The sequence below is a fragment of the Rhodoferax sp. genome (genome assembly GCF_028688795.1).
Taxonomy (GTDB): Bacteria; Pseudomonadota; Gammaproteobacteria; order Burkholderiales; family Burkholderiaceae_C; genus Rhodoferax.
Genome location: NZ_JAQTXM010000027.1, coordinates 1 through 55,389 on the forward strand (window position 1 = coordinate 1; position 55,389 = coordinate 55,389).

Below are 55,389 nucleotides of genomic sequence, written 5' to 3' on the forward strand. Positions count from 1 at the left end.
GCTGGCCCTGAGGCACGTTATTGCCCGGCTGGTGTTTATGAGTTTGTGAAGAACGATGACAACACCGACCGCTTGCAGATCAATGCCGCGAATTGTGTGCATTGCAAGACCTGCGACATCAAGGACCTGACGCAGAACATTGTGTGGGTCACGCCCGAAGGTGGGGGCGGGCCGAATTATTCGGGGATGTAAGCGCTGTTGAGTGCAACCGTGGCCGCCCTCGGGCGGCCATCTGTTTTTGGTGCCGGAGCGAACCACACTTTGCCTGGTTGCTGCGCCAAAACGGTGATGAAGCATGCGCTGGGAAGTACGCTGACGGTGCATGGCGAGGGTATTTGGGAGTCTGTGCACTAGTTTCATGCAGTGAAAGCAAGATTACTGACAAGAAACTTTGGCACACTCCTTGCACTGATTCTGTGGTCTGCAACTGCCACATGGAGCCCCCCTTGAAACCGTTCCAATCCCTGCGCTGGATCATCCCGGCCACCCTCACCCTTGGTGCATCGTCCCTGTGGGCCCAAGCCGCCCCCGAGGCACCCACACTCAACTCGGGCGACACCGCCTTCGTATTTGCCTGCTGCATCGCAGTGTGGCTGATGACGATCCCCGGCCTGGCCCTGTTCTACGGCGGCTTGGCGCGCACCAAGAACGTCCTGTCCATCCTCATGCAGGTGTTCACCGTCTCCTCATTGATCACCGTGTTGTGGGCGCTGTACGGCTACAGCCTGACCTTCACTGACGGCGGTTCACTGCAGTCGGTGATCGGTGGCCTGGACAAACTCTTCTTGAGGGGGGTGACCAAAGACTCGCTGCAAGGCAGCATCCCCGAGCTGCTGTACTTCTACTTCATGCGGCTGTTTGCCGCCATCACCCCCACCATCATCGTGGGTGCGTTCGCAGAACGCATCAAGTTTGCTGCCGTACTGGTCTTCATGGCGATCTGGTTCACCATCAACTACGTCCCCATGGCCCACATGGGTTGGGGTGGTGGCTGGGTGTTCCAGCTCGGCGCGCAAGACTTTGCCGGGGGCAACGTGGTGCACGTCAACGTGGGCATTGCTGCCTTGGTGGGTGCCTGGCTGGTGGGGGCGCGCAAGGGTGTGGGCACCTCGGCCATGTCACCGCATAACATGACCATGACCATGACCGGCGGCTCGCTGTTGTGGGTGGGCTGGCTGGCGTTTTGCGGCGGCTGCGTGCTTGCGGCCAACGGCTTCTCGATGCTGGTGGTGCTCAACACCATGCTCGCTGGCGCCGCAGGCACCCTGTCGTGGATGCTGGTGGAATGGATTCACCGCGGTCGCCCAAGCATGCTGGGCGCAGTCTCTGGTGCCATCGCCGGTCTGGTTGCCATCACGCCGGCCTGCGGTTTTGTGGGCCCCATGGGTGCGATTGCCATCGGCTTCATCGTCTCTCCCATCTGTGTCTGGGCGGTGGAGAAGCTCAAGCCCATGATTGGTCTGGACGACTCCTTTGACGTCTTTGGCGTGCACGGCGTGGGCGGCATCGTCGGCGGCATTCTGACCACCGTCTTTGCCATGCCTGCGCTGGGTGGTCTGGGCTTTGCTGAGGGCCGTGACTTTGGCTCGCAGATGCAAATCCAACTGCTGGTCATTGGTTTTAGCATCGTGTATTCGGCCATCAGCAGCTTCATCGCCTTCAAGCTGGCGTCGCTGTTGTGCGGTGGCCTGCGCGTACAAGAGGACGACGAGATTGAGGGCCTGGACATGAGTTCACACGGCGAGCCGGGCTACAAGCTCTGAGTTGCCGTCACATTGCATTCTGCCCATCCTTACCTTCAAGCTTTGAGGTTCAATATGAAACTTGTCACTGCCATCATCAAACCCTTCAAGCTCGACGAGGTGCGCCAGGCGCTCTCGGACATCGGTACGCAGGGCATCACGGTCACCGAGGTCAAGGGCTTTGGGCGCCAGAAGGGCCACACCGAGCTGTACCGGGGCGCGGAGTACGTGGTGGACTTTTTACCCAAGGTAAAGCTTGAGGCTGCGGTGGACGATGCCATGGTCTCGCGCGTGGTCGAGACCATTGAGGCGGCTGCGCGCACGGGCAAGATTGGCGACGGCAAGATCTTCGTCAGCGCACTTGAGCAGGTCATTCGCATCCGCACCGGTGAGTCCGGTAGCGAGGCGCTTTGATGAGCTTGCCTGGAGATGCCCTGCACGTCCGCCCTCCGGTGGCGACGCACGTGCGCGAACCCGCGCTGTCCCTGCGCACGCCGACCCTGGAACGCTACCGCGTGGCAGGCGGTGGCCTGACCGTGGTGGCTCTGGCCGCAGGCGACGCGCTGGAGGTGATCGATCCCGAGGGCCTGCAGGCCTGCGAGTTGCTGGCCTGGGATGCCCAAGGCCGCGACGCCCTGGCAGCGTTGGGTCTTCAGGCCTCACCCGGCGCGGGTGGCACGGCCCGGCTGTTGCAGCGTCAGCACCCCGCCTTGCGCCTGGTGCACGCTGGCCTGTGCCGCCGCGGTATTGACCTGGACCACCTGCCTGCGCCCTGCCTGCTCTGGCCAGCGGGTGGCTTGGCGGGCCAGCGACAACGCTGCACGGCCTCCGGCGAGGTGCTGGTGCTGGTTGCAGCCCCAGGCGCGGACGGCAGCGTCCACGATCAAAACTCGCCAACCCCATTGGCCCTGCATGTGCACCGCAGCAGCCACCGCATCCTCACCGCTGTGCCACTGCCCGACCCGTTGGGGGAGGTGGTGGACGAATTCACCATCGCGCCGGGTACGGCGCGCAGTTACACCGTGGCGAAGGGTCAGTACATTCAAGTCATCGACGTTGCCGGGCGCCAGTGTTCCGACTTCGTGGCCTTCAACCGCGCAGCGCTTGACCGTGGCATCGAGCAGGAGCTTGACCCCACGGTCACGCGCACGCTCGGTGCCCGGGCTTACCCCGGCCCTGGGCTGCATTCGCGCTTCTTTGACCGTGAGATGCAACCCGTGCTCGAACTGGTGCAAGACACCGTGGGCCGCCATGACACGTTCGGCCTGGCCTGTGCGGCGCGTTATTACGAAGGCATGGGTTACTTCGGCCACGCCAATTGCAGCGACAACCTGTCCCGCGAACTTGCCTCTTACGGGGTGCGTGGGCGACCGGGCTGGCCAGCCATCAACTTTTTCTACAACACGGGTGTGGACGCCCACAATCAGATGACCATGGATGAACCCTGGTCACGCCCAGGCGACCACGTGCTGCTGCGTGCGCTTGACGACATGGTCTGCGCCAACACCTCATGCCCGGACGACATCGACCCCGCCAATGGCTGGATGCCGACCGACATCCACGTTCGAATTTACGCTGCCCAGGAGCGCTTTAGCATGGCCCTTGCCCACCGACCTACCCCCGACGCCGAACCCGTGATGACACGCGAGAGCGGGTTTCACGCCGATACGTCGGCCCTCACCCGTCAATTCACCGACTACCGCGGCTGGTGGACACCCACCCGCTACGACGGCCATGGCGCTATCGCCGAGTACCACGCCTGCCGCGAGCGGGTCGCGGTGATGGACCTGTCGGCCTTGCGCAAGTTCGAGGTCATCGGCCCAGACGCCGAAGCGCTGATGCAGTATTGCCTGACGCGCGACATCAAGAAGCTGGCGGTGGGCCAGGTGGTGTATTCAGCCATGTGTTATCCGCACGGCGGCATGCTTGACGACGGCACCTTGCTGCGGCTGGGCCCAGACAACTTTCGCTGGATTTGTGGTGAGGACTACGGCGGCATCTGGCTGCGTGAACAGGCCAACAAGCTGGGCATGAAGGTCTGGGTCAAATCGGCCAGCGACCATATCCATAACGTTGCCGTGCAGGGGCCGCGCTCGCGCGAGCTGTTGCGCCAGATGGTGTGGTCGCCTGGCACGCAGCCAGTGCTCGACAACCTGGGCTGGTTCCGCTTTTTGGTTGGGCGCCTTGATGACCACAACGGCTGTCCGCTCATGGTCTCACGCACCGGCTATACCGGCGAGCTGGGCTACGAGGTCTGGTGCCACCCCAGCGACGCACCCCGCGTCTGGGCTCGCTTGTGGGAACTCGGTGCGCCGCTCGGCCTCTCGCCACTCGGTCTGGACGCACTCGACACCCTGCGCATTGAAGCTGGCCTGGTGTTTGCCGGCCACGAGTTTTGCGACCAGACTGACCCTTTCGAAGCTGGCATTGGTTTTTGTGTGCCACTAAAGAGCAAGGCAGATGACTTCATCGGGCGCGATGCACTGCTGGAGCGCAGCGCACACCCGCAGCGCAAACTTGTCGGTCTGCAGCTTGATGGCAACGAAATGGCAGCGCACGGCGATGGTGTCTATGTTGGTCACGCCCAGGTCGGTGTGGTCACCAGCGCCACGCGCTCGCCGCACGCGGGTCAGAACGTCGCGCTGTGCCGCATGACGGTGAGTAACGCCGTGGTCGGTACAAAGGTTGAAATTGGCAAGCTCGACGGGCACCAGAAGCGTTTGCCCGCCAGCGTGTCGGCACCGATCTTCTACGACCCCGACAAGAGCCGCGTACGCGCCTGAGCACCTGGCCCCTGCGGGGGCTGTGCCGGTGCCGCCTTGCTCAGTTCACAGGCTCACTGCCAAAGACCTTGAGACCCACCACCCCGGCCACGATCAACAACAGGCAAAGAAGCCGGGGCGTGTTGGCCGCCTCGTTCAGAAACAAGATGCCATAAAGCACCGTGCTAACGGCGCCAATACCCACCCACACCGCGTAGGCCGTGCCCATCGGCACGGTGCGCATGGCCAGCGAGAGCAGGTACAGGCTCAGCACGATGAAGCCGGCGCAGTACAGCGAAGGCCACAGGCGGGTAAAGCCATCGGTCCGCGCAATGGCTGCGGCCCAGACCACTTCACAAACACCGGCCCCCAGCAGCAGCCACCAACCGGTTTGAGGGCCAACGACCATCGGATTCTTCTATGGGTGCGCGAGGTAACTCTCCAGCGAGTCGTCTAGAGCGTCCTGCCACGGAGTGTGGTGCGGTGCCGCCATGGTGCCGGTCATGAGCGAGGGGTAGCACTTGTTGCGGTAGCCCATGATGTCCTCATACTTGTCATGCTTCCAGTCGAGGAAGGTCTTGTTGACCGCAGCGATATTGAAGCTCGGGTAGTCGGTGGCATCGATCAGGGTCTGGATGTACTTGCCCTGGAACTCGAACATCTGCTGAGCATCTTCCAACGCCAGTTCTTCCTCACGCCACCGCAGGTTTTCCTCTCGCATCACTTCTTGCGAGGGCAGCGGAATGCGACCGAGCATGATGTCACGCGCGTACCAGGCCTGGGCGTCGAACATGTTGAAGCTGTACCACTGGTCCTGCATGCCCAGGTAGATCAGTTGCGGGTTCTCTTCCCAGCACACGCCCTTGTACAGGTCCAGCGGCCACAGGCGGTTGGCGGTCTTCAGGCGCAATGCTTCTGGCAAGAAGGGAAAGTGGTGCTTGTAGCCGGTGCACAGGATGACGGCATCGACGTGTTTGCTGCTGCCGTCCGCGAAGTGCGCGGTATTGCCCTCAACCTTGAGCAGTTGCGGTTTTTCCTCCCAGTTGTCCGGCCACTTATAGCCCATGGGGCTGGTGCGGTAGCAACTGGTGATCGAGCGTGCGCCGTACTTCCAGCACTGTGAGCCGATGTCTTCCGCCGAGTAGCTGGCGCCGACGATGAGCACATCCTTGCCCTTGAACTCCAACGCATCACGGAAGTCGTGCGCATGCAGCACGCGGCCACCGAAGGTTTCGAAGCCTTCGAAATAGGGTACGTTGGGCGTCGAGAAATGGCCACTGGCCACCACCACCCAGTCGAACTCTTCGCTGCAGGTCAAGTCCTGTTGGTGGTCGTGCGCGGTGACCGTGAACTTGCGGGTGCCCTCGTCGTAGCTCACGAGACGCGCGGCGGTGTTGAAGCGGATGTACTTGCGCACACCGGCCTTTTCGACACGACCCTTGATGTAGTCCCACAGCACCTCACGCGGCGGGTAGGAACCCATGGGCCGGCCAAAGTGTTCGTCGAAGGTGTAGTCGGCGAACTCCAGACATTCCTTCGGTCCGTTCGACCAGAGGTACCGGTACATGCTGCCATGCACCGGCTCGCCGTGTTCGTCCAGGCCGGTACGCCAGGTGTAGTTCCACATGCCACCCCAGTCCGACTGTTTTTCAAAGCACACCAGCTCCGGAATCTCGGCACCTGCGGCCTGGGCGGATTGGAAAGCCCGCAGTTGTGCCAGGCCAGAAGGACCAGCGCCGATGACGGCGACACGCTTGTTCATGCAAATACTCCTAAACGTAAAATGGTTAAACAGTGGGAAACTTTTGTTCCCTATGTGAAGCACAAGACATGCCAGCGGTTATGTCGTGCATTTGCACTGCCGACAGGGGGCTCGATGGGTTTACTGCGCCAAAAAGGTGATTAGGGGTGAGGGAAAAGAGCGACAGCGGTGCATGGAGTGGGGAAAGGGGAGCGGATGCACTAGTTTCATGCAGTGAAAGCAAGATTACTGACAAGAAACTTTGGCACACTCCTTGCACTGATTCTGTGGTCTGCAACTGCCACATGGAGCCCCCCTTGAAACCGTTCCAATCCCTGCGCTGGATCATCCCGGCCACCCTCACCCTTGGTGCATCGTCCCTGTGGGCCCAAGCCGCCCCCGAGGCACCCACACTCAACTCGGGCGACACCGCCTTCGTATTTGCCTGCTGCATCGCAGTGTGGCTGATGACGATCCCCGGCCTGGCCCTGTTCTACGGCGGCTTGGCGCGCACCAAGAACGTCCTGTCCATCCTCATGCAGGTGTTCACCGTCTCCTCATTGATCACCGTGTTGTGGGCGCTGTACGGCTACAGCCTGACCTTCACTGACGGCGGTTCACTGCAGTCGGTGATCGGTGGCCTGGACAAACTCTTCTTGAGGGGGGTGACCAAAGACTCGCTGCAAGGCAGCATCCCCGAGCTGCTGTACTTCTACTTCATGCGGCTGTTTGCCGCCATCACCCCCACCATCATCGTGGGTGCGTTCGCAGAACGCATCAAGTTTGCTGCCGTACTGGTCTTCATGGCGATCTGGTTCACCATCAACTACGTCCCCATGGCCCACATGGGTTGGGGTGGTGGCTGGGTGTTCCAGCTCGGCGCGCAAGACTTTGCCGGGGGCAACGTGGTGCACGTCAACGTGGGCATTGCTGCCTTGGTGGGTGCCTGGCTGGTGGGGGCGCGCAAGGGTGTGGGCACCTCGGCCATGTCACCGCATAACATGACCATGACCATGACCGGCGGCTCGCTGTTGTGGGTGGGCTGGCTGGCGTTTTGCGGCGGCTGCGTGCTTGCGGCCAACGGCTTCTCGATGCTGGTGGTGCTCAACACCATGCTCGCTGGCGCCGCAGGCACCCTGTCGTGGATGCTGGTGGAATGGATTCACCGCGGTCGCCCAAGCATGCTGGGCGCAGTCTCTGGTGCCATCGCCGGTCTGGTTGCCATCACGCCGGCCTGCGGTTTTGTGGGCCCCATGGGTGCGATTGCCATCGGCTTCATCGTCTCTCCCATCTGTGTCTGGGCGGTGGAGAAGCTCAAGCCCATGATTGGTCTGGACGACTCCTTTGACGTCTTTGGCGTGCACGGCGTGGGCGGCATCGTCGGCGGCATTCTGACCACCGTCTTTGCCATGCCTGCGCTGGGTGGTCTGGGCTTTGCTGAGGGCCGTGACTTTGGCTCGCAGATGCAAATCCAACTGCTGGTCATTGGTTTTAGCATCGTGTATTCGGCCATCAGCAGCTTCATCGCCTTCAAGCTGGCGTCGCTGTTGTGCGGTGGCCTGCGCGTACAAGAGGACGACGAGATTGAGGGCCTGGACATGAGTTCACACGGCGAGCCGGGCTACAAGCTCTGAGTTGCCGTCACATTGCATTCTGCCCATCCTTACCTTCAAGCTTTGAGGTTCAATATGAAACTTGTCACTGCCATCATCAAACCCTTCAAGCTCGACGAGGTGCGCCAGGCGCTCTCGGACATCGGTACGCAGGGCATCACGGTCACCGAGGTCAAGGGCTTTGGGCGCCAGAAGGGCCACACCGAGCTGTACCGGGGCGCGGAGTACGTGGTGGACTTTTTACCCAAGGTAAAGCTTGAGGCTGCGGTGGACGATGCCATGGTCTCGCGCGTGGTCGAGACCATTGAGGCGGCTGCGCGCACGGGCAAGATTGGCGACGGCAAGATCTTCGTCAGCGCACTTGAGCAGGTCATTCGCATCCGCACCGGTGAGTCCGGTAGCGAGGCGCTTTGATGAGCTTGCCTGGAGATGCCCTGCACGTCCGCCCTCCGGTGGCGACGCACGTGCGCGAACCCGCGCTGTCCCTGCGCACGCCGACCCTGGAACGCTACCGCGTGGCAGGCGGTGGCCTGACCGTGGTGGCTCTGGCTTGCGAGCTGATGGCCTTGCACGCGAGGCCTTGGCGGCCTTCGGTGCCCGTTTCCAAAGCAGCAAAGACTTCGCGCGCACGACAAGTTGCGGCAATGCCATGGACCAGTGAAAAATAGTGTCCCAATTTTTTCCTTCGTTGCGGGCCAATTTGCTCAACCGAGCATGTGCTTAACTACCCAGTCAGCATCATCCAGCGGCAAGTCATGGCCCGCAGTCGGGTGCTCTGCCAGCGGCCAGTGCCAAGCGCGTGCCACCGACCTTGAACACTGCACACTCACCAGACTGTCAAGCGTGCTGGCCAACAGCAGCGTGGGCGTGGCAGGGGATTGCGCTGGCGCGGTAAAGCGTGCGGCGGCCCACAGCTGTCGCAGGGAATTCAGGGGCGACACAGGGTGCAATTGGCGCAGGTTGACCCAGTCATTGATCACATCCGGGTCGCTCAGGCGGCTGGTCATGCGCCAGATGGTGTGCTCCCAGTCGCTGGCGTTGGCAGCGCTCAACACCAGGCGTGCGATCGTAGCGATGTTGCGGGGCTGAAAGCGCTGGTAAAACGGGTTGAACGGGCGCAGGCTGGTGTTGATCAACACCTGTCTTGAAATTTCCTCAGGGTAAGTCTGTGCCCAGGCCACGGCCACCATGGCGCCCAGCGACATGGCCAGCACGTGGTAGGGCGGTTGAATGCCTTTTTCTTCAAGCTGGCCGCGGCAATGCGCAACCATGCCTTGTACTGTCCACGGACTGGCTTGGTCATGCCACACGCCGTTGCCAGCAAAGTCCAGCGGCAGCAGCACATCGTCAGGGCAGGCTTGTTGCATCAAGGGCAAAAAGCTGCCCCAGTGGCCGCTTTCACGCGTCAAACCTCGCAGCAAGAGCCAGGTGGTCATGGCGTGTCAGTACCAGTCCAGCAGCGCTTGTGCGTGCAATAGTGCCCGTTGCTCGGCGTTGGGCAACCACAACCGGTGGCCACTGGCTGCCCTGGAAAGAAAGTCCAGCAGCGACTGGTGCTGGCGCAGCACCCGCTGTTGCCGGTGCTCAATCAGCGGGTTGAAAATGCCGTGGCGGGAAAACAATTGACGGGGGTTCTTTTTTACCCACAACCATGACCCCATTTCCAGCGTCAGGGGCAAAAAAATGCGCTCAGGCTTGGCCAGAGATTGCAGGTACAGGTGGTCCCACAAATCGCCATGCGCCAGGTATTGCAGGCTTTGTGGCTCCACCACATAGCGGTGGTAGCTGTTGGACTGCACAAAAATGTTTTTCAGCGCTTGTAGCTCGGCCAGATGGGCCATGGGTTCGCGCTTGTGGGCAAAAGGAAACCAGAGCCGGTCGCGTGTGCCAAAACCAGAGTGGCAGTCCACGCACAGGCTGAAGGCGCGCGGAAAAAATTCACGCTCGATGACTTCGCAGATGGCTTGGTTTTCAACCTCCATGGGCGCATTCAGCGGGCCCCGGTACCACGGCAAGCTGGCGCTGTAGCGTTGGCCGCCCACCAGAAAGGGCACCGGCTCTTGCGCCTGCACTGGTGCGTTGCGCATCAAATCCACGCCGTGCGGGTTGGCCCGTGTGCCCAGTGCCATGCCGCCGGGGTTGACGATGGGCATGAACACCAGGCGCACCGATTCAAGTTGCTGGTGCAGCGTGCTATCCCACTGCAGACGCATCACCAGGCTTTGCAGGTAAGCAATCACCACCTCGGCACCGATGCGCTCCAGGCCGTGCACGCCGCCAAAGTACCCGACGATGGGCGCGGTGGGGTCTGGGCTGCCCAGCGCGATGGCATACACCGGCAGTTGGCTGCCGTCTGGGAGGCTGACATGGCGCACCACCCGCACGTCGAGTTTTTTGGCGCCCAGCTCAATGATGCGCTCCAGCGCAGAGAGTTCCGGCAGTTTGGTGCGTGTCACAAATTACCGATCAAAAAGCATATTGAGTTTCCATCCGGTGGGAGCTTACGGCCCAGCGCGCTAGTCTGAAAGCGGTTTCGAGTACCGTACCTGGGTGGCGGGACATGACATCAAACTGTCATGCTTGGCCCCTACCCTTGGTTGCAGTTAACAAGGGAGTTTTGCAAATGATTTTCAGAACACATTTCTTCCGCTGGCTGGCTATTCCGGCGTGTGTGGCGGCTGGTTTGCTGGAGCTGATGGCGCTTCAGCGCAGCAAATTGCTGGGCCGCAAACCCGGCTTGGGTGCATGACACCATGCTTGAAATGAACACGCTGCACAGCCCATCTTCTGGTGACAACACCACTACTGGGGAGTTGACCGCACACAACTCATTGTGGAACGAAGCCCTGTGCGTGTCCATCATGGCGCAGCTTTGGGGCTTGCGCAAAGCCATGCTGCAACGCGAATCCAGCATGCAGCCGACACTCGACCAGGTGCTAACGGTGCACCGCGACAGCGCGCGTAACCTGATCCATTATTTGAGCCTGCGCGCGGTGGATTTGCGGCCCCTGCAAGAGCAATTGGCTACGCTGGGCTTGTCTTCTCTTGGGCGTGCTGAATCGCATGTGCTGGCCAGCCTGGACAAGGTGCTTGGGCTGCTGCACAAGCTCACTGGGCAGCCGTGGCAAAACCTCTCGCACGAGGAGCCACCCGGCCGGGTTAGCAGCCGTGCCTTGTTGGCAGACAACACGATTGGCTTGCTGGGCGATGTGCCCAACGAGCGCACTGTGCGCATCATGGTCACCCTGCCAAGCGAGGCCGCCACCGATGTTGGCGTGGCGCGTGAGTTGGTGGCCGCCGGCATGGATGTCGCCCGCATCAATTGTGCGCACGATGGCCCGAGGCAATGGGTTGACATGGCCAAACACGTGCGTAAAGCGGCCAAGGCGGCGCGTAGAAACGTCAAAATTCTGATGGATTTGGGTGGCCCAAAAATTCGCACAGGTGTGATTGCGCCCGGCCCGGCGGTGCTCAAGCTCAGGCCCGGCAAAGATGATTTTGGCCACGTGTACCGCCCGGCGCGTCTGGGCCTGCAGCCTATGGGCGAGCATGAGCCCTTGCCAAACGTAGATGCCTGCATTGGTGTTTGGGACGATTGGCTCAAGCGGCTCAAAGTGGGCTCAACCATTGAATTTACCGATGCCCGCGGTGCCAAACGCCATCTGCTGGTGACCCACTGCACCAGTCAGGGTGCCGTGGCGGAATGTTTGCGCACCTGCTACTTCACGCCTGAGACCGTGCTGCACCTGGTGCACCCGAACCACAAAAAAAAGCACTCCAGTCTGGTGTGCCACATCGCGCACCAGCCCGGTACCCTGCATCTGAAGCTGGGTGACCGCTTGCACCTGACACGTGATGGGCTTGACCATCTGGTTGCCGCAGACGAGGCCGTGGGTGACAACTCGTTTACTGTTGCGCGAGTGCCCTGCACTCTGCCGCAGGTGATCGAGCAGGTCAAGGTGGGCGAACGAATCTGGTTCGATGACGGTCGCATTGGCGGCGTGATTCGCCAGATTGCAGGGCAAGGGGTAGAGGTGGAAATCACCCACGCCCGTGACAGCGGCGAAAAGCTGGTGGCCGACAAAGGCATCAACTTGCCCGACAGCAAACTTGACCTGCCGGCACTCACAGACAAAGACATTACCGACCTCGACACAGTTGCCAAAGTGGCTGACATGGTGGGTTTATCGTTTGTGCAAAAACCCGACGATGTGGCTTTGTTGCGCTCGCACTTGCATCGGCTCAAACGCGATGACATGGGGCTGGTGCTCAAGATAGAAATGCTGCAGGGTTTTGAGAACTTGCCCGATTTGATGCTGGCCGCCATGGCCGCCAACTCTGCTGGCGTGATGATCGCGCGCGGCGACCTGGCGGTGGAGTGTGGCTTTGAGCGCATGGCCGAGGTCCAGGAAGAAATCTTGTGCTGCGCGGAAGCCGCGCACATGCCGGTTATCTGGGCCACTCAGGTGCTGGAATCTTTGGCCAAAACCGGCTTGCCTTCGCGCGCCGAAATATCGGACGCCGGTCTGGGTGTGCGTGCCGAATGCGTCATGCTCAACAAAGGGCCATTCATTGCCGATGCCATCCACACCCTGGACGACATCCTGAAACGCATGGCAGGCCATCAAGCCAAAAAGCGCCCCTTGTTACGGGCGCTGCGGGCCTGGAATGGTGGCGACTTGGCGGCCTAAGCGACAGACGGCGTGGCTGTGGCGGTGCTGAGCCCGTGCACTTGCGAGCTCAAGTCGAGCAAACGCAGCTTGCTGGCGTAATGCCGGTCAAGGCGCCACTCTGAGAGGATTTCCAGCACGAGTTCAAACTTGTCGTTGCTCAGTTCGTAGAGCTGCGCAACCGAAATCTGGCCCTCACTTTCCAGCGCGAGCACCAGCGCCGAAATGATTCGGGCTGCTGGATCGGTTGGATTGGCTTGGATGAATTTACGCGCTTTCTTGATGGCGAGCATGATGGTGTTCCCGACGATGTTGTTAGAGGTTTGTCACATCAGCGCCTGCGGCATGCGAGTGAAAAGGTCACATATTCACGCAACGCGGACATGTGACCAAGGGTAACCGCCCAATGTGTCAAATTTGATGAAACAGATGTGACAGTTGCGTGACCCTGGCGCGCTACGCCTTCACCACCAGCACACTCTCGTCCCACTTGGCGTGTTTCTCCAGCCCTGCCAAGTTGGCCACGGTGGCGGCAATGTTCGACAGGCCCGCGGTGGTGGTCTGCTTGAGTCCCAGCTTGCCGCCGGTGACCTTGTCAAACAAGATCAGTGGCACCGGGTTCAGCGTGTGCGCGGTTTTTGCCTTGTAAGACCCGTCCGCGTTGAGTGACGGTTTTTTGGTCTTCTTGTCCAGCTCATACATCTCGTCGGCATTGCCGTGGTCAGCGGTGATCAGGGCCACGCCACCAGCCGCTGCAATGGCAGGCAGCAGGCGGGCCAGAGCCAGGTCAACCGCTTCCACGGCCATGGTGGCTGCGCGGAAGTTGCCGGTGTGGCCCACCATGTCGCCGTTGGCGAAGTTGCAGCGCAACAGCTTGTACTGGCCGCTTTGCACGGCGGCAATCATGGCGTCGGTGATCTCGGCCGACTTCATCCAGGGGCGTTGCTCAAACGGCACCACGTCGCTGGGCACTTCCTGCCAACTCTCCCCCTCAAACTTGTTGGAGCGGTTGCCGTTCCAGAAGTAGGTAACGTGGCCAAACTTTTGAGTCTCGGAGCAGGCGAACTGGGTCAGACCTGCTTTGCTGAACCATTCGCCTGATGTGTCTTTGATGGCCGGGGGCGTCACCAGGAAACGCTTGGGCAGTTGCAGGTCGCCGTCGTACTGCAGCATGCCGGCAAAGGTCACTGACGGTGTGCGGACACGGTCAAAGCGGGTGAACGCTGTGTCGACAAAAGCGCGGGTGATCTCAATCGCCCGGTCGCCGCGGAAATTGAAAAGCACCACCGAATCGCCGTCCTCAATGGTGCCAATGGGCTGGCCGTTCTCAGCAATCACAAACTCCGGCAAGTCCTGGTCGATGGTGCCAGGGTGCTTGGCGCGCAGGCCGTTCACGGCGGCGGTGGCGTTGGCAAACTGCGGGCCCTGGCCCAGAACATGCGTCTTCCAGCCCTTTTCAACCATCGGCCAATTGGCGTCGTAGCGGTCCATGGTGATGTTCTGGCGGCCGCCCCCCGAGGCAATGCGGGCATCAAAACCGTTGGTGCTGAGCTCGGCCAGAAAGGCCTCAAACGGCACCACGTAGTCCAGCGCACTGGTCTCGGGCACGTCACGTCCGTCGAGCAGGGCATGGATGCGCACAGTTTTAACACCGTCAGCCTTGGTTTGGAGCACCATGGCCTTCAGGTGGTCAATGTGGCTGTGCACATTGCCATCAGAAAACAGGCCGATGAAGTGGATCACACCGCGGCCCGCCTTGGCGCCGGCCACGATTTGCTGCCACGTCTGGCCCTGCCAGATCGAGCCGTCGGCAATCGCGTTGGCCACCAACGCCGCGCCCTGGCTGTACACCTGCCCGGCGCCGATGGCGTTGTGGCCCACCTCGGAGTTGCCCATGTCGTCGTCAGACGGCATGCCGACGGCCGTGCCATGGGCGCGCAGGCTGATGTTGGGGCATTCGACCAACAAGCGGTCCAGTGTGGGTTTGCGGGCGGCAGCAATGGCGCTGCCCTCGTCGAGCTTGGATATGCCGTAACCGTCCATGACGATGACAACCACCGGGCCGGTGACACCGGGGAAGGCCGTGAATTTTTGTAGCATGGGTAACTCCTGAAATGATCGTGCAGGGCCGATGCGTCTGGGACCCAACCCGGCGGCATTCGGCAACCCCGCTATCTTCCCTCAAATCGACGGGTCGTCCCGATGTCCGACTGACGAAAAGTGCACAGGCTGCACCAGATGTCCAGCCTGTGCATGGGCAGCTTGCGTCCTGAAGGCAGAAATAGAAAAGCCTGCTGGGGTCAGCAGGCTTGGATATTGAGCGGGTCTTAGCGACGATTGCTACCGGGTCCTAATTTTGAGCCACCAGCAAAGTCACTACAGCTACTAACGCTCCTGCTTTCTCAACTTGCCGAGCCCATGGTATTGAACTCCAGATCCAGGTGGGGTGAATCTGCATCTTGCAAGTTCTGGTCGATCATCAACCAGGTGTCGGCATCAATGATGGCTTCGGCAGGGTGATGCGCAAAGGCCGACAACGAGGTCAGCAGGGCGGCGACGACTGCAGCTTGAATTACTTTCTTCATATCTCTGTTCCTTTAAAAAATAGTAAAAAGCCATCAGTTCCCCCAGTTCACAACATCCCGGGTTTCGTCGGGTGCGTTACTAGGTTGACCTTTGGTGATGTGTATCGTAGGAAGAAGAGGTAACCGGGCCATGTCAAGCGCGTATCAGAATGTACCGATGAGTTTCATTGTGTGATCAACCCCTGGCTCCGGTACCATTTGCCCATGAAAAAATCCAAAGACGACAAGCCCGATACCTTGGGCAAGAAAGACTATTTTGAAAAGCTGGAGCCGCTTCAGCTTGAACTCAATGACCTGGCGCGCTGGCTGGTGCACACCGGCAAGCGCTTGATGGTGGTGATTGAGGGTCGCGACACCGCGGGCAAGGGCGGCGTGATCTCGGCCATTGCCGACACCTTGAACCCGCGCCAGTGCCGCACGGTGGCGCTGGGCAAGCCCAGTGAGCGCGAGCAGAGTCAGTGGTACTTTCAACGCTACGTGCCTTACCTCCCTGCGGCGGGCGAGATCGCGCTGTTTGACCGCAGCTGGTACAACCGGGCGGGCGTGGAACGTGTCATGGACTTTTGCACCGAACAGCAAACCAAAGACTTCTTGAAACAAGCGCCGGTGTTCGAGCAAATGCTGGTCGACGACGGCATTTTGCTGTTCAAGTACTGGTTGACGGTGGATCAGGCGCAGCAGGAAGAACGTTTTGCCGAGCGCCTGGCGGACCCGCTCAAGCGCTGGAAACTCAGCCCGATTGATGTCAAAGCGCGGGAAAAATACGCCGAATACGGTCAAGTGCGTGACGTGATGCTGGCGGCCACGCACTCAAAAGTAGCGCCCTGGACGCTGGTGGACTTCAATGACCAGCGCGCCGGCCGCCTCACGCTCATTCGTCATCTGCTTGACCACATTTCAGACCGCAAGGTGACCGAGACTCTGGTGAGCTTCCCGCCGCTGGATCATGAACCTCTGCGCGAAAAGTATGGCACCGCGCTGGAGCCGATCAAGGCCAAGATTTGAGCCAGGATTGAACGCCCTACTTGATCAGCAGCACCGGCACCGGCGACAGGTGAAGCACCTTGGTGGCGACCGATCCCATGAACAGCCCGATCACGCTGCCCAAACCACGCGCCCCCATGATGACCATGCTGCAGCCCTTGTCCTTGGCGAAGTCCACGATGCTGGGCGCGGCCTCGCCCACCAGAATGTGCGCTGAAAACGCCAGTCCGGCGGCGGCGAGTTTGGCTTTGGCTGCGGCCAGGGCGGCCTCGCCCGCCTCAAGGTGAAAGTCCTTCACCACGGCGCCTTCAATGAAGCGGGTGATGTCGCTTGAGAGCGGCGCCTGCACGTTCACCAGAAAAATCTGCGGCGGGGTCTGGCGACCGGTGGCCTCTTGGATGACGTGGTCCACCGCCTTCAGCGACGGTTCAGAGTTATCGATGGCGATCAGCCAGGATGTGGTCATGGTGGTGCCCCTTTAATTTTTTGGCTCGACGGATTCTGACGATAGCTCAAACGCCTTCACCGGCGCCCTGTGGCTGGCCAGCCATTTGCCCACCGCCACCACCAGCAGGGCACCCGTGGCAGCAAACAGGTAGTTGGCGTAAGGAATGCTTGCGGCAACCGACGGCGGCATGGCCGGGTCGGTCAGCAACATGCCCCCGGCAATCCAGCCCAGCAGGGCCGCACCGAGCGTGATCACCATGGGGAAGCGGTCCATCAGGGTCAACACGATTTTGCTGCCCCACACCACGATCGGAATCGACACCAGAATGCCAAAGGTCACCAGCACCATGGAGCCGTGCGAGGCGCCCGCCACCGCAATCACGTTGTCCAGGCTCATCACCGCGTCGGCCACGATGATGGTCTTGATGGCCGCCATCAGGGTGGTGCCGCCATCAATGTTGCCGTGCGACTCATCGTGCTCAGGCAGCAACAGTTTGATGCCAATCCACAGCAGCAACAGCGCGCCCACAATCTTCAGGTAAGGCAAGGCCAGCAATTGCAGCGCAAAGAAAATCATGATCACGCGCAGACCAATGGCACCCACCACACCCCAAAAAATGCCTTTGTTGCGCAACGCAGGTGGCAGCTTTCGGCAGGCCAGGGCAATCACCACCGCGTTGTCGCCTCCGAGCATGATGTCGATGGCGATGATTTGCAGGACGGCAATCCAGAAGAGTGAAGAGGTTAAATCAGGCATGGTGAATAGAGCGTTTCAATGGGTGTAGGCGCCGTGCACAGCAGACATTGGCCCCTCGTCAAGGTGGCCACATGGGCCACGACACAGAGCGCCGATTGTGCCACCGGCATGCCAGAAGCTGTGCCCCGGTCAGCGTACCAAGCTGGGCATTTTGGGGTCGAACTTCCAGCCAGGCAACAAATACTGCATGGCGATGGCATCGTCCCGCGCACCCAAGCCGTGCTGCAAATACAGCTGGTGGGCTTTTTCCACCTCAACCATGTCCAGTTCAACCCCCAGGCCGGACGCAGTGGGCACGGTGATGCTGCCGTCCACAATTTGCAGCGGGTTTTTTGTCAAGCGCTGGCCGTCTTGCCAGATCCAGTGCGTGTCAATGGCCGTGACCTTGCCCGGCGCGGCGGCCGCCACGTGGGTGAACATGGCCAGGGAAATGTCAAAGTGGTTGTTGGAATGTGAGCCCCAGGTCAGCCCATTCATCTGGCACAACTGCGCCACGCGCACTGAGCCTTGCATGGTCCAGAAATGCGGGTCAGCCAGCGGAATGTCCACACTGTGCAGGGCAATCGAATGGGCCATTTCGCGCCAGTCGGTGGCAATCATGTTGGTGGCAGTCAGCAAACCCGTTTCACGGCGGAATTCGGCCATTACCTCGCGGCCTGAGAACACGCCTTCGGCACCGCATGGGTCTTCGGCGTAGGCCAGTGCGTCACGGTGGTCACGGCACAGGCGCACGGCGTCTTTCAAGAGCCAGCCGCCGTTGGGGTCGAGCGTGATGCGGGCATCGGGAAAGCGTGCGTGCAAGGCCTCCACGGCTTCCATTTCTTCCTCGCCACGCAGCACACCGCCCTTGAGCTTGAAGTCCTTGAAGCCATAACGTGCGTAGGCAGCTTCTGCCAAGCGCACGATCCCTTGGGCATCCATGGCTTTTTCGTGGCGCAGTCGCAGCCAGTCATCCGCCTGCTCGGGCTCAGTGCGGTAAGGTAAATCGGTCTGGCTGCGGTCTGCCACGTAAAACAAATAGCCCAGCACGGCGACACTGGCGCGTTGTTGGCCTTCGCCCAGCAAAGCTGCCACCGGCACGCCCAGATGTTGACCGAGCAAATCCAGCAACGCACTTTCCACCGCAGTGACCGCGTGGATAGCGATGCGTAAGTCGAAAGTCTGCAGCCCGCGACCACCGCTGTCGCGGTCGGCAAAGGCCACCCGAAGGGTGTTCAAAATGGCGTTCCAGTTGCCCACCGATTGGCCCACGATCATGTCTTGGGCGGCTTCCAGCGTCTGTCGAATCTTTTCGCCACCTGGCACTTCGCCCACACCGGTGTGGCCCGCACTGTCGGTCAGGATGACGATGTTGCGGGTGAAATAGGGGCCGTGCGCGCCGCTCAGGTTGAGCAACATACCGTCATGCCCGGCCACGGGAATGACTTGCATGCGTTGGATGGTGGGAGTGTGCGTGGTGTTTGGCATGGAAGGGATCGCGACGTTGGGTTTGGAAGGTTGCTTGCCAGACATCGTACAACTTGATTGAGAGCCCGGCAATAGGGTTTTCCCGCTGGTTTTGGGGTGATTCGCACTTGTGCTTGCATGACGCTGAACTGGGGGGTTGCAGGGCCGTCTTCCGTCGGCCCTAAGAAATCAGTCATCCATAAGTTTGGCGAGAAAATATAAGCTTATTTGGTCTCTAGGCCATGTGTATTAAGCGCGGACAGCTATGTTAACCATAGCGTTATGGCGATTCGTGACTCACCTGCGAGCGGCGCAGGCGCTCGCGGCTGTTGCTCAGGTGGGTGCGCATGGCGGCACGGGCGGCGTCCGGGTCCTGGTTTTTGATGGCGTTGAAAATGCTTTCATGCTCGCCATGCAGTCGTTGCAGGTAACTCAGCCGGCCTTCAGGTGCGCTGTTGGGCGTGTTGACCCGGGCGCGGGGAATGATCATGGTGCCCAGGTAGGTCATCAGGTCGGCAAAGTGCCGGTTACCGGTGGCGCGGGCCACTTCCATGTGAAATTCAAAGTCGGACGGCAGGGCGTCTGACTCATGCTCAATGGCATCCAGAAAGGCCGTTAAAGCCGATTCCATCTTGCCGATGTTGCCGTCATCTCTGCGCTGCGCGGCCAGCCCGGCCGCCTCACTTTCCAGGCTGATGCGCAGTTCCAGCAGCGAAACCACGTCGGCCACGGTGGAGAAATCTTCCGGCGCAATGCGGAAGTTGCTGGTGTCGGGGGCGGCCAGTGCAAAGGTGCCAATGCCGTGGCGGGTTTCCACCAAGCCGCTGGCTTGCAGCTTGGACAACGCCTCACGCACCACGGTGCGACTCACCTCAAAACGGGCCATGATTTCCGACTCGGTGGGCAGCTTGTCGCCGGGCTTGATTTGCCCGTTCCGGATGTTGCCGGCAAGCTCATCCACGATGACCTGCACCAGGCCGCGAGGTCGACGTGGGCGGGTCACCGGGGCACTAGGGGTTTTCCATGATTCCATATAAAAACGCTTGACTCACTGAATTTGGATGATCACAATTTGCGACGTTGTCAGACAACCTACGACTGACAAGGGAATGACTGAATTGAATGTAAAGCCAGAAACTGGAAAAGTCCAGTGCCTGCATAAATTTCTTGAAACGAGTGAAAAAATGACCATCAAGGCACATCAAAAACTGTTGCTCACTGGCGCTGCCGGTGGTTTGGGCCAGGCCTTGCGCGAGCGCCTCAAGGCCAATTGCGAGGTACTTCGTTTGTCAGACCGCTTGGCCTTTGGCGTTGCCGCCGCGCAAGAAGAAATCATGCTGGCCGACCTGGCCGATGCACAAGCTGTGAGTGTCATGGTGCAAGGCGTGCAAGCCATCGTGCATTTGGGCGGTGTGTCGGTCGAAGGCCCGTTTGGCCCGATCCTGCAAGCCAACATTTTGGGTCTTTACAACCTGTATGAAGCGGCTCGTCTGCACGGTGTCAAGCGCATCGTGTTTGCCAGCTCCAACCACGTCACCGGTTTTTACCACCAGTGCGACACCATTGATGCAACTGCCCCAGCGCGCCCGGACAGCCTGTATGGCGTGAGCAAGGCCTTTGGCGAAGACCTGTCGCGCTTTTACTTTGATCGCTACGGCATCGAAACCGCCTGTGTGCGCATTGGCTCTTCATTCCCTGAGCCGCGCGACCGCCGCATGCTGGCCACCTACCTGAGCTTTGACGACCTTCACCGTTTGATCACCGCCTGTCTGACGACACCGGTGCTGGGCCACAGCATCATTTTTGGCATGTCGGACAACGCCGTCACGTGGTGGGACAACCGTTGCGCCAAACACATCGGCTACGTGCCGCAAGACAGCTCGGACGTTTTCCGTGATGCCGTTTACGCCAGGACCTCTGCGCCCGACCTGAGCGACCCGGTGGCCCAGTTCCAGGGCGGCGGCTTTGTGGTGGCTGGCCCGTTTGGCGCGTGAGCCTTGCCATGACACAGCCGCAAGCTGAACTGGTGCTGGACGCGCGCAACGCCGTAGGCGAAAGCCCGGTGTGGAACGCCGCAGAACAAGCGCTGTATTGGGTTGACATCCCCGCACGCACACTGAACCGCTGGACGCTGGCCACCCAGGCCGTGACCACCTGGAAGGCCCCTGAAATGCTGGGCTGCGTGGCGCCCATGGCCGGCGGTGGCTGGATCGCCGGGGCTGAAACCGGCATCCTGAGCTCACAACTCGAAGCCGATGGCCAACTCGGTTTCAAACGCCTGGTGACGGTGGACCATGCCAAACCAGGCATGCGCTTCAATGATGGCCGCTGCGACCGCCAGGGCCGCTTCCTGGCTGGCACCATGTTGATGGATATGGCATCTAGCCAAGGTGAAGGCGGCGTGTACAGCTATCAAATCAGCAGCAATGGCGCTGGGCAACTCGTCAAACTACTGGACGGCTTCAAAACGCCCAACGGCCTGGCCTTCAGCCCCGACGGCCGCACCATGTATTTGTCAGACTCGCACCCCTCTGTGCAACTGATCTGGGCCTTTGACTACGACACGGCCACCGGTACGCCAAGCAACCGCCGGGTCTTTGTGGACATGAATGCCCTGTATGGCCGCCCCGACGGTGCCGCCGTGGACGCTGACGGTTGTTACTGGATTTGTGGCAACGACGCCGGCCTGGTGCATCGTTTCACGCCTCAGGGCAAGCTCGATCAATCACTGGCCGTGCCGGTCAAAAAGCCTGCTATGTGCGCCTTTGGTGGCCCCAATCTGGACACCCTGTTTGTCACCTCCATCCGCCCCAGCGGCGTTGACCTGTCAGACCAACCGCTCGCCGGTGGCGTATTTGCCTTGCGCCCGGGCGTGTGCGGCTTGCCCGAGCCCCAGTTTTCCCCCGTTCCTGTCAGTCGTTAATAAGTTTTTCAACCTGGTCCATCAAGGAGACAACCATGACCTTTCGCCGCAACTTTCTCGCCGCTGCCGTCGCCGCCCTGACGCTCTCGGCCACCTTCACTGCCAGCGCACAAAACATCGTGCTCAAGGCCACCGACACTCACCCGGCGGGCTACCCAACGGTGGTGGCCGTTGAAAACATGGGCAAACGGCTTGAAGCTGCCACCAATGGCCGCATCAAGATGCAAATGTTCCCCGGTGCTGTGCTGGGCCAGGAAAAAGAAGCTGTGGAACAAGCCCAGATTGGTGCGATCCAGATCGTGCGCATCTCGCTGGGCGTGATTGGCCCGGTGGTGCCTGAGGTGAACGTGTTCAACATGCCGTTTGTGTTCCGCGACATCGCCCACATGCGCGCCGTGATCGACGGCCCGATTGGTAGCGAATTGCTAGACAAAGTTACTGCCAGTCCAGCCCGTCTGATTGGCCTAGGCTGGATGGACGGCGGCGCGCGCAGCCTCTACACCAAGAAAAAAGTGCAAACCCCGGCTGACTTGAAAGGCGTGAAAGTGCGCATGATGGGCAACCCGCTGTTTGTTGACACCATGAACGCCATGGGCGGCAACGGTATATCAATGGCCTACGGTGAGGTTTACAGTGCGCTACAAACCGGCGTGATTGACGGTGCTGAAAACAACCCACCAAGCTTCTTCACGTCGAACCACTTCAACGCCGGCACCAAGTACTACGCGCAAACCAACCACCTGATCATTCCAGAGATTCTGGTGATGTCCAAAGTGGCCTGGGACAAGCTGTCTGACGCAGACAAAGCACTGGTGAAAAAAGAAGCACGTGCCGCCCAAATGGACCAGCGCGCCTTGTGGGACAAGAGCGTGGCCGACTACACCGCCAAGCTAAAAGCGGCTGGCATCGAGTTTGTGTCAGTCGACCAAAAACTGTTCTATGACGCCACCGCACCAGTGCGGGCCAAACACGGCGCCAACTATGCCGACCTGATGAAGCGCATTGACGCTACCAAGTAAATGCATCACTGATAGCGTCACTGCGAGCGGAGCTAGGTAGTCCATGCCTTTTGGCGCCATGGATTAGCTGTCTTTCGCTCGTTATGACGCCGCCAACCACGCTTGTCACGGGCAACCCCATGAAAAACAAAATCCTTCGCCTCAACGACACCCTTTACCTGACATGCATCTGGATCTCAGGCTTGTCGGTCATCGCGATGTCGCTGATCATTCCCTGGGGCATTTTTGCCCGCTATGTGCTGGGCACCGGCTCGCAGTGGCCGGAGCCCATTGCCATTGTGTTGATGGTGGTTTTCACCTTCTTCGGGGCTTCGGCGGCCTACCGGGCGCGCGCCCACATTGCCGTGGCCATGGTGACCGAGCGCTTGCCCAAACCAACGCAGCGCTTACTGGCCAGTGCGATTGACGTGTTGATGCTGATGGTGGCTGGTTTTGTCACGCTGTACGGTGCCAAGCTGTGCATGGAAACCTGGGGCCAGACTGTTGGTCAGTTGCCCTGGATGCCGGTGGGTGCCACCTATTTACCAGTGCCGCTGGGAGGTTTGACCACGTTGATATTTGTGATGGAACACATTGCTTTTGGTCAGCAGGGCGATCGTGCCGTGGTGACGTTTGACCATCCCAAAGTGAAAGTCGAGGCCGCCTGATGGATGCATTTGTATTGCTAGGCTCGTTCCTGCTGTTGATCATTGTGGGCATGCCGGTGGCTTATGCCATGGGCTTGTCGGCCATCATTGGTGCATGGTGGATCGACATTCCGCTGGATGCCATCATGATTGCTATAGCCGGGGGCGTGAACAAGTTCTCGTTGCTGGCCATTCCGTTTTTTGTGCTGGCCGGGGCCATCATGGCCGAGGGCGGCATGTCGCACCGGCTGGTGGCATTTGCCGAAGTTCTGGTGGGCTTTGTGCGTGGTGGCCTGTCTTTGGTCAACATTCTGGCCTCTACGTTTTTCGGTGCCATCTCCGGTTCGTCAATGGCAGACACAGCCTCGATTGGCTCAGTGCTGATTCCCGAGATGGAGCGCAAAGGTTACCCGCGCGCCTTTGCCACTGCGGTGACCGTGAGTGGCTCGGTGCAAGCGATTTTGATTCCGCCCAGCCATAACGCGGTGATTTATTCGCTGGCCGCCGGCGGCTCGGTGTCGATTGCGGCGCTGTTTCTGGCTGGTGTCTTGCCTGGTTTGATACTGGGGCTGACGCTGGCCATCATGTGCCTGTTCATTGCCAAAAAGCAGAACTTTCCCAAGGGCCGCAGCATTCCCATGAAAGAGGCGTTGAAGATTTGTGTCGATGCGCTGTGGGGCCTGATGACCATGGTGATCATTTTGGGCGGCATCCTGAGTGGCGTGTTCACCGCCACCGAGTCGGCTTCCATTGCGGTGATCTGGGCCTTTTTTGTCACCATGTTCATCTACCGTGATTACAAGTGGAACGAGCTGCCCAAGCTGTTGCACCGCGTGGTGAAAACACTGGCTATTGTGATGATTTTGATCGGTTTTGCCGCCAGTTTTGGCTACATCATGACCCTGATGCAGATCCCGACGCAGATCACCGGCCTGTTCACCAGCGTGTCAGACAACAAATACGTGGTGCTGTTGATGATCAACATTTTGCTGCTGGTGCTGGGCACCCTGATGGACATGGCCCCGCTGATTCTGATCATGACGCCGATCCTGCTGCCCATCGTCACCAGCCTGGGTGTCGACCCGGTGCACTTCGGCATGATCATGATGGTGAACCTCGGCATGGGTCTGATCACTCCACCTGTGGGTGGCGTGCTGTTTGTTGGGGCGGCAGTGGCTAAATTGCCGATTGAGAGCGTGGTCAAGGCGCTGATGCCGTTCTTTGGTGCGCTGTTGATGGTGTTGTTTGCGGTGACCTACATCCCTGCGCTGTCGCTGTGGCTGCCGAACCTGTTGCTGAAATAAGCGAGCAGCTGGAAATGAGACAAATTTTCTCGCCAAACCGGGTCATGTATGGATCGCGTCAAGCACGTTGAGGTGTCGCTATACCAGGTGCCGCTCAAAACCCCGGTCAGTGATGCCAAGGTATTGACCGGCCGTCAAAAGCCGCTTTCACACATTGGCATGCTGACTGTGACGATAGAGACCGTCAACGGCGCTCAAGGCTTTGGCTTCAGTTATGCCTTGCGCGCCGGCAGTGCTGCCCTGTACGCACACGCCAAGGATTTGGCCGGTGAGTTGATTGGTGAAGACCCAAGAGACATTGGTCGGCTTTGGGAGAAACTGGCCTGGCTGGGTGCCTCGGTTTCCCGCACTGGGGTCTCGGTGCAAGCCATTGCCGCCTTTGACATTGCGCTTTGGGACCTGAAGGCCAAATCGGCCAACGTGTCGATCGGAAAACTGCTTGGCACCTACCGCGATGCTGTGCCTTGTTACAACACATCTGGCGGCTATCTGAATGCGTCAACGGCCGAGGTGCTGGACAACGTGGACGCCTCGATCAACCGGGGCTTGGGAGGCATCAAACTCAAGGTTGGCCAGCCTGACCTTAAAAAAGACTTGGACCGCGTCGCTGCCGTGCGTCAGCATGTGGGCGATGGCGTCCCACTGATGGTCGATGCGAACCAGCAATGGGACTACACCACGGCGCTCAGAGCTGGTCGCGTTCTGGACCAATACAAGCTGGTTTGGCTCGAAGAACCGCTGAACGCCTACGATTACCACGGCCATGCGCGCTTGTCAGAAAGGCTTGACACCCCGATTGCCACAGGTGAAATGTTGAGCAGTGTGGCAGAGTGTGGTGAGCTCATCCGGCACAACTCGGTCACTTTTATTCAGCCTGATGCGCCGCGGGTGGGTGGCATCACACCGTTCCTCAAGATTGCCGCACTGGCCGATCTGAATCGCCTGAAGATGGCGCCTCACTTTGTGATGGAAATCCACATTCACCTGGCCTGTGCCTACCCGCATGAATCTTGGGTTGAGCACATCGAGTGGTTGGAACCCGCCTTCAATGAACGCCTTGAAATCAAAGATGGTTACATGGGCTTGCCACAGCAAACCGGGCTGGGCTTCAGTTTGTCCGGGCAGGCGTTGGCGTGGCAACAAGCTACCGCTCGCCTTTTCTGAACGGACATCGTATAACTAAAGCACGATTTGATGATGTCGTGCATGTGCCATGAGGATTCAACTCCTCCTCTAATCGTATGGAGTCGAAGCATATTGCCAAATTTTTAGGGCATTTAATAGGGGTTTTCCATAACCTTGGGTAAAAACAATTGACGCGCAAGAGTGAAGCAAAGACAATTTAACTCATCAGACAACATACAACTTACCAAGTCGTTTTTAACCCGGCATTAGAGGAGACAACCCATGCAAGAACACACGATAAATCTGCGCCGCAGTTTTTCGAAAGCCGCCGCCAGCACAGGCTTGGCTGCCGCAGGTGGCACAGCGCTCGCGCAAGCCTTCAGCTTCAGCCCCAACCAGCGCTACCCCGACCCATCGGTGCTGATTCTTGACCCCAGTTTTGCCAAGTACCGCATTTTTTAACCAATTTAAGGAGCTCACCATGACTTTTCGTAGAACTTTCCTCGCAGCTGCCGTGGCCGCAGTCACCCTGTCCACCACCTTCACGGCCGCAGTTGCTGCGGAGTGGCCCAGCAAACCCGTCCAGGTGATCGTGCCCGCCGGGGCCGGTGGCGACACCGACTTCAACGCCCGTCAAATGGCCCGCTTCTTCCAGAAAATCACCGGCAAGACGATGATCGTCACCAACGTCAATGGCGGTGGCGGCACGATTGCCATGTCTCAGGTCCAAGATGCGGCGCCGGACGGCAACACGATGTTTTTCGGGCATACCGGCCAGTTGATCGTCAACGAGATTTCTGGCTTGATCGACTACAAGTTTGACGCCAAGCTCGACATCGCCTGCATCCCGGCGATCGACAAGGGTGTGGTGTTCATTGGCAGCAAGAAATCAGGGCTCAAGACGGTTCAAGACGTGGTGACCAAAGCCAAGGCTGCACCTGGCACCGTGATCTACGGCACCGAGATGGGTGGCTTCTCGCATCTGCAGGGCCTGATGTTCGCCAAGCAGGCGGGCGTGCAGTTGAAATTTGTCGATGTGGGCTCGGCCTCGGACAAGATCACTTCGTTGCTGGGCGGGCGCATCGATTTGGCATCGATATCGTTTGGCCCGGTTAAGGACTACGCAACAACTGGCGACATGGCCATGGTGGCGCAGTTCAGCAAGGTGCGTAACCCCTTGCTCGGCGACATCAAGACCTTCACCGAGCAGGGACTGAGCTTCGACATGGAGAAGCCTTACATCATCGCGTTCCCCAAAGGGACCGACCCGGCCATCCAGAAAAAAATGGCTGACGTCATGGCGCAAATCACCAAGGACCCCGCCTATGCCAAGGCACTGGAGGATGGCTTCAAACAGCCAGTCTCGTTCATGCCCGCCAAGGAAGCCGTCGCCCACCTGAACAAGGTGCGTGACGACCTCATGCAATACAAAGACCTGCTGCGTCAAAAGAAGTAAGCCGCGTTCGAAACGGCTGGTCACAAGCTTGGCTGGCTTGTGACCACCTCACAACCTGGAAGGACCGGAGACCGACATGGTCAACAAAAAAAGACTTGAATTTTTCTTGGGGCTGACCATGCTGTTGGTTGGCCTGGGGTACTTGTGGGCCACCACCAACATCCCGCGCAAACATGACGGCATTGACGCATCCTTTGTGCCGTATATCCTGGGCTCGCTTTGCAGTTTCCTGGGGGTGCTGCAGCTGCTGGCTGCAGTCAGACTAAAAGCCGCCGCTGCCACAGATGCCAGCACCTCGAAGGCCGACTACGCCACATTGTGGAAAACGCTGGCACTGATCGTGGGATATGTCGCGCTGCTGAGTTGGGTGGGCTTCCCGATCATGACCGTGGTGTACTTGATGGCACAGTTCTATGTGTTGACACCCGCCGACCAGAAGCCGCGTTGGGTGTTGTACGCCACGGTGGCGGTGGTCACCTCTGCGGTCGTTTACCTGCTGTTCCGCCACGCTTTTGATTTGATCCTGCCGCTGGGTTGGCTGGACTTTGACACGGAATAACCGGGGCACACCATGCTGGACCTTTTTCAACAAGGCTTTGAGGCCGTCCTGACTTTTCAAATTTTTGGTCTGGTGCTGTTTGGCACCGTGGTGGGCATCATCTTTGGTGCCATACCGGGCCTCACGTCCACCATGGCGGTGGCGCTGTTTCTGCCCATCACGTACACCCTGGGGCCTGCGGCCGGTATCTCGTTGCTGGTGGCGTTGTTCATTGGCGGCACCTCGGGCGGCCTGATTTCGGCCATTTTGCTCAAGATTCCGGGCACACCGGCCTCGGTGGCTACCACCTGGGACGGCGGCCCGATGATGGAGCGCGGCGACGGCGCCAAGGCGCTGGGGTTGGGTGTGGTGTTTTCCTTTATGGGCACCATCATCAGCATTGTCGCGCTGGTGTTCATCGCCCCCACGCTGGCCAAAATGGCGCTGAGTTTTGGCCCCCACGAGTACTTTGGCATTGCCATCTTTTCGCTCACGCTGATTGCCTCGTTGTCTAGCGGCTCCATGGTCAAGGGGATTTTTGCCGGCGTGATCGGTTTCATGTTTGCCACGGTGGGCATTGCGCCGGTGGATGCGATCCCGCGCTTTACCTTTGGGCAGGTCAACCTCAACAGCGGATTCGAGATTTTGACGGTGCTGATCGGCGTGTTTGCCATTGCCGAGATCATCAAGGTGGCCGAAGAAGTCAAGTATGAGAAACAAGCCGCTATCAAACAAGTCAACATGAAGGGCATCAAGGGCTTCGGCTTCTCCATGGCCGAGTTCTTTGAACAAAAGTGGAATTTTCTTCGCTCGTCTTTGATCGGCATTGGCATCTTGCCTGGCATAGGCGCGGGCACCTCCAACATCCTGTCTTACATCGCCGCCAAGAAGCAGTCCAAAACCCCCGAGAAATTCGGCAAGGGCATCAATGACGGCGTGGTGGCTTCCGAGACCGCCAACAATGCTGGCATTGGTGGCGCCATGATTCCGCTGCTGACCTTGGGCATTCCAGGTGACGCGGTCACCGCCATGATGCTGGGTGGCTTCATGATCCACGGTATCCAGCCGGGGCCGTTGCTGTTTGTGTCGCAGGGTGTGCTGGTTTACACCATCTTTGCTGCGCTGATCATGTCCTCGGTGATGATGCTGATCTGCGAGTTCTACGGCATGCGCGTCTTTGTCAAGCTGCTGGCTGTGCCCAAACATGTGCTGCTGCCAATTATTCTGGTGCTGTGTGTGGTGGGTGCGTTCGGGTTGGGCAGCCGCATTTTTGACATCTGGACCATTCTGGTTTTTGGCATGGTGGGCTACGGCTTCGTCAAGTTTGGCATTCCTCAGGCGCCGTTCATCATCGGTTTCATCCTCGGGCCCATGGCCGAGACCAACCTGCGCCGTGGCCTGATGCTGTCTGACAACAACTTCATGGACTTTCTGACGCAGCCCATCTCGGGCACGTTCATCGGCCTGGCCGTCTTGTCCATCGTCTGGCACGTGGTTCAGACGATTCGTGGCAAATCGGGTGGCACTGGGGCCTGAGCCGCCGCCTGTCTGCACGAGTATTCACCTCTCATTCATCACCAAGCATCATGAAAATCACCGCTGTACGCGTTACACCAATCGCCATCAAAGACCCCGCCCTGCTCAATGCGGCAGGTGTGCACGAGCCCTTCGGCCTGCGCTCCATCATCGAGGTGGTGGGAGCCAATGGCCTGGTGGGTCTGGGCGAAACCTATGGCGACGCGCCGGTGCTGGACCTGCTGACACGCACCGCGCCTAGCTTGGTGGGTTTGTCGGCCTTTGATGTCAACGGCATGCTGGCCCGTGTGGCGGCGCATGCGCCCAAAATTGCCACGGGCCATGTTGAGATGGAACTGGCCCCAGGCTCGCTCGCCAGCAACCTGGTCACCAGTGCGTTTTCGGCATTTGAAGTGGCTTTCATGGACTTGCAGGCGCGCAGCATCGGCATCCCGCTGGTGGAGTTGTTGGGCGGTGCGGTGCGCAACAAGGTGTCATATTCGGCCTACCTGTTCTACAAGTGGGACGCGTCCGTCGACCCCGAATACGCGCCTGATGTGTACGGTGAGGCGGTGAACGCACAGCAGATCGTCAAGCAGGCGCGCCAGATGATTGACCAGTACGGGTTTGAGAGCATCAAGCTCAAGGCCGGCGTGTTCGACCCCGATGAAGAAGCCGATGCCGTGCTGGCCCTGCGCGCCGCCTTCCCCAAGCACCAGTTGCGCATTGACCCCAACAGCAACTGGTCCATGGCCACCAGCCTGCACATCGCCAAGAAGCTTGACGGTGTGCTGGAATATTACGAGGACCCAACCCCCACGTTAGAGGGCATGGCCGAGCTGCACAAAGCCACTGGCCTGCCGCTGGCCAGCAACATGGTGGTGACGAACTGGGCTGAGCTCAAGCGCAGCATTGAGCTCAACTCGGTGCAAATTCTGTTGTCAGACCACCATTTCTGGGGTGGCCTGCGCGCCACCCAAGCCTTGGCACGCACCTGCCAGACCTTTGGCTTGGGGCTCTCCATGCATTCCAACTCGCACTTAGGCATCAGCTTGATGGCCATGACGCATCTGGCCGCCTCGGTGCACCACTTGAGCTACGCCTGCGACACGCATTACCCCTGGCAGCAGGACGAGGTGCTAGTGGGCGGGCGGGTGCCGATTGTGGGCGGCTGTGTGCACCTGAACGACAAGCCCGGCCTGGGCGTGGAGCTGGATCAGGACAAACTGGCCGAGTTGCACGAAGCCTTTAAGGTGTGCCGCATCCGCACCCGCAACGACGTGGTGCAAATGCAGCGCTACCGGCCTGACTGGACGCAGATCAAACCCCGGTTTTGAACATGAGTACCACCCCACTTTTTATCAAAATGCACCCGTTGGACAACGTGGCCATCGTCGTCAACGACGGCGGCTTGCCCGCTGGTGCCACGTTTGCCAGTGGCCTGACCTTGACACAAGCTGTGCCACAGGGCCACAAAGTCGCGCTGGTCGACTTGCCCCGGGGCAGCGTGGTGCGCCGCTACAACGTCAGCATTGGCGAGACGCTCAAAGACTTGCCCGCTGGCAGCTGGGTGAATGAAGCGGTGCTGCACATGCCGCCCGCTCGCTCGCTCGAAGCTTTGCCGCTGGCCACCCAAGCCGCGCCGGTGCTGCCCGCGCTGGAGGGCTACACCTTTGAGGGTTACCGCAATGCCGACGGTTCGGTGGGCACGCGCAATATTTTGGCCATCACCACCACCGTGCAATGTGTCTCGGGCGTGGTCGAATTTGCCGTGACACGCATCAAGACCGAGCTGTTGCCTCGCTACCCCAATGTCGATGACGTGGTGGGGCTGGAGCACACCTACGGCTGCGGCGTGGCAATAGACGCGCCCGACGCCATCATCCCGATCCGCACCCTGCGCAACATTTCGCTTAACCCCAATTTTGGTGGCGAGGTGATGGTGGTCAGCCTAGGCTGCGAAAAACTGCAGCCTGAGCGGCTGTTGCCACGCGGCACAATTGCTATACAAGCCGTAGCTGCTCGCGCAATTGAGTCAAGGGCTACAGCCAGATTTGATGTAAATTCTGCCCAATCAGATTCGGCTCTGGAGAGTGCGGCAGAGGCACCGCTGGACGTGGTCTGCCTGCAATCTGACAACCATGTCGGCTTCATGTCGATGATCGACTCGATCATGCAGTCGGCTGACAAACACCTGGCGCGGCTCAATGCCCGCAGGCGTGAAACCGTGCCCGCCAGCGCGCTGGTGGTGGGTGTGCAGTGCGGCGGCAGCGACGCGTTCTCAGGGGTTACAGCGAACCCGGCGGTGGGCTTTTGTACCGACCTGCTGGTGCGCGCAGGTGCCACTGTGATGTTTTCCGAAGTGACCGAAGTGCGCGACGGCATTGACCAGCTCACCTCCCGCGCCAGCACGCCTGAAGTGGCGCAAGCCATGATCCGCGAGATGGCCTGGTATGACGCCTATCTGGCGAAAGGCAACGCAGACCGCAGTGCCAACACCACGCCCGGCAACAAAAAAGGTGGCCTGAGCAACATCGTTGAAAAAGCCATGGGCTCCATCGTCAAAAGCGGCAGCGCGGCCATTAGCGGGGTCTTGTCACCCGGCGAAAGCCTGCGCCAAAACGGCATCAGCAGCGGCCTGGTTTACGCCGCCACCCCGGCCAGTGATTTCATTTGCGGCACGTTGCAACTCGCCGCCGGCATGAACCTTCATGTGTTCACCACCGGCCGTGGCACCCCTTACGGCCTGGCCGAATGCCCGGTCATCAAGGTCGCCACCCGCACTGACCTGGCACTGCGCTGGCATGACCTGATGGACGTGAACGCCGGTCGCATTGCCGAGGGCAGCGCCAGCATCGAAGACGTCGGCTGGGAGCTGTTCCAGCTGATGCTTGATGTGGCCAGTGGCCGCAAAAAAACCTGGGCCGAACACTGGAAGCTGCACAACGCGCTGGTGCTGTTCAACCCGGCGCCGGTGACTTGATGACCATGCCCTATGAATGCTCATGCATCCCCTATGGCGACCCCCCAAATAACTGACTGACCTTGCCACCATCAACCTGCTGACCCAACACCATGACACACACCACCCCTTACCAATCGTTCCCCAACAGTTTCAAGCGCGACCTGCTGGCTGGCAAAAAACTCATTGGCTGCTGGTCGTCGCTGGCCAGCCCGATCACCACCGAGGTGCTGGGCGTAGCTGGTTTTGACTGGATCTTGCTCGACGGCGAACACTCGCCCAACGACATGGGCACGTACATTCCACAGCTGATGGCGCTCAAAGACAGTGCCAGCGCCCCGGTGGTGCGGCCTTCCAGCAACAACCCGGTGGAGATGAAGCGCCTGCTGGACGCCGGGTTTTATAACTTTCTGGTGCCATTTGTCGAGAGCGTTGAAGAAGCCAGCAAGGCCGTGGCTGCCACCCGTTACCCGCCGCAAGGCATGCGCGGCGTGTCGGTGTCGCAGCGCAGCAACCGCTACGGCACGGTCGCAGATTACTTCAAGGGTGCCAATGACCAGATGTGTGTGATGGTGCAGATCGAGAGCAATGCCGGTGTGGCTGCCGCGCGCGACATTGCCGCGCTGGACGGTGTCGACTGCCTGTTTGTCGGCCCCTCCGACCTGGCTGCCGGCATGGGCCACCTGGGCAACGCCAACCATCCCGATGTGCAAGCGGCCATTGCCGCCGTGTTTGCCGATGCAAAAGCCGCTGGCAAACCCAGCGGCATCCTGGCCCCGGTAGAAGCTGACGCACGCAAGTACATGGCCATGGGCGCCACGTTTGTGGCGGTGGGCAGCGACCTGGGCGCATTCCGCACCGCCACACAAGCCCTGTGCGACAAATACCGCGACTGATTTTTTTGACTGAACCAGAGGATTAAACAATGAGAAAATTAGGATTTATCGGCCTCGGCATCATGGGCAACCCCATGGCCGCCCACTTGATCAAAGCGGGCCACGAGGTATTTTTGACCACCCTTAACTCAGTGTCGAAGGACCTGACCGATGCTGGCGGCGTGGCCTGCGCCAATGCGCAAGAAGTCACGCAACGCGCCGACATCATCTTTCTGATGCTGCCCGACACACCTGACGTGGCCAAGGTGCTGTTTGGCGACAACGGCGTGGCCTCGGGCTTGACGGCGGGCAAAACTGTGGTCGACATGAGCTCGATTTCGCCCATGGACACCAAAGTGTTCGCGCAAAAAATCAACGCCTTGGGCGCTGATTACCTGGATGCCCCCGTGTCCGGTGGCGAAGTGGGTGCCAAAGCCGCCAGCCTGACCATCATGGTTGGTGGCCCGCAAGCCGCGTTTGACCTGGTGAAACCGCTGTTTGAGCTGATGGGCAAAAACATCACGTTGGTGGGGGGCAACGGCGACGGCCAGACCTGCAAGGTGGCCAACCAGATCATCGTGGCGCTGAACATTGCGGCCGTGAGCGAAGCCCTGCTGTTCGCCAGCAAAGCCGGTGCCGACCCCGCCAAGGTGCGCGCCGCGCTGATGGGCGGTTTTGCCGCCAGCCGCATTCTGGAAGTGCACGGTGAACGCATGATCAAACGCACGTTTGACCCTGGTTTCAGAATCAAGCTGCACCAGAAAGATTTGGGCCTGGCGCTGCAAGGTGCACGTGAATTGGGCCTGGCCTTGCCGCAAACCGCAGGTGCCGCGCAGCTGATGCAGGTGTGCGCCGCCAACGGCATGGCCGACCTGGACCACTCTGCGCTGGTGAAAGCTCTGGAGCTGATGGGTAACCATGAGGTGGCGAGTGGTGCCTAGTTAGCCAAAATCACTATGATATAAATAGCTACTTGTGCTTTTATATAAAGGGCTAGAGGCCAATTTTCTTCATAAGATTGTCCCTTTTGACCTCATTCTTCAAAATGCGTTCCATGACCCACACCACCACGCCACCTGACCCCCGCGCCCTGCTGCGCCAGATGTTCGATGCTGCCGTGGCCGCCGCCCAACCCGCGCTGTGCCTGGCTGCGCACCTTACACCCGCCCCCAAAGGCCGCACCATCGTGATCGGTGCCGGCAAGGCCTCCGCCGCCATGGCGCGGGCGCTTGAGGACAATTGGCAAGGCCCACTGGAAGGCTTGGTGGTGACGCGTTATGGCTATGACGTGCCATGCCAACGCATCGAAATCGTGCAAGCCGCACACCCGGTGCCTGATGCCGCCGGGTTGGCCGCGTCGCAGCGCATCGCCCAACTGGTCACCGGCTTGACGGCTGACGACCTGGTGATAGCGTTGATCTCTGGCGGTGGCTCGTCTCTGCTGGTGGCGCCGGGCGAAGGCCTGACGCTGGCCGACAAGCAGGCGGTGAACGCCGCGTTGTTAGCCAGTGGCGCCACGATTTCCGAGATGAACTGCGTGCGCCGGCACCTCTCCAGCCTCAAAGGGGGTCGCCTGGGCGCACTGTGCCACCCGGCGCAGTTGGTCACGCTGCTGATCTCTGACGTGCCGGGCGACTCGCCCATGGACATTGCTTCTGGCCCCACCGTGGCTGATTCAACCAGCTGCGCCGATGCCCTGGCCATCGTTCAACGCTACCAGATTGCCATGCCCGACGTCATGCGCCAACTGCTGGAAAGTGGTGCCGGTGAAACCGTTAAACCCGGCGACGCCCGTCTGCAGCACAGCAGCGTGCGCATGATTACCGCGCCACAAATGGCCTTGGAAGCAGCGGCAGGCGTGGCGCAGACCGCCGGGTTTGCAACCTACATCCTGGGTGACAGCCTGGAAGGTGAAGCCCGCGATGTGGCCAAAACCCTGGCCGGTATCACGCGCCAAGTGGCGCTGCGCGGCCAGCCTTTTCAAGCGCCATGTGTCTTGCTCAGCGGTGGCGAAACCACGGTGACCATCCGCGGCAAGGGCCGTGGTGGCCGCAATGTAGAGTTTTTGCTGGCGCTGGGCGTGGCGCTTGGCGACCTGGACGGCGTGTATGCGCTGGCCGGTGACACCGATGGTGTGGATGGCGTTGAAGAAATTGCCGGGGCCGTTCTGACCCCCGACACCTTAGCGCGCGCCTGGGCGCAAGGCATGAACCCGCGCAGTTTCCTTGATAACAACGACGCGCACAGCTTTTTCCAAGCGCTGGGCGACTCGGTGATCACTGGCCCCACGCTGACCAATGTGAATGACTTCCGAGCGATCCTGATTGCGGCCTGACCTGAGAGAATGGCCCCTTTTTTAGATCTGCCCCTTCTCCCATGAAATTCATCATCCGAACCTTCTTCAAAACCCTGCGCGTGGTGCTGGGCCCCTTCATGCTGTTGTGGGAGTTTGTCAGCCGCCCGAAGGGTGTGGTGCGTGCGCCTGCGGCGCAGCTGGCGGTTGACCTGCAATGCCAGAGCCTGGCGCTTTACCAGTTCAGCACCTGCCCGTTTTGCATCAAGGTGCGCCAGGAAATGCGGCGCCTGTCGCTGCCCATTGAGCGGTGTGACGCGCAGCATGACCAGAAGAACAAGGACGACTTGCTCAAAGGCGGCGGCACGGTCAAGGTGCCGTGCCTGAAAGTGACCGATGCCAACGGCCAATTCCAGTGGATTTACGAGTCGGGCGCCATCATGAAATACCTACAGGGTCGTTTCACGCCGGCGTCATGATGGCAGGCAACCGCAGCACAAATTCCGCCCCGCCCTCGGCGTGGTTGCTGGCACTGAGTGTGCCGCCGTGGCGCTCCACGATGCCGTAGCTGATGGACAGCCCCAGCCCCGTGCCTTTCCCCACCGGTTTGGTGGTGAAGAAGGGCTCGAAAATTCTGGACATCACCTGCGGCGCAATGCCGGGGCCGTTGTCGTGCAACGAAATCACCACCCAATTGGCTTCACGCCGGGCGCAGATGCGCAGCTTGGGCGTGATGCCTGCCGGGCTGTAGGCCGCGTCATAGGCGTTCTGGATCAGGTTCATCAGCACCTGCAGCAGCTGCCCGGCGTTGCCCATCACGGCGCAGCCCGCGCAGGCCTGAAACGCCACGTCAAATTCGAGCTTCATGCCGGTGCGTACCCAGTGGATGGCGCGCTCAACCACCGCATCGACCACAACCACCTCGCGTTCTTCGCCGTCCAGCACCGAGAAGCGCTTGAGGCCGTCCACAATGCTGGCGGTGCGCTGGGCCCCCTCGATGGTGCCGTCCATCAGCGACGGTAGGTCTTTCAGGATGTGCTCAATGCGCAGCTTTTCGGCCAGCGCATGCAGTGTGGCGTTGTTGCTCAGGCAGGCTTCGGCGTGTAACGCGTCCAGATACTGGCGCAAGCGGGTGGTGTAGCGGTTCAGCACATGCACGTTGCCCAGCACAAAACTGATGGGGTTGTTGAGCTCATGCGCCACACCCGCCACCAAACGCCCGAGCGAGGACATTTTTTCGGCATGTAACAGTTGCTGCTGGGTGAGCTTGAGGGCCTCATGGGCCTCGTGCAACTGCCGGTAGGCGCGCTTGATTTCCGCCATGGGGCGGCCCACAAACACATAGCCTACACAGCGCCGCCGGCCGTCATAACGTGGGGTCACGGTGAAATCGACCGGCACGGCCTGCCCAGCACCGTCGCGCAGCATCAGTTCCACCGTGTCGCCGTGGCGCAAGTTAGAGGTGCGCTGCATCATGCCCTGCAGCAAGTCAGCGCCCTGGCCGTTGTGCAGCAGGCTGTGCATGGGCACACCCATGAGCGCCTCGTCCGTGCTGCCCACCATGTCACACAGGGCTTGGTTGGTTTGTTCGATCAGGCCTTGGGCGTCAGCGGCCACCAGCACGTCTGACATGGACGACAGCAGGCTGAAGACCAGTTGTTGCGAGGCTTCCAGCTGTGCGTTTTTTTGCTCCAGTGCCACTTCGTCGGTCAGCAGGCGCGAATACACCTCGTCCATTTTCTGGATCACATCCAGCCAGGCCCCGTCGTCCAGCCCTTCAGGCGGCTGTAGGGTGGCCGTCAAATCGGGTGGTGGCAGGTCCATGGGCGTGGCCATGTCAATGCACGGTGCACACCATGCAGGGGTCAAAAGAGCGCACGATGTGTTGCACCGCCACCGGGGTTTTGTCGCCCTCGGCCACCGGCGCACCCACCAACGCGGCTTCCAGCGCACCGGGTGTGCCGTGGCGGTCGCGCGGCGAGAAGTTCCAGCTGGTCGGTGCAATGATTTGGTAATTGGCAATCCGGCCGTCACGGATGGATAACCAATGGCCCAGGCTGCCGCGCGCCGCTTCACACAGCCCATAGGCATCGGCGTGGTCAGGTAACTGGGTTTCCACACAACACTCGGCCTCGGGCACGAAGGCGCGCAGGTAGCCCTCGGCCAATATCACCAAGCGGGCCAGTTCCAGGGACCGGGCCAGCACACGGGTCATCACATTGCCCCGGCCGCGTTGCCACAGGGCGCGAATCAGCGGCTGGCCATCTGCCAGCTGGCGCGCCAGGGCGCCGGTTTCCAGCACCTGGCCGTCCAGGCGGGGGGCTTTGTTCCAGGTGTAGGCCTCAGGTTTGTTGATTTGCGGCAGGGTCAGGCCCACGGCGGGTGGCAGGGCTGCGCCACCGTCCGCCAGCCAGGCGTGGCGGGCATCTTCGGCAATTTGCGCAATGTTGACTTGTTCCAGGGTGTTGCCGTTCCACACGCCGGGCGCCATGGCATAGCTACCGCCAGATTCGGCAAATCCACCGTAGCTCAGGGTCAGGTCTGGACCACGGCCCAAAGCCTCCAGCCCCAGGTCTTGTGCGATGGACAGAAAAAAGCGCAGGTCACCCCGCCACGGGTCGCGGGCCTGCCACTGTGTCAGGGCAGCCTCACTGTCGAGTGCCAGCACTTCTTCCAGCGGCGCGCAATAGAGCACACGCTCCAGAAAACCGCGCATCTCGGCCACGCGTGCGCCTAGCCGGTAACGCTCGGAGCCGCTGATGCCACGGCTTGACCCGCCCGGAACAATCGATTGGGTGTGGGGCCACTTACCGCCCAGTGTGCCCATGATGTGCAGCCAGCGTTGCCGCACCGCCACTGCCTCGCGGCTGTGTTCGCCCGACGTGGTGGAAAAATGCTGCAGTGCCTGTGCATGCCAAGGTCGGTTTGCGTACACCGCGCGGGTGAAGTCGGGCATGAAAAACAGGTAAAAGTGCGTCAGGTGGTCAGCCGCGTTTTCGCAGGCCAGCATCAGGTTGGTCAGCAGCACGCCGTTGGGCGGCGGCACCACGCCACAAGCCGCTGCCAGCGCCCGCGCCGCCGCCACCGATTGGGTGACCGAGCAAATGCCACAGATGCGAGGCACATAAACCATGGCATCCATCGGGTGTTTGCCCTGCAAGATCTGCTCAAAACCCCGGTACATGGGGGCGTTCACCCAGGCCTGGCTGACCTGGCCGTCCGCCACGTCAAGACGTACCTCAAGGTCTCCTTCGACCCGGTTGAAGGGCCCTACCAGCAAGCGTGTCATTTCAGGCGTGTTTTCTTGATCATGGGGGCCACCACCATGTGGCTGGAGGTGGCGTTGAGTTTGACGCGTTTCGGCGTGGCGGATTTGGACAGCGAAGCCAGCGCCACAAACCAGGCTTTGTGCATGTCGGTAGGCAGGCCGATGGGAATGCCCGCCACCTTGGGGGTCTGGTCAAAGCGGTGGCCGGGTTCTTCAAAACCGGGCTCAGTGCAGCTGATGCAGGCATAACCCCCGCGCACGCAGGAGCCCTCACCGTTCCAAAGCCGGATATTGCAATCAGCATGCGCTTGCGTGCCTTTGCACCCCATGTTTTCCATCATGCAGCCCAGGTCGCCGGGTGCTTCGGCGCTGGCCTTGTATTCGTAATATTCGTTGCGGGTGCAGCCGTGGTGCACCAGCTGGTCGCTGTAGAAACGCGGGCGGCCCAAGGCGTCAAGCTGGTCTGCCTGCATGGGGCGGGCGTCGGCCAGCGCAGCCAGGGTTTCCAGCACCCAACCCGGGTGGGTTGGGCAGCCTGCCACATTGATGACTGGCAAGCCAGAACGACTGCGCCAGTCGCTGCCCAGCAAGCCGCCCAATTGGTCGCCTTCGTATTGCAATCCGCAAGCGTCGGTGGGGTTGCTGCCGGCTGCTGTGATGCCACCAAACGCGGCACAGGTGCCAATGGCCACCACGTGCTGGGCGACCGCGCTCAAGCGCTGCACCCAGGTCATCATGGGCTCTTGTGTGCCAGCCAGCAGGTGAAACCGGCCCGTGCCCTCGGGGCCGCGCAAGATGGAGCCTTCGATGCATAACGCGTGCAGTGGCGTTTGGCCACTCAGACAGGCCTGGATCACGGCCATGGCTTCTTGTGCTGTCTCCAGCGAAAGGGACGGGTGCCACAACAGGTTGATGCCTGCCTGGCGCAACTGGCCCTGGAAATCTGCAGTGTCGGCACACAACAAGGACATGCTGCAGCCGCCACATCCACCGGACTGAAGCCACAACACATTGAAGGCAGCTTTAGCCATTGGATTGCCCTTCCAGGCCAAAGCGGGCCAGTTTTTGCCGCAAGCCCACGCGTGACAGGCCCAGCTCTTTGGCCGCATGGGTTTTGTTCCAGCGGTGACGCAACATGGCTTCGCGCAGCATCACGGCTTCCATGGCATTCAGGCGTTCCTGCAGGCTGCCGGCTTGCGCCAGATTGCTGCCCTGCAAGGCCGCTGCCGTGCCCGGCTGACCATACAGCACCCGCTGCGAGAACGAGGTGGCCGACACAGTTTCGCCGTCTGACAAGGCGACCGCGCGGTAGATTTCATTCTTGAGTTCGCGGATATTTCCGGGCCATGAATGGGCCAGCAGGTTGGCTGGCACATCTTTTGCAAAACGGACATTGGTGCTGCCAAGCTCCTGCCCCGCCTTGACCAGCAACATGTGCGCAATGGGCAAGATGTCGGCGCTGCGCTCGCGCAGGGGTGGCACTGAGAGCGTGATGCTGGCAATGCGGTAATACAAATCCTCGCGGAAACGCCCGGAGCGCACGTCTTGCTCCAGGTCGCGGTGCGTGGCGGCGATTACCCGCACGTTGACGAGCACGGCGCGGCTGGCACCCACCGGGCGCACCTCGCCTTCTTGCAGCACGCGCAGCAATTTAACTTGGAAAGCCGGTGAAGTGTCGCCAATTTCATCCAGAAAAATGGTGCCGCCATCGGCCCGCTGGAACAGGCCCACATGGTCTTCAAAGGCGCCAGTGAAGGCGCCTCGTTTGTGGCCAAACAGCTCGGACTCCAGCAGCGTGTCAGACATGGCGGCGCAGTTTTCCATCACAAACGCGCGCTCACTGCGGGGGCTGGCGTAGTGAATGGCGCGGGCCAGCAGTTCTTTGCCGGTGCCTGATTCGCCCGTGACCAGCACGGACAGGTCATAGCGCGCCACGCGTGCAGCCATTTCGCACACTGCGTCCAGCGGGCTGCCGGGCGCGCGCACCATGCTGTCAAAGTCAAAGGCTGCGTGGGCGTTGGCCAGCGAGGTTCGTTTGCGCTGGCGCAGCACCGGCGCGCTGGTTCGCAATTCCAGATTCAGACGCTGTGTCTGCATCTGCAGGGTACGGGCCTCGACGGCTTGGGTCACGGTGGCCAGCAGGTGGTCCGGCGACCAGGGTTTGGGCAGGTATTGGTAAATGCCGGCTTCGTTGATGCCGGCAATGATGTCCTGCGAATCGGTGTAACCCGAGATGATGATGCGCACCGTGTCTGGCCACAGCTCGCGCACATCTTTGAGGAACTTGACGCCGGTGGTGCCCGGCATGCGCTGGTCACACAGGATCACGCTCACCTCATGCTGCTCCAGCAGGGCGTGCGCTGCGTCAGCCGAGTTGGCTGTCAACACCGAAAAATCTTCTTCCAGGTTGCGCCGGATGGCGTCCAGCGAATGCATTTCGTCGTCCACCACCAGCACCAGCGGCAACACGGCTTTTGAGAAGGGCAATCCAGGGGTGTTCATGCTGGCTTGGATGGGGTGGATGCCGGCTTCAGCTCGCGATGCAGCGCCAGGTGGCGGGGCGTCCAGGCGTGTGGCTTACGAAAGACAAAATGGTGCCGTGCCACATGGTAGCTGGGGTCAAAGCCATAAAAATTGCGGTTCATCCGGTTGAGTTCTTCGTCGCGGTAGGTGGCCAGAGGTTTGCGCATTTCATCATGTTCGCGCTGCACCTGTTTGGCATTGAGTCGCTCGGCCAGACCGGGTTCGCCAGCCATCGCCAGGCAGCGCGCCAGCACCTGGGCGCTGAACGCGGCACCGTCTGAGCCAAAGCAGTCGTCCAGCACGCCGATGGTCACTGCCTCAGGCGCGCTCAGCGGCAGGCGCTGTTGCATCAACGCCAAGCTGGCCGCCTCACCCAGGCGGCGCGGAAGCGAATACGTCCAGTACTCGCTGCCATACAGATTGCCCATGTTTTTGTAATGCGGGTTGAGCACCACGCCAGCGTGGGCCCAAACCAGGTCAGTGGCCAGCGCCAGAAAACAGCCCCCGGCCCCGGCATTGCCGTGCAGGGCGGCCACGGTGATGCGGTCGGTGAGGGTCAACACCTCCAGCGTGGCATCGTTCATGGCGTTGATGTTGCGCCAGGAGGCGTCGGCGGCGCTGTCGCCTGCTACGCGCTGTGCGGCTTCAATGTCATGCAAGTGGATGCCGTTGGAGAAAAAGTCTTGCCCACCCGCCAGCACCAGCAACTGCGTGGGGCGTGTGCGTACCCAGCGCAGGGCATCGCGCAGCCTCAGGCATTGGCGCTCGGACATGGCACCGTTGTGAAACTCAAAATCCAGCCAGCCAACCCGCGCGCCTTCCGGGCCAAACTCGCGGTAACGCAGCTCGTCCCATTCGTCGTCGTTGCGCATCAGTTCCACGGGAGATTCAAATAAATGAGCGGCTTGCGCAGCAAATACAAGCGCTGCAGGCAGTTTTAGCATGAAATCATGGGCTGGCAGCTGATGGGGGGGCGCTTCAAGACGCACATGGCCGATCCACACCGCGTCATCCACCGTGCGCCGCAACAGAGCCGGGCCACGACGTGCCAGTAGCGTGCCCGGCGGGCTGTGCATGAAACGGCTCACGATGGCCGGGCTGGCGGGGTGGGCGTCAAACAAGCGGCAGGGCTGACCAAACAGCGCATCCAGCACGCCGGGCGAGCCATCGGCGGCAGCGATTTTTTGCAGCACGGTGGCGGTGGTGTCGGTGGCCCAGTCGATGCGGCGGATGGCTTGGGGCATCAGCGGGTTCCAGGTGCCTGCCGCTGTGTTTGTGATCCCCGGTGCATTGGGATGCAAACGCCCTGGGACATACCGCTGCAGGGCGCGAAGCACCGCGTGCACGGCGGCATCGGTGACTTCGCGGCGGTACAGGCTGGATTTGGTGGCGTATGGTCGCATTGTCAATGGCTGCCACGCCCAGACTTCGCCTGCGTCCATGTCTTCTACGGCTTGCAACACGGTCACACCCCAGTGCTTGTCGCCACGCATCAAGGCCCAGTCCAGCGCGCTCGGCCCACGGTCGCCGGGCACGCCGGGGTGCACCACCAGGCACACCACCTTTTGCCAGATGCTCTGGGGAATGCGGCGTTTCAGAAAAGGTGCCAGCACCACATCGGGTTGGAACAGTCCCACCGCTTCCTGCGCCACGCTGTCGGCAATGTCCAGCTCCACCGACACCGTGTGCCTCTGCGCGCGCAGCACGCCAAACAGGCGCTGCGTCAGGCTGTTAAAGCTGTGGGTGAGAAGGAGGATGCGCATGGTCTTGTCATCAGCAAATGCGTGGCAACTGCTCGCCGCTGAGCCAGTCCACCACACGTCGCCCGCCAAAGTTGGTGTTCATCTGCACAAAGCAGTTGCTGTCTTCAATCACCGTGCCAATGCGCTGCGCGCGCTCCCCTAGTGGGTGGGCGCGCATGGCGGCCAGCAGTTGGTCTGCCACCTCGGGCGCGCAGATGGCGATGAGCTTGCCCTCGTTGGCCACATAGAGCGGGTCCAGCCCCAGCAGTTCACACGCGGCATTCACCTGCGGCAGCACCGGAATGGCGGCCTCGTTGATCAGCATGCCCACTTGCGACTGGCGCGTGATCTCATTGAGTGTGGTGGCCAGGCCGCCGCGCGTGGGGTCGCGTAGCACATGCAAGTCATTGGGGTTGGCCAAGGCTTGCAACATGCTTTGCACCAGCGTGTGCAGCGCCGCGGTGTCGGACTCTATGGCGGTTTCAAACTCCAGCGATTCGCGTAGCGACATCACCGCCACGCCGTGTTCACCCAGGGTGCCTGACACCAGAATGGCATCCCCCACCTTGGCGCTGCGGCCATCAATACACAGCCCCGGCGGCGCAATGCCCACCCCGGTGGTGCTGATGAAAACGCCATCGCCCTTGCCTTTTTCCACCACCTTGGTGTCACCGGTGACTACTGGAACACCGGCCTCACGCGCGGCAGCCGCCATGGATTCGACAATGCGCTTCAAATCTGCAAGGGGGAAGCCTTCTTCGATGATGAAACTGGCCGCCAAGTAGAGCGGTTTGGCTCCCGACATGGCCACGTCGTTCACCGTGCCATGCACCGACAGGCAACCAATGTCACCCCCCGGAAAAAACAGCGGCGAGATCACATGCCCATCGGTGGCCATGACCAGCTTGCCCTCAGATGGCAGCGGCAGCAAGGCGCCGTCGTGGCCTTGGCGCAGGTACTCGTTGTCAAAGGCTTTGGCAAATAACTCGTCAATCAACTGCGCGGCGGCGCGGCCCCCGGCACCGTGGGTCATGTCGATGTGGCCGTGTTTGAAGTCGATGGGGCGCAGGTAGTTCTTCTTGGTGGACATGGCGTGGGTTTGAATTAGATTGCTACTATGTTGATAGCTGCTTGCGCACGATCTGCCTGGGCTGCATCCCTAAATCGTCCATAAGAATAATGCGCGGCGCAGGCGCCTTCGTTCGACACCATGCACGAGCCCATGGGGCTCTCGGGCGTGCACACGGTGCCAAACAGTTTGCAGTCTTGCGGGCGTTTGACACCACGCAGAATCGCTCCACATTCACACTGCTTGTGGTCGGGAACGCTTTGGTACTTCAGGTCATATTTCACCTCGGCATCCCACTGAGCATAGGCCGGGCGAATCTTGAGCGCGCTGTAGGGTACCTCGCCCAGGCCGCGCCACTCGAAGCTTTCGCGCAGCTCAAATATCTGTGACACCAGGTTTTGCGCGGCCAGATTGCCCTCACGCGTGACGGCGCGGCTGAATTCGTTTTCTACCTCGGCGCGACCCTGGTTGATCTGGCGCACCAGCATCAAAATACCTTGCATCACGTCCATCGGCTCAAACCCGGTGATGACCACCGGTTTGCGGTACTCCTGCGCAAAGTGTTCATACGGCTCGGAGCCGATCACGATGCTCACATGCGCGGGGCCTACAAAACCGTCAATCGGCACCGTGCCCAGCGTGCGTACTTCGGCTGATTCCAGAATGTGCGTGATGGCCGAAGGCGTGAGCACATGGCAGCACAACACGCTGAAGTTGTTCACCCCACGTGCCTTGGCATCACGCAATATCAGCGCCGTAGGCGGTGTCGTGGTCTCAAAGCCAATGGCAAAAAACACCACCTCACGCTCGGGGTGTTGCTCGGCCAGCTTGAGGGCGTCGGAGGCGGAATACACCATGCGCACATCGGCACCCCGCGCTTTGGCCTTGATCAGGGACAGGCCGTCAGACGCCGGCACGCGCATGGTGTCGCCATAGGTGCACAGCATCACGCCGCGCTCCAGCGCCAGGCGAATAGCCAGGTCAACCCGCCCGATGGGCAGCACACACACCGGGCAGCCTGGCCCGTGAATCATGCGCACATTGGGCGGCAACATGTCAGCAATGCCGTAGCGCGAAATGGCGTGGGTGTGGCCGCCGCAGAATTCCATGAAGCTGTAAGTGGTGTCGGGGCGCACTTCAGCGGCAATGTTGGCGGCGATGTGGCGCGCACGCTCGCCATCGCGGAATTCGTCGATGTATTTCATGCCCGTGCCTCGGTTTGCGCCAGCTCGGCAAACAGCGCCAGGGTGCGCGCGGCTTCTTCAGGGTCGATTTTGCCGATGGCATAACCCACATGAATGATCACGTAGTCGTCCACTTGGGCGTCGTCCACCAGATCAATCGACACCTCTTTGCGCACACCGCCCAGATCGACGATGGCGCGCTGGCCCGGCAGCAGTTGCACCACACGGGCGGGAAGGGCTAGACACATGGAACCTCCTTGTTTGCTATATTAAAAATAGCTGGTTGCGCTTATTTAATAAGGGCTACAGCCCAGTTTTGTTTAAAGTTTTGCGGTGCCCTGTGTGATGGGGCCAGCCGCCAGAATGCTCCGGACTTTGTCCGTGCCTTTTGCGGCTTCGCTTGTCACCATGCGGGCCGCCACCCAGGCTTGACCCAGTGCCAGCCCGGCGTCGCCGCACGACAGCTGTTGGGTTTGCAGCACGTTCAAGCCCTCACGCACCAGTTTCGAGGTGATGCGCTGCGTCAGGATGCGGTTGAAGAAACAGCCGCCGCCCAAGGCCACATCTTTTATGCCACGCGTTTTGGCAGCCCTGGCCGTGTGGCTGGCCAGGGCATCGGCCAAGCTCAGGTGAAAGCGCGCGGCGGCTTCGTCCACTGCTGCGGCGTTGCTGGGGTTGGATTGGGTGAGCCACGAGACAAAAAGCGGGCGCAAATCAATCTGGCCATCCTTGGTGATGAACCAGTCATCGGGGCGAACCCCGACGTGATTGGTTTGCAGCCAGCGCGCCGCCGCTTGCTCCAGCGCTATGGCCGCCTGCGCCTCTGCCTCTTGCCGAACCGATAAACCCAGCAAGCCGGCTGCCGCGTCAAACCAGCGCCCGGCGGCGGTGGTCGCGGGGCAGTTGAGCGAGCGCCGCAGCATGGTGGTGATGGTGCGTGCCGCCTGCTCACCCACCACGGGGCTGAGCCGCGGCACGATCTGATCTGTTTGCCCGCAGGCGTGCATGGCCGCTGCCGCCATGCGCCAGGGTTCTCTGGCCGCCACATCGCCACCGGGTAAGGCCAGCGGGCTCAGATGGCCGACGCGCTCGCAGCAGTCACCTGCCACCAGCAGCACCTCACCGCCCCAGGCGGTGTTATCAAAGCCCAGCCCGACGCCATCCAGCGCCAGGCCGATCACCGGGCGCGCGATGTCTGTGCCATGTTCAGCCAGCACGGTGGCGATGTGGGCATGGTGGTGCTGCACGGCGATGGCCGGCACACCGTGCTCATGCGCCAGCCGCAGGGCGAGTTGGGTGCTGAAGAAATCGGGGTGCAGGTCATGCGCTACCGCATCAATTGGCCCGCCGGCTTGCGCCAGCAGTTGTTGCACCGAGGCGTCCAACGCCACGCAAGCCCGTGGGTCTGACAAATCGCCGTGGTTGGTCGACCACCGCACGGCATCGGGTGCCGAGGTGTCGAGCAAACAAGCGGCGTTTTTCAGAAATGCGCCACAGGCCAGAATGCGTGCCACGGTGGTTATGCCTTCGCGGGTTGCGAGGTGATTTGCGCTTTGGCCTGCGCCAGCTCGGCCTCCAGCTGGGCGATGCGGGCGTGCAACGCGTCGGCGTCGTGGTGTTTGTGGTCGTCAGCCAGCAACCAGTCCAGCCAGGCTTCCATGCCCTGGCCGGTGGTGGCAGAGAGTTCCAGAATTTCAATGCCCGGGTTGACCCGGCGGGCAAATTCCTTGCAGCGGGCCACGTCAAACGACACATGCGGCAGCAGGTCGATCTTGTTGAGAATCATCAGCTTGGCGGCGGCGAACATGTCGGGGTATTTGAGGGGTTTGTCTTCGCCTTCGGTGACGGATAGGATGGCGACCTTGGCTTTCTCGCCCAGGTCCCACATCGCCGGGCAGACCAGATTGCCAACGTTTTCGATGAACAAAATGGTGGGCGCAGCGTGTGGGTGATCGTGTGTATGCGGGTGCTCATGTGAATGGTTATGGGCATGCGAATGATCGTGACCGTGTTCATGACCGTGGTCATGGGCATGATCCTCATGCGGTTCTTCATGCGCGTGGTGGTGTGCGGCGTGCAAGTCGAGCTTTGAGAACGCCTGCGCCACCATCGGCGCGTCCAGGTGGCAACCCTTTCCCGTGTTGATCTGGATGGCTGGCGCACCCGTGGCGCGAATCCGATCGGCGTCAAAACTGGTTTGCTGGTCGCCCTCAATCACCGCCACCAAAACAGCTTGGTGACGCTTTTTCAGGGCCTCAATGGTGGCGCACAGCAGCGTGGTTTTGCCAGAGCCGGGGCTTGACACCAGGTTGTAGGCGGTCACTTCATGCGAGGCAAAGTGCGCCCGGTTTTGCGCTGCCACCGCGTTGTTGGCGCCCAGCACATCGGTCTCCAGCTTGATGGCCCGCGCCTGGCTCATGCCGGGCACCGACACCCGGGCCTCACCGGCACCAAAATGCAGGTCGCCGGTGGTGGGATGCACCGCCACATTGGGGTCTGCCGGGTTGGCTCCGGTGTTACTGCAACCGCATACGACACACATGTTGTTTTCCTCTTTGGTAGTGAAATCAGATGACCTGCAATTCCATCACCCGCAATTCTGTACCACTGGTGGCTTGCAGCTGAAAACCGCCGCACAGCGGGCAGGGATCAAGGCGGGAGCGAATGGGCACACTTTGGCTGCACGGCATGCACCAGGCCGTGGCTGCGGGTTCGGCAATGTCAATCGTGGCATGTTCAAGGCAAGTGCCCGGGGCAATGGCTTCCAGGGCAAAACGCAGCGCAGAGAGTTCCACGCCACTCAGGGCACCCGCTTCCAGGCGCAGGTGGGTGACGCGCTCAAACGGATCGCGCTCGCGGGCTTGCTCCAGCACGCGCAAGATGCCGCCGGCCAGACTCAGTTCATGCATGGGGTCTCCAGAAAGTCAGGGTCGCTCACCTGGCATTCAACGCAGGCGTCAAACGCCGCGGCAAGTGCCCAGGCGGACACGGTGTCATGTGGTTTGAGGGTTGTCAAGGCCTTGGCCAATACGCCCTGGGGATGGAAATTCCATTCGGTCGGTGCCAGCACCCGGTAATCCGCCACCCGCCCTTGTGCATCCAGCTGCACCCAGTGCAGAAGGAGGCCACGTGCCATCTCACACCAGGCAATGGCCTGCCCCTCGCCTACGCGCACCGCGCCGCTGGCCAACAGCGGCGACTTGGGTTGAACGGGGGTGTGCGGCTTGATGGCGGCAAATTCCAGCAGCTCAATCCAGCGCGCAGACAGTCTTGTCCAGATGGTCTGCGGGGCGGTGGCGGTCTTGTTGCGATGCCGCAGGCGTGTCCATGGGCCGGTTTCGGCGCACTGACCCAGCCAGGTCGGGCGTTGCACAAAGTTGGCCGTGCTGGCCATCGCGTGCGCCATATCAGTCATGGTGGCGGCCTGCTGCGCCGGGTTTGTGTTGAGCAGGTCCAGACTGCGTGTGGCGGGAACCATGTCACGGGTTTGCACATACCAGGTGTGCAACAACTGCGCGGGGGGCAAGGTCGGTGCGTGGGACCGGCACCAGCTGCCGAATGCATCGGGCTCGCGGTGGCGAATCAGCCAGCTGCCAACCGGTTGACCCAACAGGCTGTCTTCAACCCAGCGCCGCAGTCGTGTGAGCGCGTCCCAGGCGTCGTTTTCGTGAGATGCCTGGGCCACGACACCCAGGGAAAGCGGGCAGTTGCGCAGCCAGTCCAGGTGGTCAGGTTCAAGGGGTTGCCCGGTTTGGCGTTGCGGCCACGCCATGGCGATGCTGCGCAAATGGTCGCGCGCGGTCTCAAGCCACAAAAACACCGGTGGCTGTTCTGGCAAAGGGGTTTCCAGGCTCGGATTTGCCGCGTTCAGCGCCAGGCGCGCAGTGCGCCGGTGGGCATGCGAGCACAAGCTGAACACCTGTGCCAACGTGTGCTCTACCGACTCGCCTTGCTGCCCGCGCAACAAGCGGCCAAGGACGCCGTCACCCATGACGGGCCGATGGCCCTCAATGCTTGGCGTCATGCCCGGGTGCAAGGTGTAGCGACCTGCCAGGTTCATGCCCGTTGTCATGGGGGTTCCCCCGCAGACGCGACACCGCGGCCAAACAAAAATCCGCGGCGGTTTGGCGGCGTGTGGGGTGCACTTGCCGCCGGTGCCTCGGGTGCGCGCAGCAAGCTGAGCACCTCGCTTGCGGTGGCCAGCGCTGCGGCATGGTTGGCAAACTCAAACATGGGCGAAAACAGCGAGCAGACCTCGAACGCGCCAACGCCAGGCTCACTGGCACCAATGAACTCAAAAGATTCGTTGCCCACGGCTCGCTTGGCTTTTTTCCCTGAGGCCAGCAGTTGATCGTCCGCACAGGACAGCCGTGAAGGCAGGCGCACCAAGTTCATGAACCAGGGGGTTACCAACACGCCCAGCAGCATCTCGGCATTGTTGGTGTCGGCTGCAAAGCCAAGTGCCTGAACCCGCACTGCCGGGTTTTGCACCGGCACGTCTTGCATGCGGGTGCAGGAAATCTCGGTAAAAAGCTGCTCAAGTGCCGTGACCCGGCGCTGTTGGTTGTCATTCATCACACCACCATGAACTGGTCGGCCGCACCGTCGCATTGCGGGCAGCGCCAGTGTGCGGGCAAATCGGCAAAAGTTGTGCCGGGTGATATTTGCCACTGCGGGTCACCCTCGGCCGGGTCATAAACCCACCAGCAGATCTTGCATTCCAGTTTGGCGTGCGCGGGCAGGCGTGAGCGATCGCCCAGGTAGCTGCCCTCAAACTGTTGACCATCCACGCCACTCATGTGTTGTCCTTCATGCTGCGCTTACGATTGATTCACCCATTGCAAGACCTCATGCAGACGGTCTACTGAATCGCACAGGTCTTCCGGTGCGGCACAGACAACGTCTGGCATATCGGTGACTTCCACAGAATTCAAAATCACCGTGTCCTGCGAGTTGTAGTAGACCACGCGCCAGGTGTGGGGCACGCAGCAATTGGTGATGCGGCAGTTGCCATAGCCACGCGAGAGAATCAGCACCCGCCCCGTGCCAAGCCGGTGGTCCAGGTAGCCAATGTCTATGGGTGTCAGGGGCAACAGACTGAGATTAACCACGTGTGCCACTTGGCCGGGCTGCCAGGTGCGGCGCTGGTCTTCGAGCTCCACCAGCACGCTCGGTGCGTTCATCACTTCGGGCGGTACTGCAAGCGGCGCAGTCTCTGCCTGGCCTCCATCCAGCTTGGCTGTTTGCCGCAGCACCTCAGGCACGCCACCCACCTCAATCCAGTCGCGCACCGTGCCATCGGGCGCCGACTCAATCACACGCCACACACCGGCAAACACGGCCTCCTGAATTTGCAGCACGGGTGTGCCGTCTTGCGCCAGCACCTGCGCGCTGACCTCACCCTCGCCCAACACCTGGTTGATCAGCGTCAGGTCTTGAGCGCCAAGGCGAGCCAGCGTGACGCGGGCCGTGTCATGTTTGGGTGCCGCACCTTCGGCCACCTGGCGCAACGTCGAAAGTACCTCATGCAACACCAGCACAGCACCTGCGTGTTGGGCAATTTCCTCAGGCTCAGGCAGCACCGGCGTGTGGTAGGTTTCCATGCCTTGCGGCATGGCGATGTAGTCCAGCGTGTCGTCTTCAGACTGGGTGCCGGGCCCGAGGTCGGCCACCACAGGAATCGGGAAAGGTTTGATGTCGTACATGTGCGTCTCGCAGTTGGGCAATGAAGATGAACCGTGGTGCTCAGTGGCAGCTTGCGCCCTGTGCCTGGCTGCTGACCACCGGGATGCCGACGGTGGGTGCGCGGCTGGTGGGGGCGTCCAGCGCCTGGGCAAGCAGGGTCAGGTAGTCGGTCCAGTCGTGCATTCCTGAGAGCGTGGTCACATAGCAGCCATCCCTGAAAAACATCAGTGTCGGCCAGCGCTGTGAGCCAAAGGTTTTGGCTAGCGCTTCTGCGGTCTCTGGCACGGCCACGGCCATGCCGAAGGGGCGACCAGCCGCTGCGCTGACTTTTTGCAGTTCGGGCAAAACCACGGCCACGTCCACCGCTTCGGGGAAACGCACCGGGTCACCGGCAAAAAGCAGCACGTGGTCGCCTTGTTGCGAAGCCAGCCAGGCCTTCATGTTGTCAAAGTCAATCCATGGGGCCTGGTGCTTGCTGACCAGTTGGGCTAATAGTGGTGGGGCTTCAATGTCGGTGTCAATCATGGTCATCTCCTGTTAGTTTTATCTTGTTGTTTGTGGGGTTGGGTCAGCTCTGGGTCATGCGTTGCACAGCCTGTAGGTTCATTGCGGAAGGCAGTGCAAAGCCAGGGTCGTCCGGGAACGCGGGTGATGCCCCTTGCCCCATCGCCACGGCCAGCAAATCCAGCGTTGCGTTCACTTCGGCGGCGCGCTCGGGTGTGATGGTTTCCCGCGCGTCATCCAGAAACACCAGCAGCCACTGGCCAGGCGCCACGATGTCAATCAGGCGGGTGCCCACCCGTCGGGTTTCACTTCGTCCGGCCACGTTGGCAAAACCGGGGTCGACCGACATCACCTGCATGGGAATGCCAATGCACATGTCAGAGCCCCATGGGGATGAAGCGGTCATCCCCCTTGCGGCAGGCGTCCTCGGCGCTGGGCCGCTCGCGCTCGTACCGCGCCAGTGTCAGCATGGCCCCGGTCAAGGTGGCATCTTCGGGCAAGGGGCTGGCGCGGCGTTGCGGCTGCGCGCCCCAAGCCGTGAGTGCCTCGATGCCGTGGGTTAATGCCGGCCCCATGGCTTGCCTGACGATGGGCCGCAAGCTGCCGCCGTAATCATCCAGCTCCTCGGGCTGACAGCCCACCAGCAGCACCTGTGCCGGGTAGTGGCCGGTGAACTGGGCCAGGCACAGCACTTCCTGAAAACCGGTCTGGTGCAAGCTCATCTTTTTGGCGCCCATGAATTTGGGCACCTCGTCGTTCTCGATCAGTTTCAGGGTGCCCGGTGCCAGGCCGTAGTCGATGGCATCAAAAATCAGCAGCCGGGTGGCAGACTGAACGTTCTGGATCAGGTACAGGCCTTGCGTTCCGCCATCGATCAGTTCCACGTGGGGCGCAAACGTCCATTCGCGTTGTAGAGCCTCAATGCAGCGCACCCCAAAACCCTCGTCGGCCCAAAGCACGTTGCCAATGCCCAAGACCACAATGTGTTCCTCCGGCGTGGTGTTGGCAAAAGGGTAAGCGCCGCTTGGATGCGTGTGGGTCGGCGCGCCGGGCAGTGTGTTGATGGCGATGGTGCTCATGGTGAACCGACTCAGTCCTTGAAGGTGCGAAAGCCGGAAATCATGGTGCTCACAATGCTTTGGCGCCCCATGATGTCTTCGCGAATCGCCGCATAGATGTGAAAAATGACAAAAAGAATGATCACCCACATGCCCATGTGGTGCCAGGTGTGCACATCTTGCGACTGACCCATCAGGGGAATCACCCAGCCAAACAATTTGTCAGCCCACGAGCCCGCCTGCAGGCCTTCGCCATACATGGCGAATCCGGTAAAGACCATGAAAACAGCCATGAGCAAAAACACGAAGACCATGGCAAACCGGGCCATCGGGTTGTGACCTACATAGGGGCCGGGGCTTGGCCCCAGGAAGGCATACCACTTGAGCATGGCCAGCATTTCATGCCAGAAGGCGCGTTGAAAAATTGGCACCGAAAACAGTTCGCGGGCATGGTGGTTGCCTGCAAACGCCCAGTAGGTGCGGCCCAGCAGCCCGATGGCCAGGGTGTAACCGGCCGTGAAGTGGGCAAAGCGGATGTAGCCCATCAGGAAGTTCGCGCTGGCTTCACCCGGCATGGTGGGCAGGGGCGAGCCGATGAAATAGCCGGTGATGCACAACACGGTGATGGCAAGCGCGTTGACCCAGTGCCAAAGGCGCACCGGTGCTTCATACACATACACCGACTTGACGGACTTGCTATGGGAAAACTCTGCCTCTTCCGACGGCAGGGCCGCGTGAACTTTGTCTGCAACAGGTGATGCGTGACTTGTATTCATGGTGTCTCCTTGTGGCTGCTCATGCGCAGAGGTGCATCAGAGTTGGCTGAACAGGTACAGACCGGCACCGCTGCAAATCGAGCCCAAACCGGCCATGACCCATGTCGACTTTTGGGCAAGGTAGTTGCGCACGCCAAGGCCAATGGCCAAGCCACCAAAATGCAGGGTGACGGTGGTTGCCAGGAAGCCTGCGGCGTAAGTGGCAAACCCGGTTTCCGGGGCCTCAGCGCCATGTGCCAAGCCGTGCAGGGACGCCGCCAGGGCCACCAGTGCCAGGCCCAAAGCGACAGGCATCTTCATGCGGCTAAAGACCAGCATGACACCAAACAGCACCACGCTCAGGGAAATCAGCTGCTCCAGAAAAGGCACGCTAAAGCCCGTAGCACCCAACGCGGCACTGATGATCAGCGACAACATGAAGGTCGCAGGCCCCCACCAAGCCTTGTTGGCGGGCAAGGCGCAGACCGACCAGATACCCACCGCCACCATGGCCAGCAGGTGGTCGGCCCCGAGCGGGTGGGCCAGGCCTTCGGCAATGCCTGAGGTGCCGTGCCCGGTGTGGGCCTGGGCCAGTCCGGTCAACAAACCGAGGGCGGCCACACTGAGCCCGCGCACGGTGTTTTGTGTCAACAGTTTCATGAAGTTCTCCAATTTCAAAAAATAGGGTGAATGCGGGTTAACGCACCTTGACGTTGGCCATTTCCTGGCCATCCGGGCTCATCACGTGGGTGGAGCAGGCCAGGCAGGGGTCAAACGAATGCAGCGTGCGCAAGATTTCCAGCGGCTGCTCGGGGTTGGCCATGGGGGTTCCCAGCAGGCTGGCCTCAAAGGCGCCAATCTGGCCCTTGGCATCGCGTGGGCTGCCGTTCCAGGTGGTGGGCACCACGCACTGGTAGTTTTCTATTCTTCCGTCTTTGATCTTGATCCAGTGGCCCAGCATGCCGCGCGGTGCTGCCACCACGCCCACACCCTTGGCCTCTTTGGGCCAGGTGGCGGGGTCCCACTTTTCGACGTTGGCGGTGCTGCGGTCACCCGCCTTGATGTTGGCCACCAGCTCATTGAAGTCGTCGAGCATCATTTCGCCGCAGTACTGGCTTTCCAGCGCGCGTGCCAGGGTGCGGCCAATGGTGGTGGGCAGCAACTGCTTGGCGGTGTATTGGGTTTCCGGCATGCCCAGCGCCTTGGGGAAGGAACTGTTGATCATCTGCGCCGCGTATTCGATCTGCTCCTTGGGGCGTTGTGCGTAGGTGTTGCCCTTGCTGGCATGGGCGTAGGCCAGGATGTAGCGCGACAGGGGCCCCACTTCCATGGCATGACCGCGCCAGCGGGGTGACTTGATCCAGGAGTACTTGGCGCTTTCGTCGATTTCCTCGATGTTGGTGCGTGTGCCTTTGGTTTTGTCGCCCAGCTTGTAGTTGGGTTCTGTCACACCGTCCCAGGGGTGCAATCCTTTGGTGTCATCGGCGTATTTGTACCAGCTGTGGGTGACAAACTCTTGCACCTGCTCGGGGTCACGCGGGTCAATTGGGTGGATCTCGTCCCAGTTGCCGTTCAGGATGGCTCCGCCAGGTAACATCTGTGTCTTGGCATCGCCCATGACTTTTTCATAGGTTCCGTAATCGCTGACATTGGTGGCGCTTAGACCGCCGCCGTAAAGCCAGCCAGCTTGCTTGTAAATGGTGCCAATGGCCAGCACGTCGGGGATGTAGACGTTTTTGTTGAACTCGATCATTTCGTCAATGCGCGCCTTGACAAAATTAAGCCGTTCCATGTTGATGGGTGCGCCTGCGGCGCCGTCGCCATCGATGTTGATGGCGCAGGGCACACCGCCCACCAGGTAATTTGGGTGCGGGTTTTTGCCGCCGAAGATGGTGTGGATCTTGACCCAGTCTTTTTGCAGGTCCAGCGCTTCCAGATAGTGGGTGACGGCCATCAGGTTGGCCTCGGCGGGAAGCACGTAGGCTTTGCTGCCCCAGTAGCCGTTGGCAAAGGGGCCGAGCTGGCCGCTTTCCACAAACTTCTTCAACCGGTTCTGAATGTCGCGGAAATAACCCGGCGACGACAGCGGGTGCGAGGGCGACACCGTTTGCTGTAACTCGCTGGTCTTTTTTGGGTCGGCTTTCAGCGCAGAAATAATGTCCACCCAGTCCAGCGCGTGCAGGTGGTAAAAGTGCACGGCATGGTCATGCACCTGCAG

Annotated in this window: 57 protein-coding genes and 1 pseudogene (1 of these 58 only partly in view); 26 read left to right on the plus strand and 32 right to left on the minus strand. The window is 60.6% G+C overall.

Translation table 11 applies throughout. The features are described from left to right. The 4 genes from PHQ58_RS17625 to PHQ58_RS17640 form a co-directional block, all read left to right on the plus strand. Positions 1–192 (plus strand): 4Fe-4S dicluster domain-containing protein (locus PHQ58_RS17625; RefSeq protein ID WP_300113466.1); only part of this gene is annotated, 192 nt, incomplete at its 5' end. Positions 193–446: 254 nt separating this feature from the next. Next, positions 447–1,763, plus strand: coding sequence for an ammonium transporter (locus PHQ58_RS17630; RefSeq protein WP_300113469.1), 1,317 nt, complete (start codon positions 447–449; stop codon positions 1,761–1,763). Positions 1,764–1,817: 54 nt separating this feature from the next. Then, positions 1,818–2,156: a P-II family nitrogen regulator gene (locus PHQ58_RS17635; RefSeq protein ID WP_300113472.1), complete on the plus strand. Its 339-nt coding sequence runs from the start codon at positions 1,818–1,820 to the stop codon at positions 2,154–2,156. Further along, complete coding sequence (locus tag PHQ58_RS17640; protein WP_300113475.1) at positions 2,156–4,525, plus strand: DUF1989 domain-containing protein; 2,370 nt, start codon at positions 2,156–2,158, stop codon at positions 4,523–4,525. Before PHQ58_RS17635 ends, PHQ58_RS17640 begins: the two co-directional genes overlap by 1 nt. A gap of 40 nt (positions 4,526–4,565) precedes the next feature. Here PHQ58_RS17640 and PHQ58_RS17645 read toward each other — a convergent pair whose 3' ends face one another. Together PHQ58_RS17645 and PHQ58_RS17650 are read right to left on the minus strand one after the other, a co-directional pair. Continuing rightward, positions 4,566–4,913, minus strand: coding sequence for a multidrug efflux SMR transporter (locus tag PHQ58_RS17645; RefSeq protein ID WP_300113478.1), 348 nt, complete (start codon positions 4,911–4,913; stop codon positions 4,566–4,568). 9 nt (positions 4,914–4,922) lie between these two features. Next, positions 4,923–6,266 (minus strand): NAD(P)/FAD-dependent oxidoreductase, encoded by a 1,344-nt coding sequence (locus tag PHQ58_RS17650; RefSeq protein WP_300113481.1) that lies wholly within the window; start codon positions 6,264–6,266, stop codon positions 4,923–4,925. A gap of 296 nt (positions 6,267–6,562) precedes the next feature. Between PHQ58_RS17650 and PHQ58_RS17655 the strand changes: the two genes are divergently transcribed. From PHQ58_RS17655 to PHQ58_RS17665, 3 genes are read left to right on the plus strand one after another with little or no spacing between them, the layout of a single operon-like run. Further along, positions 6,563–7,879, plus strand: coding sequence for an ammonium transporter (locus PHQ58_RS17655; RefSeq protein WP_300113469.1), 1,317 nt, complete (start codon positions 6,563–6,565; stop codon positions 7,877–7,879). A 54-nt stretch (positions 7,880–7,933) separates the two neighbouring features. Then, positions 7,934–8,272 carry a P-II family nitrogen regulator gene (locus PHQ58_RS17660; protein ID WP_300113472.1) on the plus strand — a complete coding sequence of 113 codons (339 nt, stop codon included), beginning with the start codon at positions 7,934–7,936 and terminating at the stop codon, positions 8,270–8,272. Next, a complete protein-coding gene (locus PHQ58_RS17665; protein WP_300113485.1) occupies positions 8,272–8,526 on the plus strand; it encodes a hypothetical protein in 255 nt (84 codons plus the stop codon). Before PHQ58_RS17660 ends, PHQ58_RS17665 begins: the two co-directional genes overlap by 1 nt. Before the next feature lie 36 nt (positions 8,527–8,562). Here the strand turns inward: PHQ58_RS17665 and PHQ58_RS17670 are convergent, their stop codons facing one another. Both PHQ58_RS17670 and PHQ58_RS17675 read right to left on the minus strand, forming a co-directional pair. Further along, a complete protein-coding gene (locus PHQ58_RS17670) occupies positions 8,563–9,294 on the minus strand; it encodes an alpha/beta hydrolase (protein ID WP_300113488.1) in 732 nt (243 codons plus the stop codon). A gap of 6 nt (positions 9,295–9,300) precedes the next feature. Then, the gene (locus PHQ58_RS17675; protein ID WP_300113491.1) at positions 9,301–10,314 is read right to left on the minus strand and encodes a M14 family zinc carboxypeptidase; all 1,014 of its coding nucleotides are present in this window, start codon (positions 10,312–10,314) and stop codon (positions 9,301–9,303) included. A gap of 167 nt (positions 10,315–10,481) precedes the next feature. On the opposite strand from PHQ58_RS17675, the gene PHQ58_RS17680 reads away from it, so the two are divergent. Continuing rightward, on the plus strand, positions 10,482–10,607 hold the full coding sequence (locus PHQ58_RS17680) for a hypothetical protein (RefSeq protein WP_300113494.1): 126 nt from the start codon (positions 10,482–10,484) through the stop codon (positions 10,605–10,607). A gap of 4 nt (positions 10,608–10,611) precedes the next feature. Further along, positions 10,612–12,549: a pyruvate kinase gene (locus PHQ58_RS17685; protein WP_300113497.1), complete on the plus strand. Its 1,938-nt coding sequence runs from the start codon at positions 10,612–10,614 to the stop codon at positions 12,547–12,549. Here the strand turns inward: PHQ58_RS17685 and PHQ58_RS17690 are convergent. The 3 genes from PHQ58_RS17690 to PHQ58_RS17700 all read right to left on the minus strand — a co-directional run bounded on the left by PHQ58_RS17690 (position 12,546) and on the right by PHQ58_RS17700 (position 15,113). After that, complete coding sequence (locus tag PHQ58_RS17690; RefSeq protein ID WP_300113500.1) at positions 12,546–12,821, minus strand: hypothetical protein; 276 nt, start codon at positions 12,819–12,821, stop codon at positions 12,546–12,548. The two genes, PHQ58_RS17685 and PHQ58_RS17690, sit on opposite strands and share 4 nt — an antisense overlap. A 163-nt stretch (positions 12,822–12,984) precedes the next feature. Then, positions 12,985–14,628 carry a 2,3-bisphosphoglycerate-independent phosphoglycerate mutase gene (gpmI, locus tag PHQ58_RS17695; RefSeq protein WP_300113503.1) on the minus strand — a complete coding sequence of 548 codons (1,644 nt, stop codon included), beginning with the start codon at positions 14,626–14,628 and terminating at the stop codon, positions 12,985–12,987. A 302-nt stretch (positions 14,629–14,930) separates the two neighbouring features. Further along, positions 14,931–15,113, minus strand: coding sequence for a hypothetical protein (locus tag PHQ58_RS17700; protein ID WP_300113506.1), 183 nt, complete (start codon positions 15,111–15,113; stop codon positions 14,931–14,933). Between the two features lie 204 nt (positions 15,114–15,317). Between PHQ58_RS17700 and ppk2 the strand changes: the two genes are divergently transcribed. Then, the gene (gene ppk2 / locus PHQ58_RS17705; protein ID WP_300113509.1) at positions 15,318–16,118 is read left to right on the plus strand and encodes a polyphosphate kinase 2; all 801 of its coding nucleotides are present in this window, start codon (positions 15,318–15,320) and stop codon (positions 16,116–16,118) included. A gap of 16 nt (positions 16,119–16,134) precedes the next feature. Here the strand turns inward: ppk2 and PHQ58_RS17710 are convergent, their stop codons facing one another. The 4 genes from PHQ58_RS17710 to PHQ58_RS17725 form a co-directional block, all read right to left on the minus strand. Continuing rightward, entirely contained in the window at positions 16,135–16,563 is a 429-nt protein-coding gene (locus PHQ58_RS17710) for a universal stress protein (RefSeq protein ID WP_300113511.1), read from the minus strand. Between the two features lie 12 nt (positions 16,564–16,575). Continuing rightward, on the minus strand, positions 16,576–17,301 hold the full coding sequence (locus PHQ58_RS17715) for a TerC family protein (protein ID WP_300113513.1): 726 nt from the start codon (positions 17,299–17,301) through the stop codon (positions 16,576–16,578). Positions 17,302–17,430: 129 nt separating this feature from the next. Further along, the gene (locus tag PHQ58_RS17720) at positions 17,431–18,732 is read right to left on the minus strand and encodes an enolase C-terminal domain-like protein (protein WP_367187344.1); all 1,302 of its coding nucleotides are present in this window, start codon (positions 18,730–18,732) and stop codon (positions 17,431–17,433) included. 295 nt (positions 18,733–19,027) lie between these two features. Continuing rightward, the gene (locus PHQ58_RS17725) at positions 19,028–19,780 is read right to left on the minus strand and encodes a FadR/GntR family transcriptional regulator (protein WP_300113519.1); all 753 of its coding nucleotides are present in this window, start codon (positions 19,778–19,780) and stop codon (positions 19,028–19,030) included. A gap of 151 nt (positions 19,781–19,931) precedes the next feature. On the opposite strand from PHQ58_RS17725, the gene PHQ58_RS17730 reads away from it, so the two are divergent. From PHQ58_RS17730 to PHQ58_RS17805, 16 genes and pseudogenes are all read left to right on the plus strand, one after another. Beyond that, positions 19,932–20,741 (plus strand): NAD(P)-dependent oxidoreductase, encoded by an 810-nt coding sequence (locus tag PHQ58_RS17730; protein WP_300113522.1) that lies wholly within the window; start codon positions 19,932–19,934, stop codon positions 20,739–20,741. Positions 20,742–20,749: 8 nt separating this feature from the next. Next, positions 20,750–21,670, plus strand: coding sequence for an SMP-30/gluconolactonase/LRE family protein (locus PHQ58_RS17735; RefSeq protein ID WP_300113525.1), 921 nt, complete (start codon positions 20,750–20,752; stop codon positions 21,668–21,670). A 35-nt stretch (positions 21,671–21,705) separates the two neighbouring features. Continuing rightward, on the plus strand, positions 21,706–22,689 hold the full coding sequence (locus tag PHQ58_RS17740; protein ID WP_300113526.1) for a TRAP transporter substrate-binding protein: 984 nt from the start codon (positions 21,706–21,708) through the stop codon (positions 22,687–22,689). Between the two features lie 119 nt (positions 22,690–22,808). Further along, entirely contained in the window at positions 22,809–23,336 is a 528-nt protein-coding gene (locus tag PHQ58_RS17745) for a TRAP transporter small permease (RefSeq protein ID WP_300113529.1), read from the plus strand. Beyond that, complete coding sequence (locus PHQ58_RS17750; protein WP_300113532.1) at positions 23,336–24,619, plus strand: TRAP transporter large permease; 1,284 nt, start codon at positions 23,336–23,338, stop codon at positions 24,617–24,619. The genes PHQ58_RS17745 and PHQ58_RS17750 overlap by 1 nt, the downstream gene beginning before the upstream one ends. Positions 24,620–24,667: 48 nt before the next feature. After that, positions 24,668–25,783: a mandelate racemase/muconate lactonizing enzyme family protein gene (locus PHQ58_RS17755; RefSeq protein WP_300113535.1), complete on the plus strand. Its 1,116-nt coding sequence runs from the start codon at positions 24,668–24,670 to the stop codon at positions 25,781–25,783. A 243-nt stretch (positions 25,784–26,026) separates the two neighbouring features. Beyond that, positions 26,027–26,203: pseudogene (locus PHQ58_RS17760) on the plus strand (SMP-30/gluconolactonase/LRE family protein); the annotation flags it as partial. 22 nt (positions 26,204–26,225) lie between these two features. Next, the gene (locus PHQ58_RS17765) at positions 26,226–27,200 is read left to right on the plus strand and encodes a tripartite tricarboxylate transporter substrate binding protein (RefSeq protein ID WP_300113538.1); all 975 of its coding nucleotides are present in this window, start codon (positions 26,226–26,228) and stop codon (positions 27,198–27,200) included. A 76-nt stretch (positions 27,201–27,276) separates the two neighbouring features. Further along, complete coding sequence (locus PHQ58_RS17770; RefSeq protein ID WP_300113540.1) at positions 27,277–27,759, plus strand: tripartite tricarboxylate transporter TctB family protein; 483 nt, start codon at positions 27,277–27,279, stop codon at positions 27,757–27,759. 12 nt (positions 27,760–27,771) lie between these two features. Next, entirely contained in the window at positions 27,772–29,274 is a 1,503-nt protein-coding gene (locus PHQ58_RS17775) for a tripartite tricarboxylate transporter permease (protein WP_300113542.1), read from the plus strand. 50 nt (positions 29,275–29,324) lie between these two features. Beyond that, the gene (locus tag PHQ58_RS17780) at positions 29,325–30,590 is read left to right on the plus strand and encodes a glucarate dehydratase family protein (protein ID WP_300113544.1); all 1,266 of its coding nucleotides are present in this window, start codon (positions 29,325–29,327) and stop codon (positions 30,588–30,590) included. A gap of 2 nt (positions 30,591–30,592) precedes the next feature. Further along, a complete protein-coding gene (gene garD, locus PHQ58_RS17785) occupies positions 30,593–32,236 on the plus strand; it encodes a galactarate dehydratase (RefSeq protein ID WP_300113546.1) in 1,644 nt (547 codons plus the stop codon). A 92-nt stretch (positions 32,237–32,328) separates the two neighbouring features. After that, positions 32,329–33,111, plus strand: coding sequence for a 2-dehydro-3-deoxyglucarate aldolase (garL, locus tag PHQ58_RS17790; protein WP_300113549.1), 783 nt, complete (start codon positions 32,329–32,331; stop codon positions 33,109–33,111). Between the two features lie 29 nt (positions 33,112–33,140). Further along, positions 33,141–34,031 carry a 2-hydroxy-3-oxopropionate reductase gene (gene glxR, locus PHQ58_RS17795; protein ID WP_300113552.1) on the plus strand — a complete coding sequence of 297 codons (891 nt, stop codon included), beginning with the start codon at positions 33,141–33,143 and terminating at the stop codon, positions 34,029–34,031. Between the two features lie 113 nt (positions 34,032–34,144). Then, a complete protein-coding gene (locus PHQ58_RS17800; RefSeq protein ID WP_300113555.1) occupies positions 34,145–35,425 on the plus strand; it encodes a glycerate kinase in 1,281 nt (426 codons plus the stop codon). A gap of 41 nt (positions 35,426–35,466) precedes the next feature. Then, positions 35,467–35,862 carry a glutathione S-transferase N-terminal domain-containing protein gene (locus PHQ58_RS17805; protein ID WP_300113558.1) on the plus strand — a complete coding sequence of 132 codons (396 nt, stop codon included), beginning with the start codon at positions 35,467–35,469 and terminating at the stop codon, positions 35,860–35,862. Here PHQ58_RS17805 and PHQ58_RS17810 read toward each other — a convergent pair. From PHQ58_RS17810 to PHQ58_RS17910, 21 genes are all read right to left on the minus strand, one after another. Beyond that, on the minus strand, positions 35,846–37,219 hold the full coding sequence (locus tag PHQ58_RS17810; RefSeq protein ID WP_300113560.1) for an ATP-binding protein: 1,374 nt from the start codon (positions 37,217–37,219) through the stop codon (positions 35,846–35,848). The genes PHQ58_RS17805 and PHQ58_RS17810 overlap by 17 nt on opposite strands. Before the next feature lies 1 nt (position 37,220). Continuing rightward, positions 37,221–38,672, minus strand: coding sequence for a nickel-dependent hydrogenase large subunit (locus PHQ58_RS17815; protein ID WP_300113562.1), 1,452 nt, complete (start codon positions 38,670–38,672; stop codon positions 37,221–37,223). Further along, positions 38,669–39,682, minus strand: a complete 1,014-nt coding sequence (locus tag PHQ58_RS17820) for a HupU protein (protein WP_300113565.1) — start codon at positions 39,680–39,682, stop codon at positions 38,669–38,671. Before PHQ58_RS17820 ends, PHQ58_RS17815 begins: the two co-directional genes overlap by 4 nt. Beyond that, positions 39,675–41,153, minus strand: coding sequence for a sigma-54 dependent transcriptional regulator (locus tag PHQ58_RS17825; protein ID WP_300113567.1), 1,479 nt, complete (start codon positions 41,151–41,153; stop codon positions 39,675–39,677). Before PHQ58_RS17825 ends, PHQ58_RS17820 begins: the two co-directional genes overlap by 8 nt. Beyond that, the gene (locus tag PHQ58_RS17830; RefSeq protein ID WP_300113570.1) at positions 41,150–42,937 is read right to left on the minus strand and encodes an enoyl-CoA hydratase-related protein; all 1,788 of its coding nucleotides are present in this window, start codon (positions 42,935–42,937) and stop codon (positions 41,150–41,152) included. Before PHQ58_RS17830 ends, PHQ58_RS17825 begins: the two co-directional genes overlap by 4 nt. A gap of 10 nt (positions 42,938–42,947) precedes the next feature. Beyond that, the gene (hypE, locus tag PHQ58_RS17835) at positions 42,948–44,006 is read right to left on the minus strand and encodes a hydrogenase expression/formation protein HypE (RefSeq protein WP_300113573.1); all 1,059 of its coding nucleotides are present in this window, start codon (positions 44,004–44,006) and stop codon (positions 42,948–42,950) included. Positions 44,007–44,020: 14 nt separating this feature from the next. Continuing rightward, complete coding sequence (gene hypD / locus PHQ58_RS17840; protein WP_300113576.1) at positions 44,021–45,190, minus strand: hydrogenase formation protein HypD; 1,170 nt, start codon at positions 45,188–45,190, stop codon at positions 44,021–44,023. Continuing rightward, positions 45,187–45,417 (minus strand): HypC/HybG/HupF family hydrogenase formation chaperone, encoded by a 231-nt coding sequence (locus PHQ58_RS17845; RefSeq protein WP_300113579.1) that lies wholly within the window; start codon positions 45,415–45,417, stop codon positions 45,187–45,189. The genes hypD and PHQ58_RS17845 overlap by 4 nt, the downstream gene beginning before the upstream one ends. A gap of 72 nt (positions 45,418–45,489) precedes the next feature. Beyond that, on the minus strand, positions 45,490–46,683 hold the full coding sequence (locus PHQ58_RS17850) for a carbamoyltransferase HypF (RefSeq protein WP_300113581.1): 1,194 nt from the start codon (positions 46,681–46,683) through the stop codon (positions 45,490–45,492). A gap of 5 nt (positions 46,684–46,688) precedes the next feature. After that, complete coding sequence (gene hypB, locus PHQ58_RS17855; protein ID WP_300113584.1) at positions 46,689–47,711, minus strand: hydrogenase nickel incorporation protein HypB; 1,023 nt, start codon at positions 47,709–47,711, stop codon at positions 46,689–46,691. A 25-nt stretch (positions 47,712–47,736) separates the two neighbouring features. Next, positions 47,737–48,078: a hydrogenase maturation nickel metallochaperone HypA gene (locus PHQ58_RS17860; protein WP_300113587.1), complete on the minus strand. Its 342-nt coding sequence runs from the start codon at positions 48,076–48,078 to the stop codon at positions 47,737–47,739. Next, on the minus strand, positions 48,066–49,241 hold the full coding sequence (locus PHQ58_RS17865; RefSeq protein WP_300113590.1) for a nickel-dependent hydrogenase large subunit: 1,176 nt from the start codon (positions 49,239–49,241) through the stop codon (positions 48,066–48,068). Before PHQ58_RS17865 ends, PHQ58_RS17860 begins: the two co-directional genes overlap by 13 nt. Beyond that, on the minus strand, positions 49,238–49,744 hold the full coding sequence (hybE, locus tag PHQ58_RS17870; RefSeq protein WP_300113593.1) for a [NiFe]-hydrogenase assembly chaperone HybE: 507 nt from the start codon (positions 49,742–49,744) through the stop codon (positions 49,238–49,240). The genes PHQ58_RS17865 and hybE overlap by 4 nt, the downstream gene beginning before the upstream one ends. Next, a complete protein-coding gene (locus PHQ58_RS17875) occupies positions 49,744–49,968 on the minus strand; it encodes a rubredoxin (RefSeq protein WP_300113596.1) in 225 nt (74 codons plus the stop codon). The genes hybE and PHQ58_RS17875 overlap by 1 nt, the downstream gene beginning before the upstream one ends. Positions 49,969–49,989: 21 nt before the next feature. Next, positions 49,990–50,874 carry a hydrogenase expression/formation protein gene (locus tag PHQ58_RS17880; RefSeq protein WP_367187345.1) on the minus strand — a complete coding sequence of 295 codons (885 nt, stop codon included), beginning with the start codon at positions 50,872–50,874 and terminating at the stop codon, positions 49,990–49,992. Positions 50,875–50,914: 40 nt separating this feature from the next. After that, positions 50,915–51,379 (minus strand): hydrogenase, encoded by a 465-nt coding sequence (locus PHQ58_RS17885; RefSeq protein WP_300113599.1) that lies wholly within the window; start codon positions 51,377–51,379, stop codon positions 50,915–50,917. 43 nt (positions 51,380–51,422) lie between these two features. Beyond that, complete coding sequence (locus tag PHQ58_RS17890) at positions 51,423–51,764, minus strand: HypC/HybG/HupF family hydrogenase formation chaperone (RefSeq protein ID WP_367187346.1); 342 nt, start codon at positions 51,762–51,764, stop codon at positions 51,423–51,425. After that, on the minus strand, positions 51,736–52,437 hold the full coding sequence (locus PHQ58_RS17895; protein ID WP_300113606.1) for a HyaD/HybD family hydrogenase maturation endopeptidase: 702 nt from the start codon (positions 52,435–52,437) through the stop codon (positions 51,736–51,738). The genes PHQ58_RS17890 and PHQ58_RS17895 overlap by 29 nt, the downstream gene beginning before the upstream one ends. An 11-nt stretch (positions 52,438–52,448) precedes the next feature. After that, positions 52,449–53,192 carry a Ni/Fe-hydrogenase, b-type cytochrome subunit gene (gene cybH / locus PHQ58_RS17900; RefSeq protein ID WP_300113609.1) on the minus strand — a complete coding sequence of 248 codons (744 nt, stop codon included), beginning with the start codon at positions 53,190–53,192 and terminating at the stop codon, positions 52,449–52,451. A 36-nt stretch (positions 53,193–53,228) separates the two neighbouring features. Beyond that, complete coding sequence (locus PHQ58_RS17905; protein WP_300113611.1) at positions 53,229–53,831, minus strand: HupE/UreJ family protein; 603 nt, start codon at positions 53,829–53,831, stop codon at positions 53,229–53,231. Between the two features lie 37 nt (positions 53,832–53,868). Continuing rightward, positions 53,869–55,389, minus strand: the 3' portion of a protein-coding gene (locus tag PHQ58_RS17910) for a nickel-dependent hydrogenase large subunit (protein ID WP_300113613.1). It continues 336 nt past the right edge of the window; the window shows 1,521 of its 1,857 coding nt (coding positions 337–1,857); its start codon lies off the right edge, out of view; it ends in the stop codon at positions 53,869–53,871.

What these genes read in the sequence shown, in the direction of transcription:
- PHQ58_RS17635 (WP_300113472.1), top strand. Translation starts at nt 1,818, where the DNA reads ATGAAACTTGTCACTGCCATCATCAAACCCTTCAAGCTCGACGAGGTG.
- PHQ58_RS17770 (WP_300113540.1), top strand. Translation starts at nt 27,277, where the DNA reads ATGGTCAACAAAAAAAGACTTGAATTTTTCTTGGGGCTGACCATGCTG.
- PHQ58_RS17890 (WP_367187346.1), bottom strand. Translation starts at nt 51,764, where the DNA reads ATGACCGCTTCATCCCCATGGGGCTCTGACATGTGCATTGGCATTCCC.
- PHQ58_RS17860 (WP_300113587.1), bottom strand. Translation starts at nt 48,078, where the DNA reads ATGCATGAACTGAGTCTGGCCGGCGGCATCTTGCGCGTGCTGGAGCAA.
- PHQ58_RS17645 (WP_300113478.1), bottom strand. Translation starts at nt 4,913, where the DNA reads ATGGTCGTTGGCCCTCAAACCGGTTGGTGGCTGCTGCTGGGGGCCGGT.
- gpmI (WP_300113503.1), bottom strand. Translation starts at nt 14,628, where the DNA reads ATGCTACAAAAATTCACGGCCTTCCCCGGTGTCACCGGCCCGGTGGTT.
- PHQ58_RS17815 (WP_300113562.1), bottom strand. Translation starts at nt 38,672, where the DNA reads ATGACACGCTTGCTGGTAGGGCCCTTCAACCGGGTCGAAGGAGACCTT.
- PHQ58_RS17660 (WP_300113472.1), top strand. Translation starts at nt 7,934, where the DNA reads ATGAAACTTGTCACTGCCATCATCAAACCCTTCAAGCTCGACGAGGTG.
- ppk2 (WP_300113509.1), top strand. Translation starts at nt 15,318, where the DNA reads ATGAAAAAATCCAAAGACGACAAGCCCGATACCTTGGGCAAGAAAGAC.
- PHQ58_RS17780 (WP_300113544.1), top strand. Translation starts at nt 29,325, where the DNA reads ATGAAAATCACCGCTGTACGCGTTACACCAATCGCCATCAAAGACCCC.
- PHQ58_RS17825 (WP_300113567.1), bottom strand. Translation starts at nt 41,153, where the DNA reads ATGAACACCCCTGGATTGCCCTTCTCAAAAGCCGTGTTGCCGCTGGTG.
- PHQ58_RS17905 (WP_300113611.1), bottom strand. Translation starts at nt 53,831, where the DNA reads ATGAAACTGTTGACACAAAACACCGTGCGCGGGCTCAGTGTGGCCGCC.
- garL (WP_300113549.1), top strand. Translation starts at nt 32,329, where the DNA reads ATGACACACACCACCCCTTACCAATCGTTCCCCAACAGTTTCAAGCGC.
- PHQ58_RS17755 (WP_300113535.1), top strand. Translation starts at nt 24,668, where the DNA reads ATGGATCGCGTCAAGCACGTTGAGGTGTCGCTATACCAGGTGCCGCTC.
- PHQ58_RS17745 (WP_300113529.1), top strand. Translation starts at nt 22,809, where the DNA reads ATGAAAAACAAAATCCTTCGCCTCAACGACACCCTTTACCTGACATGC.
- PHQ58_RS17820 (WP_300113565.1), bottom strand. Translation starts at nt 39,682, where the DNA reads ATGGCTAAAGCTGCCTTCAATGTGTTGTGGCTTCAGTCCGGTGGATGT.
- PHQ58_RS17895 (WP_300113606.1), bottom strand. Translation starts at nt 52,437, where the DNA reads ATGAGCACCATCGCCATCAACACACTGCCCGGCGCGCCGACCCACACG.
- PHQ58_RS17740 (WP_300113526.1), top strand. Translation starts at nt 21,706, where the DNA reads ATGACCTTTCGCCGCAACTTTCTCGCCGCTGCCGTCGCCGCCCTGACG.
- PHQ58_RS17735 (WP_300113525.1), top strand. Translation starts at nt 20,750, where the DNA reads ATGACACAGCCGCAAGCTGAACTGGTGCTGGACGCGCGCAACGCCGTA.
- glxR (WP_300113552.1), top strand. Translation starts at nt 33,141, where the DNA reads ATGAGAAAATTAGGATTTATCGGCCTCGGCATCATGGGCAACCCCATG.
- PHQ58_RS17665 (WP_300113485.1), top strand. Translation starts at nt 8,272, where the DNA reads ATGAGCTTGCCTGGAGATGCCCTGCACGTCCGCCCTCCGGTGGCGACG.
- hybE (WP_300113593.1), bottom strand. Translation starts at nt 49,744, where the DNA reads ATGAATGACAACCAACAGCGCCGGGTCACGGCACTTGAGCAGCTTTTT.
- PHQ58_RS17680 (WP_300113494.1), top strand. Translation starts at nt 10,482, where the DNA reads ATGATTTTCAGAACACATTTCTTCCGCTGGCTGGCTATTCCGGCGTGT.
- PHQ58_RS17885 (WP_300113599.1), bottom strand. Translation starts at nt 51,379, where the DNA reads ATGATTGACACCGACATTGAAGCCCCACCACTATTAGCCCAACTGGTC.
- PHQ58_RS17640 (WP_300113475.1), top strand. Translation starts at nt 2,156, where the DNA reads ATGAGCTTGCCTGGAGATGCCCTGCACGTCCGCCCTCCGGTGGCGACG.
- PHQ58_RS17865 (WP_300113590.1), bottom strand. Translation starts at nt 49,241, where the DNA reads ATGACAACGGGCATGAACCTGGCAGGTCGCTACACCTTGCACCCGGGC.
- PHQ58_RS17710 (WP_300113511.1), bottom strand. Translation starts at nt 16,563, where the DNA reads ATGACCACATCCTGGCTGATCGCCATCGATAACTCTGAACCGTCGCTG.
- hypB (WP_300113584.1), bottom strand. Translation starts at nt 47,711, where the DNA reads ATGTGTGTCGTATGCGGTTGCAGTAACACCGGAGCCAACCCGGCAGAC.
- PHQ58_RS17845 (WP_300113579.1), bottom strand. Translation starts at nt 45,417, where the DNA reads ATGTGTCTAGCCCTTCCCGCCCGTGTGGTGCAACTGCTGCCGGGCCAG.
- PHQ58_RS17700 (WP_300113506.1), bottom strand. Translation starts at nt 15,113, where the DNA reads ATGAAGAAAGTAATTCAAGCTGCAGTCGTCGCCGCCCTGCTGACCTCG.
- PHQ58_RS17880 (WP_367187345.1), bottom strand. Translation starts at nt 50,874, where the DNA reads ATGTACGACATCAAACCTTTCCCGATTCCTGTGGTGGCCGACCTCGGG.
- PHQ58_RS17730 (WP_300113522.1), top strand. Translation starts at nt 19,932, where the DNA reads ATGACCATCAAGGCACATCAAAAACTGTTGCTCACTGGCGCTGCCGGT.
- PHQ58_RS17775 (WP_300113542.1), top strand. Translation starts at nt 27,772, where the DNA reads ATGCTGGACCTTTTTCAACAAGGCTTTGAGGCCGTCCTGACTTTTCAA.
- PHQ58_RS17750 (WP_300113532.1), top strand. Translation starts at nt 23,336, where the DNA reads ATGGATGCATTTGTATTGCTAGGCTCGTTCCTGCTGTTGATCATTGTG.
- PHQ58_RS17715 (WP_300113513.1), bottom strand. Translation starts at nt 17,301, where the DNA reads ATGCCTGATTTAACCTCTTCACTCTTCTGGATTGCCGTCCTGCAAATC.
- garD (WP_300113546.1), top strand. Translation starts at nt 30,593, where the DNA reads ATGAGTACCACCCCACTTTTTATCAAAATGCACCCGTTGGACAACGTG.
- hypD (WP_300113576.1), bottom strand. Translation starts at nt 45,190, where the DNA reads ATGAAATACATCGACGAATTCCGCGATGGCGAGCGTGCGCGCCACATC.
- PHQ58_RS17720 (WP_367187344.1), bottom strand. Translation starts at nt 18,732, where the DNA reads ATGCAAGTCATTCCCGTGGCCGGGCATGACGGTATGTTGCTCAACCTG.
- PHQ58_RS17875 (WP_300113596.1), bottom strand. Translation starts at nt 49,968, where the DNA reads ATGAGTGGCGTGGATGGTCAACAGTTTGAGGGCAGCTACCTGGGCGAT.
- cybH (WP_300113609.1), bottom strand. Translation starts at nt 53,192, where the DNA reads ATGAATACAAGTCACGCATCACCTGTTGCAGACAAAGTTCACGCGGCC.
- PHQ58_RS17765 (WP_300113538.1), top strand. Translation starts at nt 26,226, where the DNA reads ATGACTTTTCGTAGAACTTTCCTCGCAGCTGCCGTGGCCGCAGTCACC.
- PHQ58_RS17725 (WP_300113519.1), bottom strand. Translation starts at nt 19,780, where the DNA reads ATGGAATCATGGAAAACCCCTAGTGCCCCGGTGACCCGCCCACGTCGA.
- PHQ58_RS17830 (WP_300113570.1), bottom strand. Translation starts at nt 42,937, where the DNA reads ATGCGCATCCTCCTTCTCACCCACAGCTTTAACAGCCTGACGCAGCGC.
- PHQ58_RS17670 (WP_300113488.1), bottom strand. Translation starts at nt 9,294, where the DNA reads ATGACCACCTGGCTCTTGCTGCGAGGTTTGACGCGTGAAAGCGGCCAC.
- PHQ58_RS17650 (WP_300113481.1), bottom strand. Translation starts at nt 6,266, where the DNA reads ATGAACAAGCGTGTCGCCGTCATCGGCGCTGGTCCTTCTGGCCTGGCA.
- PHQ58_RS17690 (WP_300113500.1), bottom strand. Translation starts at nt 12,821, where the DNA reads ATGCTCGCCATCAAGAAAGCGCGTAAATTCATCCAAGCCAATCCAACC.
- PHQ58_RS17800 (WP_300113555.1), top strand. Translation starts at nt 34,145, where the DNA reads ATGACCCACACCACCACGCCACCTGACCCCCGCGCCCTGCTGCGCCAG.
- PHQ58_RS17805 (WP_300113558.1), top strand. Translation starts at nt 35,467, where the DNA reads ATGAAATTCATCATCCGAACCTTCTTCAAAACCCTGCGCGTGGTGCTG.
- PHQ58_RS17685 (WP_300113497.1), top strand. Translation starts at nt 10,612, where the DNA reads ATGCTTGAAATGAACACGCTGCACAGCCCATCTTCTGGTGACAACACC.
- hypE (WP_300113573.1), bottom strand. Translation starts at nt 44,006, where the DNA reads ATGTCCACCAAGAAGAACTACCTGCGCCCCATCGACTTCAAACACGGC.
- PHQ58_RS17810 (WP_300113560.1), bottom strand. Translation starts at nt 37,219, where the DNA reads ATGGCCACGCCCATGGACCTGCCACCACCCGATTTGACGGCCACCCTA.